This window comes from Aurantimonas sp. A2-1-M11, from assembly GCF_036549475.1.
In the GTDB taxonomy this organism is placed as follows: Bacteria; Pseudomonadota; Alphaproteobacteria; order Rhizobiales; family Rhizobiaceae; genus Aurantimonas.
Window position 1 is genome coordinate 1 of record NZ_JAZHLI010000016.1, and the last position, 56343, is coordinate 56343.

At 66.2% G+C, this 56343-nt stretch carries 54 protein-coding genes and 3 pseudogenes (1 of these 57 only partly in view); 31 read left to right on the forward strand and 26 right to left on the reverse strand.

Annotated elements, in window-relative coordinates; genetic code table 11:
- Positions 1-122: 122 nt before the first annotated feature.
- The 3 genes and pseudogenes from VQ042_RS25970 to phnE (VQ042_RS09445) all read left to right on the forward strand — a co-directional run.
- Positions 123-512 (forward strand): annotated as a pseudogene (locus VQ042_RS25970) (phosphonate ABC transporter ATP-binding protein); the annotation flags it as partial.
- A 305-nt stretch (positions 513-817) separates the two neighbouring features.
- Positions 818-1633 carry a phosphonate ABC transporter, permease protein PhnE gene (phnE, locus tag VQ042_RS09440; RefSeq protein ID WP_331818513.1) on the forward strand — a complete coding sequence of 272 codons (816 nt, stop codon included), beginning with the start codon at positions 818-820 and terminating at the stop codon, positions 1631-1633.
- Positions 1634-1695: 62 nt separating this feature from the next.
- Positions 1696-2436 (forward strand): phosphonate ABC transporter, permease protein PhnE, encoded by a 741-nt coding sequence (gene phnE, locus VQ042_RS09445; protein WP_331818657.1) that lies wholly within the window; start codon positions 1696-1698, stop codon positions 2434-2436.
- Between the two features lie 38 nt (positions 2437-2474).
- On the opposite strand, the gene VQ042_RS09450 is transcribed toward phnE (VQ042_RS09445), so the two are convergent.
- The 6 genes from VQ042_RS09450 to dctP form a co-directional block, all read right to left on the reverse strand.
- The gene (locus VQ042_RS09450; protein WP_331818515.1) at positions 2475-3524 is read right to left on the reverse strand and encodes a permease; all 1050 of its coding nucleotides are present in this window, start codon (positions 3522-3524) and stop codon (positions 2475-2477) included.
- A 54-nt stretch (positions 3525-3578) separates the two neighbouring features.
- Positions 3579-3896 carry an ArsR/SmtB family transcription factor gene (locus VQ042_RS09455; RefSeq protein WP_331818517.1) on the reverse strand — a complete coding sequence of 106 codons (318 nt, stop codon included), beginning with the start codon at positions 3894-3896 and terminating at the stop codon, positions 3579-3581.
- A gap of 772 nt (positions 3897-4668) precedes the next feature.
- Entirely contained in the window at positions 4669-5112 is a 444-nt protein-coding gene (locus VQ042_RS09460) for a type II 3-dehydroquinate dehydratase (RefSeq protein WP_331818519.1), read from the reverse strand.
- Between the two features lie 24 nt (positions 5113-5136).
- Positions 5137-6429 carry a TRAP transporter large permease gene (locus VQ042_RS09465; protein ID WP_331818521.1) on the reverse strand — a complete coding sequence of 431 codons (1293 nt, stop codon included), beginning with the start codon at positions 6427-6429 and terminating at the stop codon, positions 5137-5139.
- Positions 6429-6938, reverse strand: coding sequence for a TRAP transporter small permease (locus tag VQ042_RS09470; protein WP_331818523.1), 510 nt, complete (start codon positions 6936-6938; stop codon positions 6429-6431). Before VQ042_RS09470 ends, VQ042_RS09465 begins: the two co-directional genes overlap by 1 nt.
- A 115-nt stretch (positions 6939-7053) precedes the next feature.
- Positions 7054-8040, reverse strand: coding sequence for a TRAP transporter substrate-binding protein DctP (gene dctP / locus VQ042_RS09475; RefSeq protein WP_331818525.1), 987 nt, complete (start codon positions 8038-8040; stop codon positions 7054-7056).
- Positions 8041-8245: 205 nt separating this feature from the next.
- Here dctP and VQ042_RS09480 point away from each other — a divergent pair, with 205 nt between their 5' ends.
- The 4 genes from VQ042_RS09480 to VQ042_RS09495 all read left to right on the forward strand — a co-directional run bounded on the left by VQ042_RS09480 (position 8246) and on the right by VQ042_RS09495 (position 14105).
- Positions 8246-8923 carry a GntR family transcriptional regulator gene (locus VQ042_RS09480; protein WP_331818659.1) on the forward strand — a complete coding sequence of 226 codons (678 nt, stop codon included), beginning with the start codon at positions 8246-8248 and terminating at the stop codon, positions 8921-8923.
- A gap of 139 nt (positions 8924-9062) precedes the next feature.
- Positions 9063-9899: a shikimate dehydrogenase family protein gene (locus tag VQ042_RS09485; RefSeq protein ID WP_331818527.1), complete on the forward strand. Its 837-nt coding sequence runs from the start codon at positions 9063-9065 to the stop codon at positions 9897-9899.
- Positions 9896-11782 carry a bifunctional sugar phosphate isomerase/epimerase/4-hydroxyphenylpyruvate dioxygenase family protein gene (locus VQ042_RS09490; RefSeq protein WP_331818529.1) on the forward strand — a complete coding sequence of 629 codons (1887 nt, stop codon included), beginning with the start codon at positions 9896-9898 and terminating at the stop codon, positions 11780-11782. Before VQ042_RS09485 ends, VQ042_RS09490 begins: the two co-directional genes overlap by 4 nt.
- 616 nt (positions 11783-12398) lie before the next feature.
- On the forward strand, positions 12399-14105 hold the full coding sequence (locus VQ042_RS09495; protein ID WP_331818531.1) for an MHYT domain-containing protein: 1707 nt from the start codon (positions 12399-12401) through the stop codon (positions 14103-14105).
- Positions 14106-14238: 133 nt separating this feature from the next.
- Here the strand turns inward: VQ042_RS09495 and VQ042_RS09500 are convergent, their stop codons facing one another.
- Positions 14239-15129 carry a GGDEF domain-containing protein gene (locus VQ042_RS09500; protein WP_331818533.1) on the reverse strand — a complete coding sequence of 297 codons (891 nt, stop codon included), beginning with the start codon at positions 15127-15129 and terminating at the stop codon, positions 14239-14241.
- Between the two features lie 180 nt (positions 15130-15309).
- Here VQ042_RS09500 and VQ042_RS09505 point away from each other — a divergent pair.
- The 5 genes and pseudogenes from VQ042_RS09505 to VQ042_RS09525 all read left to right on the forward strand — a co-directional run.
- Positions 15310-15546, forward strand: a pseudogene (locus VQ042_RS09505) (GAF domain-containing protein); the annotation flags it as partial.
- Positions 15547-15944: 398 nt separating this feature from the next.
- A complete protein-coding gene (locus tag VQ042_RS09510; protein WP_331818535.1) occupies positions 15945-16475 on the forward strand; it encodes a transporter suffix domain-containing protein in 531 nt (176 codons plus the stop codon).
- A 32-nt stretch (positions 16476-16507) separates the two neighbouring features.
- Positions 16508-17629: an HlyD family secretion protein gene (locus tag VQ042_RS09515; RefSeq protein ID WP_331818536.1), complete on the forward strand. Its 1122-nt coding sequence runs from the start codon at positions 16508-16510 to the stop codon at positions 17627-17629.
- Positions 17619-18689 (forward strand): DUF2955 domain-containing protein, encoded by a 1071-nt coding sequence (locus tag VQ042_RS09520; RefSeq protein WP_331818537.1) that lies wholly within the window; start codon positions 17619-17621, stop codon positions 18687-18689. Before VQ042_RS09515 ends, VQ042_RS09520 begins: the two co-directional genes overlap by 11 nt.
- Positions 18686-20755, forward strand: coding sequence for a mechanosensitive ion channel family protein (locus tag VQ042_RS09525; RefSeq protein ID WP_331818539.1), 2070 nt, complete (start codon positions 18686-18688; stop codon positions 20753-20755). Before VQ042_RS09520 ends, VQ042_RS09525 begins: the two co-directional genes overlap by 4 nt.
- A gap of 247 nt (positions 20756-21002) precedes the next feature.
- Here the strand turns inward: VQ042_RS09525 and VQ042_RS09530 are convergent, their stop codons facing one another.
- The 3 genes from VQ042_RS09530 to VQ042_RS09540 form a co-directional block, all read right to left on the reverse strand.
- Positions 21003-21986: a CAP domain-containing protein gene (locus tag VQ042_RS09530; protein ID WP_331818541.1), complete on the reverse strand. Its 984-nt coding sequence runs from the start codon at positions 21984-21986 to the stop codon at positions 21003-21005.
- A 110-nt stretch (positions 21987-22096) separates the two neighbouring features.
- Entirely contained in the window at positions 22097-22744 is a 648-nt protein-coding gene (locus VQ042_RS09535; protein ID WP_331818542.1) for a DUF998 domain-containing protein, read from the reverse strand.
- Positions 22745-22790: 46 nt separating this feature from the next.
- Complete coding sequence (locus VQ042_RS09540; RefSeq protein ID WP_331818544.1) at positions 22791-23846, reverse strand: sodium:calcium antiporter; 1056 nt, start codon at positions 23844-23846, stop codon at positions 22791-22793.
- 343 nt (positions 23847-24189) lie between these two features.
- Here VQ042_RS09540 and VQ042_RS09545 point away from each other — a divergent pair, with 343 nt between their 5' ends.
- The 6 genes from VQ042_RS09545 (at position 24190) to VQ042_RS09565 (ending at position 27935) form a co-directional block, all read left to right on the forward strand.
- Complete coding sequence (locus VQ042_RS09545; protein ID WP_331818546.1) at positions 24190-24366, forward strand: CsbD family protein; 177 nt, start codon at positions 24190-24192, stop codon at positions 24364-24366.
- Between the two features lie 9 nt (positions 24367-24375).
- Positions 24376-24462, forward strand: a complete 87-nt coding sequence (locus tag VQ042_RS25975) for a hypothetical protein (RefSeq protein WP_442880062.1) — start codon at positions 24376-24378, stop codon at positions 24460-24462.
- 356 nt (positions 24463-24818) lie between these two features.
- Positions 24819-25568, forward strand: a complete 750-nt coding sequence (modA, locus tag VQ042_RS09550; RefSeq protein WP_331818548.1) for a molybdate ABC transporter substrate-binding protein — start codon at positions 24819-24821, stop codon at positions 25566-25568.
- A gap of 56 nt (positions 25569-25624) precedes the next feature.
- Positions 25625-26305 carry a molybdate ABC transporter permease subunit gene (gene modB, locus VQ042_RS09555; protein WP_331818550.1) on the forward strand — a complete coding sequence of 227 codons (681 nt, stop codon included), beginning with the start codon at positions 25625-25627 and terminating at the stop codon, positions 26303-26305.
- The gene (gene modC, locus VQ042_RS09560) at positions 26305-27396 is read left to right on the forward strand and encodes a molybdenum ABC transporter ATP-binding protein (protein WP_331818552.1); all 1092 of its coding nucleotides are present in this window, start codon (positions 26305-26307) and stop codon (positions 27394-27396) included. Before modB ends, modC begins: the two co-directional genes overlap by 1 nt.
- 191 nt (positions 27397-27587) lie before the next feature.
- A complete protein-coding gene (locus VQ042_RS09565; protein WP_331818554.1) occupies positions 27588-27935 on the forward strand; it encodes a winged helix-turn-helix domain-containing protein in 348 nt (115 codons plus the stop codon).
- A 73-nt stretch (positions 27936-28008) separates the two neighbouring features.
- Here VQ042_RS09565 and VQ042_RS09570 read toward each other — a convergent pair whose 3' ends face one another.
- Positions 28009-28461 carry a MarR family winged helix-turn-helix transcriptional regulator gene (locus VQ042_RS09570; protein WP_331818556.1) on the reverse strand — a complete coding sequence of 151 codons (453 nt, stop codon included), beginning with the start codon at positions 28459-28461 and terminating at the stop codon, positions 28009-28011.
- Positions 28462-28524: 63 nt separating this feature from the next.
- On the opposite strand from VQ042_RS09570, the gene VQ042_RS09575 reads away from it, so the two are divergent.
- The 5 genes from VQ042_RS09575 (at position 28525) to VQ042_RS09595 (ending at position 31754) form a co-directional block, all read left to right on the forward strand.
- Positions 28525-28926 (forward strand): VOC family protein, encoded by a 402-nt coding sequence (locus VQ042_RS09575; protein ID WP_331818558.1) that lies wholly within the window; start codon positions 28525-28527, stop codon positions 28924-28926.
- 54 nt (positions 28927-28980) lie between these two features.
- Positions 28981-29481, forward strand: coding sequence for a VOC family protein (locus tag VQ042_RS09580; protein WP_331818560.1), 501 nt, complete (start codon positions 28981-28983; stop codon positions 29479-29481).
- Positions 29482-29485: 4 nt separating this feature from the next.
- On the forward strand, positions 29486-30151 hold the full coding sequence (locus VQ042_RS09585) for a glutathione S-transferase family protein (RefSeq protein WP_331818562.1): 666 nt from the start codon (positions 29486-29488) through the stop codon (positions 30149-30151).
- A gap of 165 nt (positions 30152-30316) precedes the next feature.
- Positions 30317-30970, forward strand: a complete 654-nt coding sequence (locus tag VQ042_RS09590) for a glutathione S-transferase family protein (RefSeq protein WP_331818564.1) — start codon at positions 30317-30319, stop codon at positions 30968-30970.
- Between the two features lie 157 nt (positions 30971-31127).
- A complete protein-coding gene (locus VQ042_RS09595; protein WP_331818566.1) occupies positions 31128-31754 on the forward strand; it encodes a LysE family translocator in 627 nt (208 codons plus the stop codon).
- An 82-nt stretch (positions 31755-31836) separates the two neighbouring features.
- Here the strand turns inward: VQ042_RS09595 and VQ042_RS09600 are convergent.
- Positions 31837-31944, reverse strand: a pseudogene (locus VQ042_RS09600) (carboxymuconolactone decarboxylase family protein); the annotation flags it as partial.
- Positions 31945-32064: 120 nt separating this feature from the next.
- Between VQ042_RS09600 and VQ042_RS09605 the strand changes: the two are divergent.
- The 4 genes from VQ042_RS09605 to VQ042_RS09620 all read left to right on the forward strand — a co-directional run bounded on the left by VQ042_RS09605 (position 32065) and on the right by VQ042_RS09620 (position 35061).
- Positions 32065-32562: a GNAT family N-acetyltransferase gene (locus VQ042_RS09605; RefSeq protein ID WP_331818661.1), complete on the forward strand. Its 498-nt coding sequence runs from the start codon at positions 32065-32067 to the stop codon at positions 32560-32562.
- Between the two features lie 228 nt (positions 32563-32790).
- Positions 32791-33792, forward strand: a complete 1002-nt coding sequence (locus tag VQ042_RS09610; protein ID WP_331818568.1) for a sensor histidine kinase — start codon at positions 32791-32793, stop codon at positions 33790-33792.
- Between the two features lie 79 nt (positions 33793-33871).
- The gene (locus tag VQ042_RS09615) at positions 33872-34519 is read left to right on the forward strand and encodes an HPP family protein (RefSeq protein WP_331818570.1); all 648 of its coding nucleotides are present in this window, start codon (positions 33872-33874) and stop codon (positions 34517-34519) included.
- On the forward strand, positions 34495-35061 hold the full coding sequence (locus VQ042_RS09620; RefSeq protein WP_331818572.1) for a CBS domain-containing protein: 567 nt from the start codon (positions 34495-34497) through the stop codon (positions 35059-35061). The genes VQ042_RS09615 and VQ042_RS09620 overlap by 25 nt, the downstream gene beginning before the upstream one ends.
- 57 nt (positions 35062-35118) lie before the next feature.
- Here VQ042_RS09620 and VQ042_RS09625 read toward each other — a convergent pair whose 3' ends face one another.
- The 5 genes from VQ042_RS09625 to VQ042_RS09645 form a co-directional block, all read right to left on the reverse strand.
- Positions 35119-35241, reverse strand: a complete 123-nt coding sequence (locus tag VQ042_RS09625; protein ID WP_331818574.1) for a hypothetical protein — start codon at positions 35239-35241, stop codon at positions 35119-35121.
- On the reverse strand, positions 35238-36902 hold the full coding sequence (locus VQ042_RS09630; protein WP_331818576.1) for an adenylate/guanylate cyclase domain-containing protein: 1665 nt from the start codon (positions 36900-36902) through the stop codon (positions 35238-35240). Before VQ042_RS09630 ends, VQ042_RS09625 begins: the two co-directional genes overlap by 4 nt.
- Positions 36903-37037: 135 nt before the next feature.
- A complete protein-coding gene (locus tag VQ042_RS09635; RefSeq protein ID WP_331818578.1) occupies positions 37038-37544 on the reverse strand; it encodes a DUF305 domain-containing protein in 507 nt (168 codons plus the stop codon).
- Between the two features lie 230 nt (positions 37545-37774).
- Positions 37775-38140 (reverse strand): DUF1622 domain-containing protein, encoded by a 366-nt coding sequence (locus VQ042_RS09640; RefSeq protein WP_331818580.1) that lies wholly within the window; start codon positions 38138-38140, stop codon positions 37775-37777.
- Between the two features lie 277 nt (positions 38141-38417).
- On the reverse strand, positions 38418-39812 hold the full coding sequence (locus VQ042_RS09645; RefSeq protein ID WP_331818663.1) for a methyl-accepting chemotaxis protein: 1395 nt from the start codon (positions 39810-39812) through the stop codon (positions 38418-38420).
- Between VQ042_RS09645 and VQ042_RS09650 the strand changes: the two genes are divergently transcribed.
- Both VQ042_RS09650 and VQ042_RS09655 read left to right on the forward strand, forming a co-directional pair.
- On the forward strand, positions 39708-39971 hold the full coding sequence (locus tag VQ042_RS09650; protein WP_331818582.1) for a hypothetical protein: 264 nt from the start codon (positions 39708-39710) through the stop codon (positions 39969-39971). The two genes, VQ042_RS09645 and VQ042_RS09650, sit on opposite strands and share 105 nt — an antisense overlap.
- Positions 39972-40202: 231 nt before the next feature.
- A complete protein-coding gene (locus VQ042_RS09655) occupies positions 40203-41591 on the forward strand; it encodes a mechanosensitive ion channel family protein (RefSeq protein ID WP_331818584.1) in 1389 nt (462 codons plus the stop codon).
- Positions 41592-41662: 71 nt separating this feature from the next.
- Here the strand turns inward: VQ042_RS09655 and dinB are convergent, their stop codons facing one another.
- Entirely contained in the window at positions 41663-42745 is a 1083-nt protein-coding gene (dinB, locus tag VQ042_RS09660; protein WP_331818665.1) for a DNA polymerase IV, read from the reverse strand.
- A gap of 435 nt (positions 42746-43180) precedes the next feature.
- Between dinB and VQ042_RS09665 the strand changes: the two genes are divergently transcribed.
- Entirely contained in the window at positions 43181-45406 is a 2226-nt protein-coding gene (locus tag VQ042_RS09665) for a TonB-dependent siderophore receptor (RefSeq protein ID WP_331818586.1), read from the forward strand.
- A 387-nt stretch (positions 45407-45793) separates the two neighbouring features.
- The gene (locus VQ042_RS09670; protein ID WP_331818588.1) at positions 45794-46966 is read left to right on the forward strand and encodes a siderophore-interacting protein; all 1173 of its coding nucleotides are present in this window, start codon (positions 45794-45796) and stop codon (positions 46964-46966) included.
- An 18-nt stretch (positions 46967-46984) separates the two neighbouring features.
- Here the strand turns inward: VQ042_RS09670 and VQ042_RS09675 are convergent, their stop codons facing one another.
- The 8 genes from VQ042_RS09675 to VQ042_RS09710 form a co-directional block, all read right to left on the reverse strand.
- Positions 46985-48730, reverse strand: a complete 1746-nt coding sequence (locus VQ042_RS09675; RefSeq protein WP_331818589.1) for an ABC transporter ATP-binding protein — start codon at positions 48728-48730, stop codon at positions 46985-46987.
- A gap of 125 nt (positions 48731-48855) precedes the next feature.
- A complete protein-coding gene (locus VQ042_RS09680) occupies positions 48856-49815 on the reverse strand; it encodes a cell envelope integrity protein TolA (RefSeq protein ID WP_331818591.1) in 960 nt (319 codons plus the stop codon).
- A gap of 3 nt (positions 49816-49818) precedes the next feature.
- Positions 49819-50286, reverse strand: a complete 468-nt coding sequence (gene exbD / locus VQ042_RS09685) for a TonB system transport protein ExbD (RefSeq protein ID WP_331818593.1) — start codon at positions 50284-50286, stop codon at positions 49819-49821.
- A 4-nt stretch (positions 50287-50290) separates the two neighbouring features.
- Positions 50291-51427 carry a tonB-system energizer ExbB gene (exbB, locus tag VQ042_RS09690; protein WP_331818596.1) on the reverse strand — a complete coding sequence of 379 codons (1137 nt, stop codon included), beginning with the start codon at positions 51425-51427 and terminating at the stop codon, positions 50291-50293.
- 152 nt (positions 51428-51579) lie between these two features.
- Positions 51580-52356 carry an ABC transporter ATP-binding protein gene (locus VQ042_RS09695; protein ID WP_331818597.1) on the reverse strand — a complete coding sequence of 259 codons (777 nt, stop codon included), beginning with the start codon at positions 52354-52356 and terminating at the stop codon, positions 51580-51582.
- Positions 52353-54338, reverse strand: a complete 1986-nt coding sequence (gene fhuB / locus VQ042_RS09700) for a Fe(3+)-hydroxamate ABC transporter permease FhuB (RefSeq protein ID WP_331818598.1) — start codon at positions 54336-54338, stop codon at positions 52353-52355. The genes VQ042_RS09695 and fhuB overlap by 4 nt, the downstream gene beginning before the upstream one ends.
- The gene (locus tag VQ042_RS09705; protein ID WP_331818599.1) at positions 54335-55231 is read right to left on the reverse strand and encodes an ABC transporter substrate-binding protein; all 897 of its coding nucleotides are present in this window, start codon (positions 55229-55231) and stop codon (positions 54335-54337) included. The genes fhuB and VQ042_RS09705 overlap by 4 nt, the downstream gene beginning before the upstream one ends.
- Positions 55232-56070: 839 nt before the next feature.
- On the reverse strand, positions 56071-56343 hold the 3' portion of the coding sequence (locus VQ042_RS09710) for an NAD-dependent epimerase/dehydratase family protein (protein WP_331818601.1). Its footprint extends 621 nt past the window's final position; 273 of the gene's 894 nt are visible here — the last part of the coding sequence; its start codon lies beyond the right edge, outside the window; the stop codon is at positions 56071-56073.

Below are 56343 nucleotides of genomic sequence, written 5' to 3' on the forward strand. Positions count from 1 at the left end.
GCGGCGGAATCCCGCCAAACTGTCGATGACAAACAAACGATTGAAGGCCGGGTGGAACGAAAAATTCCTCGTCAGCCTCATCTCGTGAAATTCAACTCACCCGATTCCCCTGCATCCGCTGCATCAACCGGCTGGTCGAGCCGACCGGCGGCAGCGTGCGCCTGAACGATCTGGACGTCACCAAGCTCGGCCGCGGCGAACTGCGCAAGGTGCGGCGCCGCATCGGCATGATCTTTCAGGAATTTGCCCTCGTCGAGCGGCTGACGGTGATGGAGAACGTCCTGTCCGGCCGGCTCGGCTATGTGCCCTTCTGGCGCTCCTTCACCCGGCGCTACCCGCAGGCCGACATCGACACGGCCTTCGCGCTGCTCGACCGGGTCGGCCTGTCCGACCATGTCGACAAGCGCGCCGATGCCCTCTCGGGCGGCCAGCGCCAGCGCGTCGGCATCGCCCGCGCCCTGGCGCAGAATCCCGAGCTTCTGCTGGTCGACGAGCCGACCGCCTCGCTCGATCCCAAGACCTCGCACCAGATCATGCGGCTGATCGTCGAGATCTGCCGGGAGCGCACGCTGCCGGCGACCGTCAACATCCACGACGTCATGCTGGCGCGCATGTTCGTCGGACGGATCATCGGACTGCGCGCCGGCGAAGTCGTCTTCGACGGCCCGCCCGAAGCGCTCGACGACGATGCGTTGACCCGCATCTACGGCGAAGAGGACTGGACGCAGATGCGCGCCGCCGCCGATGATGATGCCGAGGACAGCGCCGCTGTGGCTGCGTTCGCGCAGCAACGCGAAGAGCGCATGGAGAGCCTGGCGTGACAGCTTCGAGCGGAACGGCGCCGCGCCGGACCTGGCGTCGGCCGCCGGTCCTGATTCCCGACCGGCGCTGGCGGATCGCCATCTATGGCGGCGCCCTGATCTACCTCGTCCTGGCCACGGCGACAGTCGACGTCGACTGGATGCGGGTGATGGAGGGCATGGACCGTGCCGGCCGTTTCATCCAGGGCTTCCTCGTCCCCGATTTCACCACCCGGGCCGGAGACATCTGGAAGGGCTTCGAGGAGAGCCTGACCATGACCGTCTGCTCGACGGTCGTCGGCATCCTCTTGTCTGTCCCGATCGGCATCGGCGCGGCCCGCAACATCGCGCCGATGCCGGTCTACGCCGTCTGCCGCGCGATCATCGCCGTCTCCCGCGCCTTCCAGGAGATCGTCATCGCGATCCTGTTCGTCGCCATGTTCGGCTTCGGCCCGTTTGCCGGCTTCATGACCTTGTCCTTCGCCACGATCGGCTTTCTCGCCAAGCTGCTGGCCGAAGACATCGAGGATATCGACGAGGCGCAGTCCGAGGCGATCCGCGCGACCGGGGCCTCATGGTGGCAGCTGGTCAATTACGGCATCCAGCCGCAGGTCATGCCGCGGCTGATCGGCCTGTCGCTCTACCGGTTCGACATCAATTTTCGCGAATCGGCCGTGATCGGCATCGTCGGTGCCGGCGGCATCGGCGCGACCCTCAGCACCTCGATGGAGCGTTACGACTACGATACCGCGGGCGCGATCCTGATCCTGATCATCCTCTTCGTCATGCTCGCCGAATACGGCTCGAGCACCATCCGCAAACGGGTGCAGTGATGCCGGTTTCGCGCACATCGGACGGACCCACCTGGCGACGCCGCACGCGGCAGTCGGACTAGCTGCGCTACGCGGCCTGGGTGGCGCTGGCGATCCTCTTCGCCTTCTGCTGGGAGGTGATGAACCGCGGCACGCTGTGGGTCTTCGTCGAGGACGCGCCGCAACAGGCGGCCGACCTTGCCGCCCGCTCATGGCCGCCGCGCTGGGATTATCTGCCGCGGCTCTGGGAGCCGCTGTGGGACACGATCAACATGGCAACGCTTGGCACGCTGATCGCCGTTCCCGTCGCCTTCCTGGCCGCGCGCAACACCACGCCCAGCACCACGGTGCTGCGGCCGTTGGCGCTGTTCATCATCGTGGCCTCGCGTTCGATCAACTCGCTGATCTGGGCCCTGCTGCTGGTCACCATCGTCGGGCCGGGCCTTCTGGCCGGCATCGTCGCGATCGCGCTCCGCTCGATCGGCTTCATCGGCAAGCTGCTCTACGAGGCGATCGAGGAGATCGACCAGGGCCAGGTCGAGGCCGTGCGGTCGACAGGCGCCAGCCAGGCGCAGGTCATCGATTACGCCATCGTGCCGCCGGTCCTGCCGGCCTTCGCGGGCATCACCGTGTTCCGCTGGGACATCAACATCCGCGAGAGCGCCATTCTCGGCCTCGTCGGGGCCGGCGGTCTCGGGCTGAACCTGCAGGCCTCGCTCAACATGCTGGCCTGGAGCCAGGTGACGGTGATCTTCGCCCTGATCCTGATCACCGTGCTGGTCAGCGAATGGGTCTCGGCCAAGGTCCGCCACGCGATCATCTGAGTGCCGACCGGCGAAACCAGGAGGCTTGCGGAGCTTCCTCACGCCATCGTCCAGAGCTGGAACATCAGCCCGGAGGCAAAGGCACCGATGAGCGACAGGGCGATATAGAGCGCGAAGACCTGTGGTTTGGCCAGCGCCCATACCGCCATCGCCGCCGGGATCGAGGTGACGCCCCCGGCGACAAGGAACGCCATGCCCGCGCCCGGCGCCATGCCCTGCTCGATCAGCCCGCCGACCAGCGGAAGTGCGGCGTAGCCGTTCAGATAGGCCGGCACGCCTACCAATGTCGCGGTCACGATGGGCAGGAGACCCTCGCCGCCTAGCGCGGCCGTCACCATCTCGGCCGGTATCCACGCCAGCATCAGGCTTTCGAGGATGAAGGCGAGCGTCAGCCACGTGGCGAGGAACAGGGTTGTGGCGAGGGCGGTCCCGCCGAATTTCGCCCGGCGCTCGCCGTCTTGCCAGAAACGCCAGACCACGGGCTTGGGCGCGCGGATCTTCGATCCGCCGCAGCCACCATTGCCGATTCCCTCGCGCAGCGGATCGGACAGCGCGCCGCCACGCGCCAGGACATAGACGACCGCCCCGCCGAAGAGGCCCAGCCCGATGGCTGCGACGGTCTTGGCCACCGCGAACTCCACATCGAGCACGCCCATGGTCAGGACGAACATCGACGGGTCCATGATCGGCGAGGCCAGCCAGAACGCCATCACCGCCGAGAGTGGCACGCCCATCGCCAATAGCGCCGCAATCAAAGGGATCACCCCGCAGGAGCAGAAGGGCGAGATGCCGCCCGCCAGCGCTCCCAACCCGATCATCAGCAGCGGCGCTCCGGTAAATGCCCTGGCGATCAGATTGTCCGCCCCGGTGGCATTCGCCCAGGCGGCTATGGCGATCGACAGCACCAGGAAGGGCGCCGTGCTCAGAAGCGCCCGACCGGCGAACAGCGCACTGTCCGAGGCCTGGGTCGGATCGAAGACCGCCAGCGCGGCAAGGATCAGCGCCGAAACGAGCCATATGCGCTGGTCCCGCCAGAGATACGTCAGCGTTGACCGGAGGCCGGGTGTGGAAAGCGTCGCGTCAGTCATCACCAAATCCCCGGATTTCCAGTTTTTTCAGGGCAAGAGAAATTGCTGGATGCGTCATGCGGCATCCTCCGCAGGCTGCACCGCCACGCCGGAACAGCATTCGGACGTCAGGAAGCCGAGCACCCGGCGCATCGCCGGGTAATCGACCCGGTTGAAGACTTCGCGTCCCTGCCTGTCCTGCAAGACAAGCCCCGCATCGACCAGCGTCGACAGGTGATGCGCGAGCGTCGAGGGAGCGAGGCCGAGATGCTCACCGATATCGCTGACCCTGAGACCGTCGTCCCCCGCCTTCACCAGCAGGCGGAAGATCGAAAGACGGGCATCATGGCCGAGGGCGGCAAGCGCACGGGCGTTGGGGCTGATCGTGGTCATGCCGCTAAAATAACTACAATACTGGTTTTGTAAAGGGTTCGTGGTCTGGCGCTACGCCATCCGCCGACGGTGCAATGTGTTCCGGTACCCGGCCTGGATGAAATCCTGATTATCGGGATCGTTGGCCGGTCGCGTCTGCCGCTCGTCTTCAGTTGGTTGCCGCCGGGCTCTTCACTGTCCAGGGCAGCCACCCTCCGCACAACTGACTGGCGCCTATTCAACGTGATCACTTGCCGGCGCCCGCCAGCCACTGCGCTTGGCGGGCGTCTGATCATACAGGCACCCGTTTCACCTCCTCTCGGCATCGAAACCATCGGCCCATAGAGCGTGATCGGAAGAGCGCGGCGAGTGCGGATCGAGAGCCGAGGCGCCTTCGGCGCGGAATGCTCTACGGCCTGCTTCCCAGACCGCCCTTTCGCATTCGGCGGCAGCGATCTTCTCGGCGAGGCCGTTAGCGGCGTCGTCCATGGGCAGTTCTCGACGTCCGCACACTCATCAGGCTGCCAACAAGGCCCCAACATCGACCCTGGTCAACGCTCTGTCATGCGGGTCGCCGTGTCAGCTGATCCTGGTATCCCGTCTGCCGCTCGATCCCCCGCATCACGGCTTTCCAGCGGCGCGCGGCATCCTCGGGATCGACCACCTTTGCGAGCCGGCGAAATGTCGGGGGCGGCGATCCGTGCGCCCTACGGCCCGTCCTCGGTGGCTCGTTGGAGCCGATCTATAATTCGGGGGACCTGAGTTGATGTGACGTCAATGAATATGGACGCGGCTACCCGTCTTCTCCTGTCAGTTCGAGCATCGCCTTGATGGCGGCCGGGTAACCCGCAGGACCCAGCCCGGCAATGACGGCGGTCGCCACCGTCGAGATCAACGAGCGATGATAGATCGCTTCGCGTCGATGAATGTTCGAAATGTGAAGTTCGATGATCGGGCCCGGAAACATTTTCAGCGCGTCGAGGATGGCAATCGAGGTGAAGGTGAAGGCGGCCGGGTTGATGACGATCCCGCGGGCCGGAAGATCGATCGCCGCGTGGATCCACCCGATGATCTCGTGCTCGGCGTTCGACTGGTGGAATTCGAGTGGAACGGTGCCTGCCGCCTGGCGACAGAGCACCTCGACCTGCGCGAGCGTCGTGCGGCCGTAGATCTCCTGCTCGCGCGTTCCCAGACGGTTCAGATTGGGACCATTGAGGACATGGATCGGGGCGGTCATGGATTCTCCTGCGTGGCGACCTGCTCAGCCCTGGTAACCGAACAGGCGCGGCAGGAAGAGAACGAGATCGGGAACGAAGGTGATCAGGGCGAGCACGACGAGCATCGAGATCAGGAAGGGCGTCACCTCGCGCACCAGCTCGCGCAGCGAGACCTGCGCGATATTGGTCATGATGAACAACAGCAGCCCGTAGGGCGGGGTGATCAGGCCGAGCATGATGTTGACGACGCACAGAATGCCGAAATGCACGAGATCCACGCCGAGAAGCTGGGCTGTGGGGATCAGGACGGGCACCACGATGAGAAGGATCGTCGTCCCTTCCAGGAGGCAGCCCAGGACGAGGAGAAGCACGTTCACGACAAGCAGGAAGGTCGTCGGAGAGAGGTCATAGGCCTCAAGGGTCGCGCTGACCGCCCGGGGAATGTTCTCGACGGTCACGACGTAGTTGAAGACCAGCGCTCCGGCGATCAGCATCCCGATCGAAGCCGTCGTGCGGGCGCTGGCCAGCAGCGAGCGGTACGTGCCGGCCCAGCTCGCGGTTCGATAGAGCAGGGCGGAAATGAGGAAGGCATAGGCGGCAGCGATCGCGGCCGCCTCGGTCGGCGTCGTCACGCCGCTGTAGATGCCGCCGAGCAGGACGACGGGCATCATCAGCGCCGGGAAGGCGCGCAAGGTGATGCCCGGGATTTTCCGGAGCGGGACGGGTTCCTCCACCGGGAAGTTCCGGCGCCGAGCGACCGTCGCGATGATCCCCATCTGCGCCAGCCCCATCAGCAGCCCCGGCACGATCCCGGCGAGGAAGAGGTAGCCGATCGACGCATCCGACACGAGCGAGTAGATGACGACGGGGATCGAGGGCGGAATAATCGGGCCGATGACGGCGGAGGCCGCGGTCAGGGCGGCCGCGAAACTCGGCGGATACCGGCCGCCAGCGGTCATCATCTTCTGCATCATCTTGCCGGTGCCGGCTGCGTCCGCGATGGCGGAGCCGGACATGCCGGCGAAGATGATGCTCTGGACGACGTTGACCTGCGCCAGGCCGCCGCGGAACCGGCCGACGAGGGCGTTGCAGAAGGCAAGCAGCCGCTCGGTCATCGAGCCGCTGTTCATGATCTCCGCCGACAGGATGAACAGCGGAACGGCGAGCAGGATGTAGCTCGTATACATGCCGTTCAGGAGCTGTTCCGCGACCGTCCCCATGTCGAGGCCCGCAAGGAACAGGTAGAGGATCGAGCCGCCGATCATGGCGTGTCCGATCGGCAGACCGAGCAGACTGAGGGCCACGATCGCCAGAATGCAGAGCGAGAAGGGGCTCATCAGACGCCGGAACCCGGCATCGTGAGATCGGGCTCGCTCGTCCTGCCACGCAATGCCGTCCAGAGGATCCAGCCGTACCGGACGATGACCGCGAGGGCGAACAGGACGTAGATGGAATAGAGAAGGTCGAAACGGATCTTGAGATAGGCCGTCGCCTGTACCTTCATGAAGGTCACGTAGTCGATGACGGCCGGCAGGGACCCGAGATAGAGAGCGAGGATCGTGATCGCAGTGACGATCGTCATGATCCTTCGGGCTCGGCCGGGGACCGATCCGTAGACGAGGTCGAACCGGATTTCCTCGTCCTCGCGCACGACGAAGGCGGCGCCCCAGAGGACCATCCAGACCCACATCACCACCGTCAGTTCCGACGTCCAGCCCACCGGCCAGTTCAGGATGTAGCGCGAGACGATCTGGAGCAGGAAGGCGAGGAACATCACGGCGAGCATCAGCGCAAGAAGATTCTCGGCGCGGCGGCGCAGCCAGGCGCCGGCTTTGTTGGCATCCATGCGATGCAAAATCTCCTCCCCACGCCTGAATCGGTGGCCGCGCGCCCCAAGAGGCAGATCGCGGCCACCCATGCAGGATGCTATCGGGTGTCCTGGCGAGACGGAAAGGGCATGATCAGAGCGCGTTGATGCGCTCGAGCATCCCCTCGGGCCAGTTCGTGGCAAGGTCGGATTCGGAATACATCTTCTGGGCGTGGGTCCGGAACGCCTCGACGTCGGGCTTGTACAGTTTCAGGCCGCGCTCCTCGAAGGACGTCGCCAGTTCCTCTTCCTGCCTGAGGTGCTCCGCCGTGCTCCACTCGATGGCCTCGTCAGCGGCGGCCTGGAACGCCTCCTGCTGCTCCGGCGACATCCCGTTCCAGACGTCCGAGGAGACCGTCAGAAGGTCGTAGCCGACGAGGTGGGAGGTCAGCACGATCTGCGACATGACCTCGAAGAACTTCATGTTCTCGACGTTCGGGAGCGGATTGTCCTGACCATCGATCGCACCGGTCTGGAGGCCGGTATAGACTTCGGCATAGGCCATCGGGGTCGGATTGGCTCCGAGTGCCTGTCCCAGGAACTGCCATGCGTCGCCGCCCGGCATGCGCAGCTTGATCCCGGCCATGTCAGCCGGCGTCTCGATCGTCTTGTCGGATTTCAGGCCCACCTGCCGCGTGCCGAAATAGGTCGGCCCGAGGATATGCACGCCGAGTTGGTCCTCGACCATCGTCTTCATTTCTTTGCCGGCATCGCTGTCGAAGAATTCGCGCAAATGATCGGCGTCCCGGAAGAGATAGGCCGAGGTCAGGATCGACCATGCGGGAACCTGGTTGGCGATGTCCTGGGGCGCGATGTTGCCCATCTCGAGATTGCCACGCTGCAGGGCAACCAGTTCCGTGCCCTGCTTGAACAGATTGCCGCCGTAGAAGCCTTCGAACGCATAGTCGTCGCCGATCGCGTCAGCGAACTTCTTCATCATCTCCGCCCGGATGTCCTGCTCGGAGAAGACGGCTGAGAAGCGGATTTGCTGCTTGTCCTGCGCTGCGGCTGGAACCGCGAGAGCGAAAAGCATGGCAGCGCTCGCTGCCAGCGCAGTGCGGCGTGTGATGGACAAAATCATGTGTCTCCTCCCGGTCGACATTCCGATGGCCTCCCAGCCACCTCTCCGGCTATTCTTCGCACCGGTTTTACCGAGTTTCAATACGTCATCAAGATTTTGTCCGGTGATTATGGTTTCGTATGACGGTTCAAGCCTGCTCACGGCTTGCAACCGCCGACCCGAGGGGCGAAAACTGTCCGACGCTCTCTTCTCGTGTGAACAGAACATGCTCATGACATCCGCCGACCTTCCCATCGAAACCACCGGAGAGAATGCGTATCGGCGGATCAGGGCGGACATCGTCTTCGGTCGCCTCGCACCCGGCCAGAAGTTGCGGCTGGAACGGCTGAAGGACGACTACGGCGCCAGCGTGAGCACGCTTCGCGAGATCCTGAACCGGCTCTCCTCCGAGCGTCTGGTAACCGCTGAAGGGCAACGCGGCTTCGAGGTCGCGGCGGTCTCCATCGCTAATCTGAAGGAGGTGGCGGCTTTGAGGATGCTCCTCGAGGAACATGCACTCGAGCATTCCTTCGTGGCCGGAGACATGGAGTGGGAAGGCCGCGTCGTCGCCGCTCACCACAAGCTCGCCGTGATGGAGCGGCGCATGAAGGCGGGCGATCGCAGCGAGACGGAGCTGTGGAAGCGCTACGACTGGGAATTCCATCAGGCCCTGATCTCGGCCTGCGGGTCGCGCGAGCTCATGGAGACGCATGCGGCGGTCTTCGACAAGTACCTGCGCTACCAGATGATTGCGCTGTCGTTTCGCGGCGATATCGCCGCCGGCGAGCACAAGGCGCTGCTGGATGCGGCGCTCGACCGGGACGCCGTCACTGCGAAATCGGTCCTTGCGCGGCATGTCGAGGGCGGGGTGGAGCACGCGCTGGCGACCGGGACCATCGGATGACATCCCACTGTCCTCGGGATTGGCCTTTGCATCCGTAATCGTCATACGATCCGCATAATGCCGGTTGAAAATTTCGAGCATCTCGCTATCGTTTCCATTGCCGTCCAGCGATGGTGGCGGTGGGGAGGTGGCAGTGTCCGTGGTGCAATTAGGCCTGATCGGCGACAACATCGCACGCTCTCGATCCCCCGCGCTGCACGTCGAGGCCGGGCGCCTGTGCGGCCTGGAGGTGACCTATGAGCGCCTGATACCGATCGATCTCGGGCGCGACTTCGCCTCGGTCTTCCTGCACTGCCGCAACAGCGGCTATCGCGGGATCAACATCACTTACCCCTACAAGGAGGCGGTCGTCCGCCTGATCCGAGTGGATGACGTGCCGACGGCCCAGATCGGGGCCTGCAACACGATCCTGTTCGACGCCGACGTCCCGCGAGGCTTCAACACGGATCGCACCGGCTTCATCGCGGCCTTTCGCAAGAGCTTCCCCGGCGAGCAGCCGGGCATTGTCGCGATGGCCGGCGCCGGAGGCGTCGGCAAGGCACTTGCGTTCGCGCTGGAACGTCTCGGCGCCCGGGAGCTTCGGTTGTTCGACACCGACCGGGCAAGGGCATCGTCCCTGAAGACGTCGATCGAGGCGGCCGGCGCGGCGATGCGTGTCGTCGTCACACCGGACATTGCAGCGGCTGCGGCGGATGCCGACGGACTGGTGAACTGCACGCCGCTCGGCATGGTCGGCCACCCCGGCAGCGCCGTGCCAGCGGCTCATATGCGGACGGCGCGATGGGCCTTCGATGCCGTCTACACCCCGGTCGACACCCAGTTCGTGATGGATGCCCGCGCTCACGGCATCAGTGTCATGAGCGGCTATGAGTTGTTCTTCCACCAGGCCGTCGACGCATTCCGGCTGTTTACCGGCTGCGATGTCGATCCGGAAGCGCTCAGGGCAGCGCTCGGCCGGCAGGACGCGGCCGCATGAAGACCTCGATCGCCACAGTTTCGATCAGCGGCGACCTGCGGGAAAAGCTCGCGGCGATTGCGGCCGCCGGGTTCGAAGGGGTCGAGATCTTCGAGAACGATTTCCTCGCCTTCGACGGCAGCCCGGCAGAGGTCGGCCGCATGGTCAGGGACCATGGTCTGGACATCACGCTCTTCCAGCCGTTCCGGGATTTCGAAGGCATGCCCGAGCCGCAGCGCGCCCGGACCTTCGACCGGGCCGAGCGCAAGTTCGACCTGATGCAGGAACTCGGCACGGATCTGATGCTGGTCTGTTCCAGCGTTTCGCCGATCGCGCTCGGCGGGATCGACCGGGCGGCCGACGATTTCCGCGAACTTGGCGAGCGGGCCGCTCGGCGTGGGCTGCGCGTCGGATACGAGGCACTCGCCTGGGGAAGGCACGTCAACGATCACCGCGATGCCTGGGAGATCGTCCGCCGTGCCGACCACCCCAATATCGGGTTGATCCTCGACTCGTTTCACACCCTGGCGCGCAAGGTAGACGTCGAGACGATCCGGTCCATCCCCGGCGACCGGATCTTCATCGTCCAGCTCGCCGATGCGCCGCAGATCGACATGGACCTTCTGTACTGGAGCCGGCACTTCCGCAGCATGCCCGGCGAGGGGGATCTGCCTGTGGCCGCCTTCATGCGGGCAGTCGCGGCGACGGGCTATGACGGCCCGTTGTCGCTGGAGATCTTCAACGATCAGTTCCGCGGCGGCTCCCCGCGCTCGATCGCGGTCGATGGGCAGCGTTCGCTCGTCTATCTGATGGATCAGGTCGCGCGGACCGAGCCGGGGATCCGGTGCACCGTTCCCAACATGCCGGACCGCATCGCCATCGAGGGTGTGGAATTCGTCGAGTTCGCCGCCGACGAGGCAGAAGCCCTCGAACTGGCGGACCTGCTTGGCACGATGGGCTTCTTCCCGACAGCGCAGCATCGCAGCAAGGATGTGACGCTGTATCGTCAGCAGGGCATCAACATCGTCATCAATACGGAGAGGGAGGGTTTCGCGCACTCGTCCTACCTTCTGCACGGGGCATCCGCCTATGCGATAGGCCTGAAGGTCGAGGATGCCGCCGCAACCGTGGCCCGTGCCCGGGCGCTCGGCGCCGAACCGTTCGAACAGCGCCGGGGGCCCGGCGAACTGGCCATCCCGGCGATCCGCGGCGTCGGCGGCGGCGTGATCTACTTCCTGGACGGAAAGAGCGAACTGGCACAGGTCTGGGAGGTCGAGTTCGAGCCCACCGGGCGTGATGAGGGCGATGCCGGTCTCCTGCGGATCGACCATGTCGCCCAGACGATGAACTACGAGGAGATGCTGACCTGGCTTCTCTTCTACACCTCGATCTTCCGGACCCACAAACTGCCGATGGTCGACGTGGTCGACCCCGCCGGGCTCGTGCGAAGTCAGGTCGTCGAGAGCGAGGGGGAAGGGCTGAGGCTGACGTTGAACGGTGCCGAAAACCGCCGGACGCTCGCGGGGCGCTTCGTCGCCGACAGTTTCGGATCGAGCGTGCAGCACCTCGCCTTCGCGTCCGCCGACATCTTCACGACAGCGGACAGGCTGAAGCGCCTCGGATTCCGCGCGCTGCCGGTGACCGCGAACTATTATGACGACCTCGAGGCCCGCTTCGCCCTGGCTCCGGACTTCACCGACCGGTTGCGCGCCGCCAACATCCTCTACGACCGGGACGGGGACGGGGAGTACTTCCAGCTTTACAGCCCGACCTTCGGCGAAGGGCTGTTCTTCGAAATCGTGGAACGGCGCAATGGCTATGCCGGCTACGGAGCTGCCAACGCACCGTTCCGGATCGCCGCGCAGAAGCGAGAACTGCCGCCCCGAGGCATGCCGAAAATTTAGCGTCTGCACAGTCGAAGCCGCACAGGCTGGCGACGAAGTCAACCTACCCGAACGTACGATTGGCTCCTCGCAATTGTGTATCGGCCAGTCCCGTCGGTATCCGTGTCCGTGGACGCTTCCGTTGATAAGGGAAAGCGCGGAAACTCGTCGCCCGTCCGACCGGACGAGATTCCCCGGCAGCGGAACGCCGCCGCTGCGGCGCCGATACAAGCGAAGCTTCGCCCAGCGATCCGTTGTTCTCGCGACGTCTTGCCGAAGAAGGTCGCCGGGACGATGAGATATCGCTCGCGGCGGCAATGCGTTGGTCAGTCGAACCTTGCTTCTCGTCAGTGACGCGTCAGATCCGGTTGAGCGATTGGCGGGATGATCGAGGCGCAGAAGGCATGGCGGTACAGCCAATCACCGTACAGGGTGTCATTGCCTTCCCGCGATCAAGGAACGGGATGGGATATGTGGGCGTAAAGAGACTGCATGCAATCGGGCAACAGCCGCCGAGGAGGGCGCACGCTTGAACCAAACGGCGTGCCATACAGACCGACTTGAACGCCGGACATGCTTGATGTTCGCGCCTTTTTCTGCAGGGTAGCGGACCCGCGCTACCGGAACACAGGCAAACATGCACGCAAGCCACGATCCGATCTTCGTCCTTTTATCCCTGATGGTCGCCGTCCTCGGATCCTGGACAGCCCTGGATCTGTTCCGGCGAGTGAGAACTCACCTTGGGCAGACAAGGCTTATCTGGCTGGCAATTGCCGCGCTTGCCATGGGGCTCAGCATCTGGTCCATGCACTTCGTCGCCATGCTGGGATTCGATCCCGGCTCGGCCGTGCGATACGATCCCCTCCTCACCTTTGTCTCCTTGGTTCTGGCCATCGGCGCGACGGGCGGGGCATTCTTCTTCGCGGCGCGAGAAAGTGCCCGGCTTACGCACGTCTTTGTTGCCGGTGCCGCGATGGGGGTGGGCATCTGTCTGATGCACTATGTCGGCATGGCAGCGCTTCGGAGTGCCGTTTCCCTGGGCTACGATGCTCGTCTGGTGGTCCTCTCACTGGCAATTGCTGTTGTAGCTTCCACTGTCGCTCTTCTCGCAGCGCGCCGGGAACGAGCGTTCCGCTGGCGCGTGATAGCGGCCGTGACACTCGGCGCGGCAATCGTCGGGATGCATTACACGGCCATGGCGGCCCTGGAGCTCACTCCCGCGGCCGAGGTGCGGATGGAGCCCTCTGGCGCCCCACCATACGTACTGGCTGTATCGGTCGCTGGTGGCACACTCCTGATCCTGATGCTGGCGCTGATGGCGTCTCTCTCTGATCAGCGAGCCAACATATTGTCGGCGCTCGAAGCTGGCGGTGTCGGCTATTGGGAACTGGATCTGCATTCTCTCACTCTGCATCTCTCCCCGAGAGGCAAGGAGATATTCGGCCTGAGGCGGGAAGACAGCTTCACTCACGAGCAGTTTCTCGCCCGACTGTCGCCAGAAGAGCGGGTGAAGCGGGATCAGGCATTTGAAAGCGTACTGCTCACGGGGGCCGACTACGACGTCGAATATCGCTTGGTCGATGATGCGCGGTGGGTCAATCTCAGGGGGCGCGCTCTGTCAGACGGACGTGGCCGTCCCCGCCGCATGATCGGCGTGGTGCTTGACGTCACGGATCGGCATGAGGCCTTCGCTGCCGTCTCCGAGAGCGAGCGGCGCCAGCGTCTGATGATCAATGAGCTGAACCATCGCGTAAAGAACACGTTGGCAACCATCCTGTCGATTGCATCGCAGACTGCCAAACGCGCCGAGACGGCCGAGGACTTCCGCAGGAGCTTCGAGGGGCGCCTTGTCGCACTTTCGGAGACACACAACGCGCTGACCCGCGGAGGATGGGAGGTGGCTTGCTTGCGCGACCTCTTCGAGCACGAACTCAGGCCATATTCCGAAGAGCAGATCCGTCTCGAAGGGCCCAGCGTGTCCCTCAACCCGCGGGAGGCTCTGGCGCTCGGCATGGTCATTCATGAACTGGCGACCAATGCCGCCAAGTATGGCGCACTCTCCGGGCCGAATGGCTGTGTGCGTGTCGATTGGGGAGTTCGGGCGGCCGAACGGGACGTGGAGACCATGATCTTGACGCTCAACTGGTCGGAGCGCGGGGGCCCTGTCGTTCAGATACCGAACGCGAAAGGCTTTGGGTCGCGGCTGCTGTCCCTCAGCATCGAGAAAGAATTGGGCGGAAGAGCCGAGCTTCGGTACAACACCGAGGGGTTCGCATGCTCATTGACCATTCCTCTCGCTCAGCTGGCAGTGTCAGAGTTTCATGCAGCTCGTTTCGCATCCTGAGAATGCCTGGCACCTCGAGAAGGGCGTGGGCACGCGATTGATTCGGCATGACCGATGTTCCCCCTCGCGGGCTCTGCGGCTGAGTAACCCGCGCCAACGATGCGCGGAAGGCGGGACTGGTCGCCTGATTTGGTCAGGCGGCCTCATCGTGTAGAGGCGCCGACGATGCGGCGGCCGACCTGCGGCGCGCCTTCTGGTGGTACATCTCCATGTCGGCTACCGAGAGAAGGTCCTCGAAGGTTTGCGCCGGCAACCAGAGGCCAGCCCCTACGCTGACCCCGACCGTCGTCTCGACGTCGGATACGCTCATGCTTCGATCGAGGGAATGTCGCAGCATCGTGACCTTCGTCGCGAGCTCGAGATGCGAACTCGCCCTGACCAACATCGCGAACTCGTCGCCGCCGATGCGGGAGACGGTTTCATTGTCGCGGGCAGCGAGTGAAAGAAGCGACGCAATATGCCTGAGAACGTCGTCGCCTTTGGTATGACCCAGCGTGTCGTTCACGGCCTTGAATCCATCAAGGTCGGCGACGATCAACCCGAATGTCTTATTGGTGTAGACGGCCTCCGACATCGCGTCATCGACGGCGATTGCCAGCCGGCGTCGGTTCGCTACACCCGTCAGGGGGTCTCGGAAAGCCGCGTCGGCGAGCTCGTATTCCAGTTGTTTGCGTTCGGTGATTTCGACAGCGACTCCGACAATACGTGTCACGCGTCCGGTCGACTGATCGATCACGGGAGTCAGCGTGGTTCGCCACCAGCGCTCATGGCCGGGGATCTCCAGCATCTCGTCGTATTCGTGCAACGACCGTTTTTCTATGCATTCCGTATACCGTGCCGCCACGTGATCTGCGACGTCCGGTGGAAGACACTCATGGAGGCACCTGCCTGTCGCGTGCTGCGCGCGCAGGCCGGTCACCTCCATGTTCGCGCGGTTCAACGCAGCGAAACGCAGGTCGCCGCGCTCGCCGACGTCTATGACCCACGCAGGCACCCCGATAAGATCGATGTCGACGGCGACCATTCTTTTCCCCGTTCCCGAAACTCTTCATAACAAGCGAGCCTCAAGTTCGAGTTAACGGCACCACTTCAAGCTTATCGCCCAGCGCCCTACGGGCCAGCGTCAGCGGGTCCATCCGGGTTTCAGAAATCGACCCAGCTGCGAAGACGGATCGTTTTGATCCGGTGCCCGACGAGATGATTGGCTCGCCGGGATAATTTGCCAAGGATCACCGGCAAGACACCCGTCGGCATCGTCGGGCTGGACAGCGACAGGGGAGGGCCGCTTCTCACCCCGGAACAGCAACGATTGCTCGACGCCCTGGCAGACCAGGCGGCGGTCGCCATCGAGCGCATCCAGCTGATCGCCGACGTGGACAGGGCGCGGCTGGCGGCCGAAGCGGACAAGCTGCGTTCGGCGCTGCTCGCCTTGATCTCCCACCTGTGGCTGCCACGATTGTTGCCGACAGGCTCCGGTATCGCCCCTGACGTGCCTGGAATGTCGCGGTTGCGATATGCGCGGTCAGCCGGCTGACATAGAGGATTGTATTGCGTCTTCTGTATGTACCGGCTGTATCTGATACCATCGCCTGGTTGTACTTCTGTAAATCCAGACAAAGACGGCCGAATTCACTGAACTTTACCGAGGGGGCGGTAAAAGTTCTTTACCGCACAGAATCGGACTTTCGCCCTCAATGGAACAGGATTACGTTGGGAGACAGCTTTCTGTTCTACTGATCAGACGCCATTTCGACAGGCCGCATTGCAACAGAATCGATGACGATCCGGCCCGTCGTTTCGACGGACGCGACGGTTCCGTCTTACCAAGAGGCAATGGTCATGAGTTCGCACGCATCCATCGGTCCGGAGACCTCGGGCCGCCCGTGGCGCTTCAAGATCGGCGTCGCGCTGTTTGGCCTGATGATCGTCCTGATCCTGCTCATTCCTGTTGCCGCTGCCTCCGGGATGGCGCCGGCCAGGGTTGCCACCATCACCGGCGCGATCTTCGTCGGGAACAAGATCATCCTGCTACTCACCATTGCCGTCATGGGCAAGGCCGGCTTCCAGGAACTGAAGGGGATGATCGGCGGCTACATACCTCGTCTCAAGTCCGACGGCATCGTCAGTCCGACACGGCACGTGGTCGGTCTTGTCATGTTCTGCCTGCCGATCATCACGGCCTGGCTGGAACCCTATCTCGACGCGATGGCCCCGGGTCTTCGGCCCAATCTGTGGCAACTCCAACTCCTCGGTGACCTGATGCTGGTTGCCAGCATCTTCGTCCTCGGCGGGAACTTCTGGGAGAAGGTTCGGGCCCTGTTCATCCGCACCGCCCGGGTGGCGACGCCGCTTCCGGCCGCCGCCGGCTAGTTCCGACGACCGCCAGAAAGGGAGCACGGGCCATGGCGACGGACATGACGAAAGCGGAGATGCTCTCCGATCCGGCCGCCACATCCGAAATGCGTCGGGGCAATCCCCTGCGGCCGATCGCGCTGACGGTGGTGTTTCTCGCCGTGCTCTTCATGATCGTGGGGATCCTCATGGAGCGCCGTACCCCCACGTCTTCGCAAGCCACCGTGCAAGCGTACGTCGTGGGCATCGCTCCGGAGGTGGGCGGCCGGGTGATCGAGGTTGGCGCGGCCGACAATTCGCGGGTTTCCGCCGGCCAGATGCTCTTTCGGATCGACCCGCGGCAATACGAGCTGGCGGTGACAGAGGCCGAGGCGCGGCTGGCGCAGGTGGGCCAGTCCATCGGCGCGTCGACGGCTTCCGTAGATGTCGCGCAGGCCCGTGTCGTAGAGGCCCGGGCCGCTCGGGACAATGCCGTCGAGGAGGCCAACCGGACGACGGAACTCGTCAATCGCGGGGTGTACTCCAAGGCGAAGCTCGACACGGTCCAGGCCCAGGTCGACCAGCTCAGCGCGGCCGTCGTCGCGGCGGAGGCATCCCTGACCCAGGCCCAGGAAGCGCTGGGTCCGGCGGGCGACAACAACCCGCAGCTCAAGGAGGCGCTCGCCACGCTCGAGCGCGCCCAGCTTGACCTTCTGCGCACCAGCATCGTTGCGCCGGCGGAAGGCGTCGTCACCAATCTCCAGCTCTCGACGGGCGAGGTCGTGGGTGTCGGGCAGAGCGCCATGACCTTCATCGACGTGAACACGATCTGGGTGACGGCCGCATTCAAGGAAAACAGCCTCGAAAGGATCGCCGTCGGGAGCCGCGCCGAGGTGCTGTTCGACGTGCTTCCCGGCAAGCTGTTCAACGCGACCGTCGAGAGCGTCGGCCTGGGTGTGGCGCAGGGCAGCGTCGATCCGCGGACGGGACTTCCGAACGTCTCGACCGAACGGGGATGGGTCCGCACGCCGCAGAGCTTTCCTGTCCGGCTGACCCTCGACGAGGGGCTCCCGAAGAGCGTTCGCTACGGATCGCAGGCCAACGTGGTGGTTTACACGGGCGACCATCCGTTCACGAACGCGGTGGGTCGCTACTGGATGCGGCTCGTCTCGTATCTCACCTATGCCAGCTAGCCTCCATCCATCCGGCGCGAACGGCGCCGATGTCGACCGGGCGAGGCGAAAGGGACTGCGGATCGCCCTGGCCGTGTCGGTCGGCTTTACCTGGGCGGTGGCGTCGGGCGCGGTCATTCCCTTCCTCGGTCCGCTGTTCGCCGCCCAGCTGCTGATCGGAAGCGCCCGACCGCTTTCCGTTGCCAAGGCGATCGCGATGGTCGCCATCGTCATCGCGGCAGGCGTGGTCCTCCAGGCTCTTGCCGCGGTGACGGCGGGCAAGCCCATGGTCCTCCTTCTTCTGCTCGGCCTCTTCTACTTCGTCTGCTTCCACGCGCAGGCGACCGGCAAGGGCGGGGCCGCGATCTTCCTCATGCTGGTGGTCGGGATCATGGTCCCGCTGCTGACCGTCCTGCACCCGGATCTCGGCTCGTCGGCCCTGGCGATCCTCGCCCACGGGATCGGCAGCGGGATCGTGCTGATGTGGCTGGCCCACGCCCTCGTTCCAGACCGGGGCACCGTCAATGCCGCACCTGAAGCACCGGAAGCACCGTTCGTTCATCCCCACCCAATACTGCGTGCGGCGGCCGACACCATCATTCTCCTCATGATCGTCACCGTCTGTCTGACCAAGGACGAGTGGGCGACGGCCATGGTCATCCCGATCACCGTCGCATCGCTCCAGACCCAGTTGGATGTCTCCGCCGGCGCGCGCGCTTCCATCGGGCTCGTCCTGGTCAATCTGATCGGAGGCATCGCCGCGTCGCTCGCTTTCGTTCTACTCCAGATCCGGCCGTCGCTGCTGTCGATGTTCGTCCTCGTGCTCCTGGCCGGGCTGGTGTTCGGCGGGAGGGCCGCGCTTTCCTCTACAGCCGCGAAGGTCCACGCGGGGGCGCTCACCACCTTCCTCCTGATCTTCGGGGCCGGAGTCTCCCCGCTGCCGGGCACCGCCGCCGAGTCGTTCTCCACGCGTATCGGCTACATCGCAGTGGCGATCTCCTACGCGATGCTGCTGGGGACGCTGCTCTGGCCGAGGACATCTCCCGCGTCGCCATCCCTGCCGATCGCGAGGGGCACATGACGCATTTCAGGATCATCCGGTTCGTCCTGGCCATCGTTTTCCTCAGCGCCATTCCGAGCACAGGCCCGGCGCAGGAGGGGCCTGCCCCGCAGGCGAAGGTGCAGCAACTGATCGATCTGCTGAACGATCCGGAAGTCCGGGAGGCCTTGGCGGCGAGAGCGCCGGAGGTCGTGGCCCCGCCCGCATTCTCGCTGACGGCGAGCGTCACCGGTCTCGACGCGGCCTTGCACAATCGCTTCCTGGTGCTCAGGCAGGCCGTTGCGCGATTTCCCGGCGAACTGGATGTCGCGGCAGGGATCGTTGCACGCGACATAAACGCTGGCCGACCCGGCATCGTCATCGCCATTCTTGCTGCGCTCGTTCTCATGGGCCTGTTCGCGGAGAAGCTGGTGCGGCGCGCCCTGTCGGGATCGAACCGCAGGAACGAACGGTCCGGGACCCTTGCGTCGAGCCTCACAATTCCCGGCGAGATCCTGCCTCTCGTCGCCTTCATCGCGGTAACCGTCGGCACCTTCGTGAGCTTTGGTTGGCCGCCGCTGTTGCGCCGGGTCGTCCTGACCTACCTGTTCGCCCTGATCGCCTTTCGCGTCGTGATGGCGCCGGCAAGGCTGCTTACGGCCTTTCATCGTGTCGGCGACTCATCCCCACCTGAAGACAGTGCTGCGATCGTCGGCGACGAGCACCGGAGCCGCTTCTGGTATGGCAGAACGCGCGTCTTTCTCGCGACTTTCCTCTTCGCCTGGGCCACGGTCAGCCTCTTGCCGGAACTCGGTTTCTCGGCCGACGTCGTGCAACTCAGCGCCCTCGTCTGTGGCCTGGGACTGCTCGCCATCGCGGTCGCGGCGGTGTGGCAGCGACCGAGGATCGGCGATCGCCGCGTTCTGGCCAAGGACGTCCTTCTGAGCCTCTATCTCGGGCTTTTTTGGCTATGCTGGGTCGCAGGATTCTACGGTCTCCTCTGGGTCGGCATCTTCACCATCCTCCTGCCACCGATCCTCTCGGTGACCGGTCGCGCGGCTGCCTCCTTCGGCAAGGCGCGAAACGCACAGGGGATCATGGGCGCAGTGACGAACGTTCTCGTCGTTCGGGGCGTCCGGGCAGTGGTCATCGCGCTCCCGGTCGGCTGGCTCGCCTATGTCTGGCGCTTCAGTGTCGCGGCCCAGGCGGGCGGGGCGCGCATGGAGGCGCTCGTCGAGGGGCTCCTGCAGGGGCTGGTCATCCTGCTGATCGCGGACGTGCTCTGGCAGATCTGCAAAGCGGTCATCGAACGGCAGGTCCAGAGCTCCGACGCGACTTCGGCCGCAGAGGCGGCCCGGAACAGTCGACTGCGGACCCTGTTGCCGCTGTTCCGGAACACACTGGCCGTGTTCATCGCCGTCGTGACGGCGCTGACCGTGCTTTCGGTGCTGGGTGTTGCCATTGGCCCGTTGATCGCAGGCGCGGGTATCTTCGGTGTCGCCATCGGCTTCGGCTCGCAGACCCTCGTCAAGGACATCCTCAGCGGCGTCTTCTTCATGGTGGACGACGCTTTCCGGGTAGGGGAGTACATCCAGAGCGGCAGTTACAAGGGCACCGTCGAGTCGTTCAGTCTTCGCTCCGTGCGCCTGCGACACCATCGGGGGCCGGTCTTCACGGTGCCTTTCGGCGACCTCGGCGCGGTCCAGAACATGAGCCGCGACTGGGTGATCGACACTATGACGATCAACGTGACCTACGACACGGACATCGATCTGGCCCGCCGGCTTATCAAGAAGGTCGGCCAGCAACTGGCCGCCGATCCGGAATTCGCCGCCAACACGATCGAACCCCTGAAGATGCAGGGCGTGGAAAGCTTCGGCGACTACGCGATCGTTCTGCGGATGAAGCTGATGACGAAGCCGGGCACACAGTTCCAGATAAAGCGGAAAGCCTTCGTCATGATCAAGAAGGCATTCGACGAGAACGGCGTTAAGATCGCGACGCCGACCGTGCAGGTCTCCGGCGACGACAAGGGCCCGGGTCCGGCGGCCAACGAGGTGATGCGCATGCGCAAGAACCTGGAAGCCCAGTCCCTGGTGGCCGAGTAAGGCCGCGCAGAAAGGCGAAACAAGCCGTCCTTCGATCCGTCGATTTCCGAGCGTCGGCGACGGGGACCTCTGGCCATCAGCCGGTCTCCGACACGAGGGATGAGTTGGGCGTCCAAACCGAACCGGGCGTCCTCCATGCGCGGGCTCGAGATCGCCGAGGCTGCGTTCTCAAACTGAAACCGCACCGCACTCCGGCCGCACCGGGTAGCCCTTGCTGCTTGTCCGGTTGCTGCAGGTCTGCCGCGTGTCAGCGGATTGTGCCCAGCAGCGCGGTCGCTGCCTTGCCGCCTTCGCCGTTCGCCCGCATGGCGACACCGATATGCGTCACGTCTGATCCCCGGAGCGTCTCGGCATAGCCGGGGTTCTCCAGCCACTGGTTGCGAAAGGCTCGGATGTCGGCCGTCGTCGGCGCCACACCGCAACCGCTGCACTGGGCGGACAGCATCGCGATGCTCCGCCACGCGTCACGTGCATCGGCCGGCAGGCTGCCGAAGAGGTCCCGGTTGTTCCCCGGCTGAGGCTCTTCGCCGCCGAGTGCGGGAAGCATCGCGTCTGCCGCCTCGCCGAGTGCGGTCGACCATTCCAGAGGCGCAAGGTCCCGGCGGGTTCGCGCCTGATTGACGAGGCGCAAGGCTTCCTCCGCCTGCTTTTCGGCGGCGAGGGGCTCGGCACTTTCGTCGGACTGCAATCCGTTCGGCAGACCCGGTCCCGCGAAGGTCTGGACCGCATAGAGCCCATCGTCCTGCGCAACGATTCCGTAGCCGAAGCGGTCCAGCCCGCGGGCCAGGATGTTCTCGCGGTGCGGCGGGCTGTCCATCCAGCCCTCATGGAGTTCCTCCACGTCGCCGATGGTTGGCGGAGACGCGCAGGCCTGGCAGCGCGCGATGTTTTCGGCGACCAACTGCCAGCGGCTGCCACCTGCGTCCAGGAAACGATCCCGGACCGTGTCACCCTCCGGCGAGGTATGGGCATAATAGTTGCGCTCCGCCATGTCCGCGGCGTGACTGGCGGCCGCCTCGTTCAGTGCTTCGCCGAGGGAAAGTGCCGACAAGTCATTCTCCTGGCGCGACTCGTTGACGAGAGTGAGCGCCCGCTCGCGCAGAGCCTCGCGGTCGGTCGCATCGTCCTGCGCAATCGCAGCTCCGGCCGCCATCAGCAATGCCAGCGCGGATGCAGCGAGAAGGGGGAGGCACGACTGCGGGCGGGCGGGGCGGTTCAAGATTTCCGGCATCGGTTGCTCCTGACGATGGGTAGGCGGTGCGGCCGCGAACGTATTTATAGCGCGCCTGCAGTGCCCCGGTTTCCCGGAAGACCACCGACTGCGGTCGCGCAGGCCGCCGATCAGGCGTCCTGCTTGCGGGTACGGTTTCCGCGCTGGAAGAAGACGGTGCAAAGCGTGACGACGATGGCGCAGGCGATCAGACCGAGGACGCGCTCCAGAAGGCCGTCTATGCTGGTTGGCGACAGCAGGAAGACCGGGCAGAGGACCGCCCAGGCCAATGCCAGCCCGATGAGGGCACGTTTGGCCCGAGTGCTATAGTACCCGATCCCACCGGCCATGCAGAGCGGTGCCAGCGTGAAGAGCGCGCCGAGTCCGTAGACGAGGTAGATGTGGATCACCACGCCATTATTGTCGCCGTCGCCATACTCGTTGCGCGCCCCGATGATGATGACGAGCGCGGCGAGGATGGCGAAGGACACGACCCCGATGGACCAGCCCGTCCTGCCCAGATGGGCATGCGCCGCGGCGAGGGAAACGGCAAAAAGGCCTGCTGCGAACCCGTAGAGTGAGACGTCCATCACGATCTCCCATTCGCCGGCGGCAAGATCGCTGATCGTATCCGAGACCCAATGGTAATCCGGGACCAGAGCCTGAGCCACGAACATGCCGATGATCACTACCGCACACCCCAGGATCCCGATACCGGCGAGGGTCATCAGGAGATAGGGGCGCTCGGTGACGGACGGCTGACCACGCGAAACGTTCATTTTAACTTCCTCCCGACTTCCGTGGAGTTGCCTGGACGGCCCGCCATCACGTCCGTCCCACCAGGAACTGGAGCGCGATGGCGCCGGCGTAGATCAGCAGGAGGAGAATACTCTCGATCCCGATCCGCGCGGGCCCTTGCCGCTGGCGCAGGATCAGCCCTCCGATCAGGACGCCGGTCATGAGCAGGGCCGACACGATCCAGAAATAGTCCTGGTCGCTCACGGCGTGGTAGAGCGATCCATCGCGATAGGCGACGTCGGACGCCATCAGGAAGAGGGTGTCGAAGGTGTTGCCACCGATGATGCCTCCCACCGCGAGCTGCAGGGCGCCCTTCCTCACGGCAACGACGGTCGTCACCAGCTCCGGCATCGAGGTGACGACCGCGGTCACCAGGGCCCCGACGAGAGTCTCGGATATTTCCATCCGGTCGGTCAGCTCGGATGCAGTCTTGGCGATGACGTAGCCCGCGGCGCCCATCAGCAGCATCAGGAAACCGAAGGTCAGGAAGAGGCGGAGACTGCTCTTGGACTTGCTCTCGGCATCCTCCTCTTCCGGCTGGTCGGTCTCGGTGTCGGCGGTGTCGACAGGCACCCACATCGGCGCTTCATGCACAGTGCGTCCGGCGACCAGTCCGGCCGCGTAGACGACCGGGATGACAAAGGATACCGGGTGAATGGCCCATATCGTGTATTCGGGCGTGGTCATGGCCACGAAGGGCAGCGTCAGCAGCACCATGAGGACGACGCCCTGGAAGACGTTTCCGAGGTCCGCGGCGGCATGTTCCAGGTTGATCTTGCGATAGAACATGTCGGCGACGGCGAGGAACACCGTCTGGGCCGCGATCCCGCCGACGCTGTTGGAGAAGGCCAGCGATGCGCGCCCGTCCAGGGCCGCAGTGACCGATACGATGATCCCGCTGAGCGACGTTGCGGCACCCAGCAGGACGGCACCGATGATCGCCTCTCCCAAGCCGGTCCTGTCGGCGAGCTTGTCCGCAAGACCGGTCATCTGCAGACCGGAAAAGAAGATCACGCCGCCGGCCGCCAGAAACGCGCCGACGAGGATCATCGTCGAGAGTTCGCCCCACATAAATTGCTCCATGCCCGTCAGTGTTTCGGGCGTGCAGCTCGATCGCAGCGACCCTGAAGGGAGACAACCTAGCGGCGGATCGCATTCGTCCACCCACTGGCCCGCATTCAGATGCGGAGACGGCTATGCGGGACGACCGGACGGGACGCCGACGGGACGAATTTCTGGAACGGACGATCGTCCCCGGCACGATACCGATCGCGCGACGCGCGTGCGCTTGACCGTGCGATCGGTCGCGCGGTGAGCGGAGCTTCACTCGGAGATCCCGGCTGAGGCGATGCGCCCGAGGGAGGATGGCGCGGAACACCGCCCCATCGGCTGCGTTCCTGTCCCGAACAATGAATGGAGAGCCCCTATGAATGAAGATCAGACCAAAGGCAAAACGAAGGACGTTGTCGGCTCGGCTAAGGAAACCTTCGGCAAGGCGACCGGCGACGACGAGACGAAGCGCAGCGGGCAGGCCGATCAGGCCGAAGGCAAGGTTCAAAAAGGCGTCGGCAAGGTCAAGGATGCCTTCAGCGACAAGAAGTGAGGTTTCGACGTGCTGAAATTCATCGGAGGCACGATCGGTGTCATATTCCTGATCGGGTTACTCGTCGTCGTGGGACTTCTGGCTCTGATATTCTGAGCGCCTGGCCATATGTTGGCTGACGCTTAGCATTCACCGCCAGGCAGTTTGCCAGCGTGGTGACAAGATACGGCCGTCGAACAGGGAAATCCCTTGATCGGCGGCCGAAACGTAATGACACGGCGTGCGTCGGTCATGAGGAGCAAAAGGCTTCCACGAGACAAAGAGCGCCGGGCGTTTCTGGCCACGCGCGGTCGCTGACTGGACGCGGACTGGATTGCCGTCGGCCCTTGAGCGTTTGTCCGGAGCTTTGAGTACATACGCTCGTCCTGTCCGAATGGGAATATCGCTTGTCGCGTCTCATTATCCACGCTACGGCTTGCGATATATCCGATCGAACATGACGGAAATATCCCATGCGCGCTCTGATCGCTGCCGTTTTCGCGGTCGTAGGCCCTGCTCTGGCCGACCCGCCTCCCGCCATGGCCGACACGATCTATGTCGCGGTCGCCGCAAACTTCACTGATGCGGCAAACGGGATCGCAGCGGCGTTCGCGGCCGCAAGTGGCCACGAGGCGGCTCTGTCCTTCGGTGCGACGGGACAACTCTATACGCAGATCACCCAGAACGCGCCGTTCGAGGTGTTCCTCGCTGCCGATGACGAGCGACCGACGCTCAGCGTCGAGCAAGGATACGGAGTCGCCGGCAGCGTCTTCACCTACGCCACCGGCCAACTCGTGCTCTATTCGGCCGAGCCCGGCGTCATGATCGGTCCCGATACGCTCGAAGCCGGTGCATTCGATCAGATCGCCATCGCCAACCCCGAGACGGCGCCCTACGGTGCCGCCGCCGTCGAGGCGATGAAGGCGCTCGGCGTCTACGACGCGTTGCGATCCAAGATCGTGCAGGGCCAGAGCATCGGCCAGGCCTACCAGTTCGTCGAGACGGGAAACGCCGAGGTCGGGTTCGTTGCACTCGGCCAGGTCTCGCAGACAGAAGCGGGGGCGCGATGGATCGTGCCGCAGGATCTCTACGCCCCGATCCGCCAGGATGCGGTGCTCCTGAAGGCGGGCGAGGCCAATCCTGCCGCGGTCGCGTTCGTCGAGTTTCTCAAGGGCGACGAGGCCGCCGCGATCATCGAGACATATGGCTATGCGGAACGGTGAAGGCGCGCGGTTGCCCGTCGAACGGCCTTGAAGGGTAGCGCGGGGGACCGGCGAGCATGCTGACAGCCGACCTCTGGTCGCCGATCCGTCTGACGCTGGAACTGGCGGCTATCACCACCGTGCTTCTCCTCGTCATCGGCACGCCGATCGCATGGTGGCTGGCGCGGTCGACATCGCGCTGGAAGGAGGTCGTCGCGACGATCGTCGCCCTGCCGCTCGTCCTACCGCCGACGGTGCTGGGCTTCTATCTCCTCATCTCGCTCGGGCCCGATGGTCTCGGGGGAATGTTCGGCGGGATCTTCGGTCTGCGCACCTTCGCCTTCACCTTCGAGGGGCTGGTGTTCGGGTCCGTGCTTTACTCCATGCCCTTCGTCGTCCAGCCGATCCGCAATGCGTTCGAGGCGATGGGCGATCGCCCGCTGGAGGTGGCAGCGACGTTGCGGGCATCGCCGTGGGATCGCTTCCTCACCGTCGCGGTGCCGCTGGCAAAGCCGGGCTTCGTCACCGGCGCGGTGCTCGGTTTTGCCCATACGGTCGGCGAGTTCGGCGTCATCCTGATGATCGGCGGCAACATACCCGGCGAGACCAAGGTGCTGTCCGTGGCGATCTACGACTTCGTCGAGACGCTCCGCTGGCGCGAGGCCCACATCCTGTCGCTGGGGATGCTGGTCTTCAGCTTCGTCGTGATCCTTGCGGTGTCGATGGTGGCGCGGCGCTCGGGGCAGCGGACGTTCTGATGCAGCATGTCTCCCAAACCATCGACGTAAAGCTCGACGGTCGCCTCGGCGGCTTCACGCTGGACGTCGCGTTCCGGGCGCCGATGCGCGGCATCACCGCGCTGTTCGGCCCGTCCGGCTGCGGCAAGACCTCGATCCTGCGCTCCGTGGCGGGCCTCCAGCACATCCCGGGCGTGATCTCCATCGGGACCGATGTCTGGCAGGACGCACGGAGCTTCCGTCCACCGCACAAGCGCCCAGTCGGCTACGTCTTCCAGGAAGCCAGCCTGTTTCCGCATCTTTCGGTGCGCAAGAACCTTGTCTTCGGGCGTGATCGCGCCGGCACGTCGGACGCCGCCATCCGGTTCGACGACGTCGTCGAACTTCTCGGCCTATCGCGCCTGGTCGACCGCGAACCGGTGCATTTGTCCGGCGGCGAGCGCCAGCGGGTCTCGATCGGGCGCGCACTGCTATCGCAGCCGCGGCTCCTGCTGATGGACGAGCCGCTGTCCGCCCTGGATCGCATGGCCAAGGACGAGATCCTCCCGTATTTCGAGGCGCTTCACGCGAACCTGTCGATACCGGTCATGCTCGTCACCCATGACATCTCCGAAGTCGAGCGGCTGGCCGACCATCTGGTCGTACTGAAGGAGGGCCGGGTCGTCGGCTCGAGCACCCTGAACGAGGCCTTGGCCGATCCGCGCCTGCCTTTTGGGCGCTCGCGCGATTTCGCTTCGGTGCTGCCCGGGACAATCGCGCGGGTCGAAACGGACGGCATCGTGGCGATCGATGTCCTCGGCATGGAAATCCTGGCCATCGGCAACGGCCTTGGTGTGGGGCAGGCGGTCCGGGTCCGGATCGTTGCAAGCGACGTCAGTCTCGCCCGCGAGCGGGCGACGCAATCCAGCATTCTCAATCTGGTCCCGACACGGGTCGTCGGCATCGATGCCGTCGGCGAGGCGGAGGCCAATGTCCGCCTGGCCATCGCGGATGGCAGGTCATCACACTTCGTCGCGCGCGTATCCCGGCGATCCGTAATCGGGATGAACCTCCAAGAGGGCGAGCGCGTCTTCGCGCAGATCAAGAGCGTATCGCTTGTCGCGACACGGTGACGGGCGACGTTGCGACTGCCGCGTCGGCAATCGCAACGACAGCTCGAAATTACCTTCGCTTTCGAAACAGGAGATCTCATGAAGCTCAGGGCACACAACGTCCGGAAGGGCCGTGTTCCGAAGCCGGACCGCCAACGCTTCACGCCGATCGTGCCACCGCAGCCGGGCGACGTCCAAATCGGGGGTTGAGCATGCCGACGATCAGCCTGCGTTTCGACCTCGACGGGGGACGTCTCGGTCCCGGAAAGGTGGACCTCCTGGAGCGGATCGACACGTTCGGCTCGATCGCCGCGGCCGGGCGTTCGGTTGGCATGTCGTATCGGCGCGCCTGGTATCTCGTGGCCGATATCAACGACCTCTTCGGCCGTCCGCTGGTGGAGAAGCACCACGGCGGAAAAGCCGGTGGCGGCGCCAGTCTCACGGAACTCGGGCGCATGGTCGTCGACCGCTACCGCGAAGCCGAGCGGGCGACGGCAGACGTTTCGCAAGCCCATCTTGCGGCGCTTCAGGCCGAGATCGATGCCGCACGGGACGATTGACGGCAATACTGCTTCGCGGAGGGCGTCTGCCACCCGCCTTCGATTCTCCCATTGGCTGGAGAAGACGAACAACCTAGGCCATCTGGGCGAGGCCCCGGCGCAGCGCGTCCGCGACACCGTCGTCCAGGCTTGCCTCGAGCGCGGCATGGGTCTCGCGCCAGACTTCGACCGCCTCGCGCATCAGTGCCACGCCCTGGGGCGTGATGCGCAGCCGCCGCGACCGGCGGTCTTCGGGATCGGGCTCGATCGTCAAGAGGCCCCGACGCGCCAGCGGCTTGACCGCGGCCGTCAGGGTCGAGGGGTCCATGCCGAGGAAGGGGGCAAGCCGACCGATGGGGGGTGGTTCGGGCTGGTTGAGCGCCACCATCAGCGAGAACTGACCGTTGGTCAGGCCGAAGGGGCGTAGCGCCGCGTCGAAGCGGCGCGCCAGTCTGCGCGCGGCCCGTTGGGCGGCGAGGCACAGGCAGGTGTCGCGAATGGTCAGGACCGTTTCGCGGGGCAGGATATCGGGCATTGCGTCGGGCATTTTGCTTTGATATCAAAATAAATGGAGGACCACAACGTGGCGTAAGGTCAAAGAGGTGAGCCGATGTCCGAAGCAAACCCGATGCAGGGCGTCATACCCTATCTGGCCATGGCCGGCCGGGCGGGCGAGGCCTGCGAATTCTATGCGCAGGCCTTTGGCGCGACCGAGATGGGCCGCATGCCGGTGCCGGACGACGAGACGCGGCTGATGCATGCCCAGGTCAAGATCAATGACGGCTGCCTGATGATGACCGACCATGGCGGAGAGGCTGCGACGCCCTCCACCAGCTTCGGTCATCTGCAGCTTGTGGTCGGGGATGGCCGCGCCTGGTGGGACCGTGCCCTGGCGGCCGGCTGCCAGGTCCTGGCACCTTACGAGCGACAGTTCTGGGGCGACGACTGGGGACTTCTGCAGGATCCGTTCGGGCTCAGATGGGCGATCCTCCAGACCGGCAGTCAGGACTGACCGGCGGCCGGGGCCGACCGCCGGTCAGTCCCGATCCTTGCAAAGGCTGATCCCATGGCGACACCCAAGAACACCATCTGCCTCTGGTTCGACAGGGACGCGGAGGAGGCCGCCCGTTTTTATGCCGCGACCTTCCCCGACAGTGAGGTGACGGCGGTCCATCACGCACCCGCCGACTATCCGTCCGGCAAGGCCGGCGACGTGCTGACGGTTCAGTTCACGGTCTGCGGCATCCCCTGCCTCGGTCTCAATGGCGGCCCCGCCTTTCCGCAGACGGAGTCCTTCTCGTTCCAGATCGCGACCGACGACCAGGCGGAGACCGACCGCTACTGGAACGCCATCGTGGACAATGGCGGCCAGGAAAGCGCCTGCGGCTGGTGCAAGGACCGCTGGGGCATGAACTGGCAGATCACGCCCCGCCTGCTGACCGACGCGATGGCTGCAGGCGGCGAGGAGGCGAAGCGAGCCTTCGCGGCGATGATGACCATGCACAAGATCGATATCGCCGTGATCGCGGCCGCCCGGCGTGGCGATCCCCTTCCGTCAGGATCGTGACGCCATGCGCGCCGTGTCCTCGTCATCCGCGCATGATGCGCCCGCCGCCCCGGCAACGCCAGTCCTGGCCACGCTCGCCCGGGCGCCGGACTTCGCGCACGGTTATGTGAAGGATCTGCGCGTGCGCTGGGCTCTCGAAGAGGCGGGGCGGCCCTACCGCACGTCGATGCAGGACGAGGCGGCGCGCAGCGGGCCCTATCGGGTCTGGCAACCCTTCGGGCAGGTACCGGCCTGGCGTGATGGCACGGTGGAGATGTTCGAATCCGCGGCGATCGTGCTGCATCTGGCGTCGCAATCCGAGCGGCTTTCGCCACAAGATCCGGCCGGGGCCGCGCGGGTGGCCTCCTGGGTGCTGGCGGCCGTGGCCACTGTGCAGCCGCAGGTCGATGTGTCGAATTTCGTCGCCGCCGACCTGCCGGAGACGCCCCGTGCCGCCTGCGCGGCCCGGCTCGCAAGCCGGCTGGCTGCCCTGGAGTGCTGGCTCGGCGAGCGGGACTGGCTCGAAGACCGGTTCACCGCCGGTGATCTTGTCATGGCGACCGCCGTCCGCGAGGTCGACCCCGCGACGCTGCAGGACTACGGACGCCTGTCCGCCTGGCTCACCCGCTGTCTCGACCGGCCGGCCTTCCATGCCGCGCTGGCCGCGCAACGGGCAGAACTGGCCGGATGAGCGATGCTCCGCGAGACCAGCTTCGTCTCCCGGTTCATCGGCGGCTGCGCCACGGGACGGGCAAAGCCGCCGGGGAGGGATCGACGTGCTCGGGATCATGAGCTGCCCGGGTGCCATCCACGCAGCCACGGTTCCCCGGAACTGCGCACCGAAGCGGAGCGTGCCATGACCCCGACGATCACCGCCTTCGAGGCTTCGCCCGATCGCGGCGCCGGGCTTGCGCGCGACATGCGGGTGCGATGGGCACTGGAGGAGGTGGGGCAGCCCTATGCGGTCCGCCTCGTCTCCTTCGCCGCGCTGAAGCAGCCCGCGCACCGCGCGCTGCACCCGTTCGGCCAGATCCCGACCTATGAAGAGGGAGACCTCGCTTTGTTCGAATCCGGCGCCATCGTGCTGCATATCGCGGAGCGCCATCCGGGACTGCTGCCGGAAGAGCCGAATGCCCGGTCGCGTGCGATCGCCTGGATGTTCGCTGCGCTCGACACGGTCGAGCCGCCGATCTGGGACCTCGATCTGGCGCGGATGGTCGAGGGCGACAAGCCGTGGCACGCGGCGCGCCAGCCGATGCTCGAGGACCGCGTCCGGCAGCGCCTGGGCGAACTGGCGGCCCGGCTGGGCGGGGCAGACTGGCTGGAAGGGGTCTTCACCTCCGGCGATCTCCTGATGGTGACGGTCCTGCGGCGGCTTCACGGATCGGGCCTGCTGGACGAATACCCCAGCCTCGCCGCCTATGTCGTGCGCGGCGAGATGCGACCTGCCTACCGCCGCGCCTTCGCCGCGCAACGGGCGGTGTTCGATAGCAGGCCAGGGGGCTCATGATGGCGGCAAGGGCAAGAGGCCTGGAATCCGATCCGCTTTCCCCGCAGGACCGACGGATGTGTGCAAAGGTGACACCCTCGATGGCATCCCTGTCGCAGTCGGCCTCGCGCGACTATCCTGCGCCGTCGGGCACGCTCCAGATCGAAGGACGCCAGCCATGAGTTTCGCCGCCTATCTGCCCGCCATGCTCGCCTTCTTTGTCGTTGCCGCGTCCCCGAGGCCCGCGACCCTTGCCGTGTCCACGACCGCCATGGCGCGCGGTGCGCGCCCGGACGCGATTCTGGGGATCGGCCTTGCCGTCGGGCTCGGCGCCTGGGGCGTGGTCGCGGCCGCGGGCCTGGGCGCGCTGCTGGTCCAGTCCACAACGGCCCTGACGGTGCTGCGCTGGGTCGGCGGTGCCTATCTGTTCTATCTGGCCTGGCAATCAGCGCGCAGCGCGATTGCGCCTGCCGGCCCGAACGAAACCGCGGGTCCAGTGTCAGGTAGCCGGCTCATCGCACGCGGATTGCTGCTGAATCTGAGCAATCCAAAGGCCGTGCTGGCCTGGATCTCGGTGCTCGCGCTGGGTGTGGGCATGGACGGAAACGGGGCCGATCTGGCCATCACCACCGGCATGTGCGCGGTGATCAGCCTTCTGATCTACCTCGTCTATGCCGCGGCCTTCTCGCAGCCGCCGGTGCGCGCTGGTTATCGCCACGCGCAGAGGGCGATCGAGGGCATGGCCGCGGTGTTCTTCGCCTATTCGGGGGCCAGGCTCGTCCTGACCCGCACCGAAACGCCGTGATCCCAGACACCTGGCGCCTGACGACGCCGGCCTGGAGGCCGGCGCCGCAGTCATCCATTCATGACGATCCGCAGCAGGATCGTCATGCGCTGGCGTGCGTGGCGGACTCCTCGTCGGCCGCCGCGAAGACGCGCTTGGCGGCAAGAAGGCCGTTGAGGGCCGCGGGGAAGCCGGCATAGACCGACATCTGCTACCCATAGATGCAACGACGCGGCCTCTGGCGTTCCTCGGTGAAAGGCGGGCGGTGGCGGCCCCACACGCCAACCGACAAGGCAAGCCGATCATGACCCGCAACGACCAGGATGGGAACATGCGAATTCGTCCCGAAATGCCAGGCGATGCGGCCGTCATTGCAGCGGTCACGCAGGCTGCCTTTGCGAAGGCGGCGCACAGTTCCGGGACGGAAGCGACGATCGTCGATTCCTTGCGCCGGGCCGGCGCTCTCACCATCGCCCTGGTTGCCGAAGCGAACGGAGAGGTGGTCGGGCACATCGCCTTTTCGCCCATTACGGTGGAGGCACGAAACGCCGGATGGTTCGGTCTCGGACCGGTCTCCGTCGTTCCGGACCTTCAGGGCCAGGGCATCGGGTCCCGCCTCGTCCGCGAGGGGCTGGACCTGCTGCGGGCACAGGGGGCCAGAGGCTGCGTGGTCCTGGGCGATCCCCGCTTCTACGAACGCTTCGGCTTCCGGGTGGACCCGCGATTACGCTACGCAGGCGTGCCGCCGGAATACTTCATGGCACAGGGCTTCGGGCAGGAGGTGCCGGAAGGGACGGTGGCCTACCACCCAAGCTTCGACACGCACTGAACGGATGCCGGCTGAAGTTTTACGCGAACTTCACCGCCCTTCGGACCGTTGTGTAGGCGTGCCACCGTCCGATCCGTCGAATCCGGCCTCACCGGTTGCAACACGGGACCGCTTGGCGATTCCAACAAAGCGCTACATCAATGGTGCCGTGCGGTCGTCCGCGTTACAGAGTCTGTTTTCTCAGCGTTGCCGTTAAACGTGCAGTCGATTTCATAGAGTGATTGCTTCATGCCCTTCAGCGACCCTCACCATCCGCTTTCGAAGCCGGAGAATTTGCGTCGCGCCATTCACGCAGCGGGTGTGGCGCTCTGGTCGTGGAACGTCACCGACGACCGCTTCTCGATGGATGAGCGGGCGTTCGATCTCTGGGGGCTGGAGAAGAGCAGCAAGGTCACCTTCGAGGATCTTTCGGCGCATATCCATCCGGCCGACAGGGACCGCGTGCGCGCCGCTTTCACCGCAACGCGCGGCATCGTCGGTGCCTACGAGATCGACTTCCGCATCATCGTTCGCGAGGAGATCCGCTGGGTCTCGGCCCGCGGCCTCGGCGACGATGCCGCACTCCACCAGGGCCAGATGTTCGGGATCTTTCTCGACGTCACCGGACGCAAGCAGGCCGAGGAAGGTCACGAGCTGCTGGCCGGTGAGATGAGCCACCGGGTCAAGAACCTGCTGACCATCGCCATGGGCCTGACCAACATCACCTCGCGTTCGACGACCACCGCCAAGGAAATGGCGGGGGAACTGACCGGACGGCTGGCGGCCCTGGGCCGGGCGCATGATCTGGTGCGGCCGCTGGCCAGCGATCAGGGGACGGCGGCGCTGCTGGGCGATCTCCTGACGGTCCTGCTGTCGCCCTATGAGGATCTCGGCGCCTTCAGGGGCCGCATCCGTGTGGCGGTGCCGCGCATGGGCGTCGGCGAGAACGCGGCGACGGCGCTTTCATTGATCGTCCACGAGCTGGCGACCAATTCGCTGAAATACGGTGCGTTGTCGATCGATACGGGCATTCTGGACTTGTCCGGTACCACCGACGATCACGATGTGACGCTGGTCTGGACCGAGCGGGGCGGGCCGGCGGTGGAATCGCCGGACGGCGCCGAGGGCTATGGCTCGAAGCTGATCCGCCGCAGTGTCGCCGTACAGCTCGGCGGCACGATCAGCTATGACTGGTCCAACGAAGGCGTCGTCGTCATGCTCAAGCTCAGGGGCGAGAAGCTGGCGCTTTAGCGTCCCGCTCCATTGCTGGCCCCCGGCCAGGCTTGATGATAGGCGAGGCGGCTTCGAATCTGCTTATCAATCCGGCATCATGCTCCATTCCATGTCATTGCTTGCCCATCTTCGCCGCTTGCTGCCGCAGCTCGGGCCGGTCAGCCGCGCCGAGCAGCTTCGTGCGAGCGTCGGAGCCCTCGTTGGAATCGCGCTGACGGGACTCGTGACCCATCTGGTGCTGGGGGCCGACGCGTCCGTTCCGCTTCTCGTGGCGCCCATGGGAGCCTCGGCCGTGCTGCTCTTTGCGGTCCCGTCCGGCCCGCTCTCCCAACCCTGGTCGATCCTGGGGGGCAACGTTTCGGCTGCGCTGATCGGGATCACGTGCCGGATGTGGATTTCCGATCCGCTCATCGCCATGTCCGTCGCCGTCTGCCTGGCTGTCGCGACGATGTTCCTGCTGCGCTGCCTGCATCCGCCGGGCGGCGCGGTGGCCGTCACGACGGTGCTGTCGGGCCCTGCCGTCGACGCGCTGGGCTATGGCTTCGCCATCGTCCCCGTCGGGCTCAACTCGCTCCTTCTGCTCCTGGTGGCAATCGCCTTCAACAATCTCACCGGGCATCGCTATCCCCATCTGCCGACACGCCAGCCCGCGTCGCGTCATGCGACGACGGACAAGCCACCCCGGGACCAATCGGCTTCACCCTGGACGATCTGCGGGCCGTGCTGCGCGAGCAGAACGAGGTGATCGACGTCGGTGCCGAAGACCTTCTGACCTTGCTCCGCTCCGCCGAGGAAGAAGCGTTCCGGCGTCGCTCCGCCGGCCTCTTCTGCGGCAACGTCATGTCCCGTCACGTCATCACGGTCTCGCCCCACGAGAGGATCGCGACGGCATGGCAGATCATGCAGGCGCGAGAGCTTCGGGTGCTGCCGGTGACCGACGGCGCGGGGATCGTCGTCGGCATGCTGCGGCCCGAGGATTTCGTCGGCGCCGTTGGCCGCGGCGTCGGCCGGCCTTCACTGGGTCCGAAGGGGCGCCTTCGGAACGGTCTGGCAACCGGGCTTTCGATGCGCAGCCCGGTCCGGCAGATCATGGCGGGGGTTCCCTATCGGGCCTCGGTGGACACGCCCATTGCCGATCTCGTGCCGTTGATGGGCGATGCCGGCCTCCACCACACGCCTGTCACAAATGTCTCCGGCCGCCTCGTCGGTCTCGTGACCCAGACCGACCTCGTGAATGCGCTGTTCCGCGGCGTGGGGGAAGTGGGACCAGCGGCGATCGCGGCCTGAAGGTAGCCGATCGAATGCGGCGGGGGTTCGCCGACGCTTGCGCCGGCAGCGGGCAGATCACGTCGCCACCCGGAGCCCGAGATTGCTGGTATCCTCCAGCCCCGCCGCGGAGAGCCCGGCGCAATAGCGGTCGAGAAGCTCGCGGTTCATGAAGCGGAGCGCGTCGTGGACCGTCGTCATCGTTGTGCCGGGACGCGTCGACATGAAGGTGGCCAACGCCTCGCCGGCCTCCGCGACACGCCCATGGGCTCCCAGAAACGCGGCAAGGTCGCGGTGCGGCCACGCCATTCCGGGCTTTTCAGCCAGGGCTCGCCGTGTCCAGCGGGCCGCCTCCTCGGGCTGGCCGGATGCGAAATGGGCCAGGCCGATGCCGATGAACGAATTGAAGGCGAAGGGGTCCAGCGGCGAGAGCCGCAGCGAGCGTTCGAAACAGGCGAAGGCGTCGTCGGGCTGGCCGGAATAGACCCGGGCAAAGCCGCGCCGCGTCCATGCCAGGCGTGGTTGACGTCGAGATCCAGCGCCCGGTCGATCAGCGTGTTCGCCCGTTCGATGTCCGCCTCGATGAGCATCGTGGCCGTGGCCGACGCGGTGAGGGCGAGCGGATCGTCGTCGATCCGTCCCAGCGTGCGCTCCAGGAGGGTGCGCCCGCGGGCCCGCTGCTCGGCGATGGTGGTGACCCAATTGTAGGCGATGTGCTGGGCATGGGCCCAGGCGCCGATCGCCGCGGCCCGACCATAATCCGGCTCGAGCGCCAGCGCCTCGTCGATCAGCACGATGGCGCGCTCGTTCTCCTCGTGGCGATGGGCCCACAGATGCGGCAGCGCCCGCATCACCAGATCGTAGGCGAGAAGGTTGTCCGGCGGCTTGCGGCGGGCGCGCTCGACCTCCGCCTGGCGGATGGTCGGATGCAGGGCGCCCGAGACGATCTCGGCGATATGGTCCTGGACGGCAAAGAGATCGTCGATCTTCGCGTCGATCCGCTCGCTCCAGATCTGCAGCGCGGTCTCGCCGTCGACCAGATGCAGCGAGACGCGCATGCGCGCATTCGAGAACCGGACGCTGCCCTGCAGGATGTAGCGAACCCCGAGCTCGGCGGCGATCTCGCGCGTGCCGAGCGGCGTGTCGCGGTAAGCGGCGGCAGACTGGCGGGCGATGACGAGGAATTCGCGAACCCGCGACAGGCTGGCCGTGACCTCCTCCACCATCCCGTCGATGAAATTGGCCCGGTCGACATCCCCGCTGAGATTTTCGAACGGCATGACCGCCACCGAGGGCTGGGTCCTGGGGTCGGGCACCGCGATGGTACGCCCCCGGCTGGCGCTGACGACCTTCGGCGTCCAGATCCAGATGCGCTCCTGCTCGGAAAACCCCTTCACCCTGCAGGGGCCGATATCGGTGAAATACAGATTGGTCTTGCCGCGCAGATACTCGAATACGCCGCGCGAGATCGCCACGCCGCCCGCCGGAGCGAGTTCCTGGACGCGCGTGGCCAGGATGATGCCCTCGCCGAAACGGTCGGTCTCGGTGACCACGACATCGCCGATGACGACCCCGATCCGCACCGAGAGCGGCTGTTCGTCGTCCGGGTGGTCTGCCAGAAGGGACCGCTGGAACCGTGCGGCCCATTTCACCGCGTTGACGGCGCTGGCGAATTCCATCAGCAGCCCGTCGCCGTTGGTCTTGAATACCTCGCCGCCGAAATCGCCGATCGTGGGCAGGACAAGGGTGCGATAGGCGCGCGCCACCGCCCCGAGGGCCGCCGCCTCGTCAGCCTCGACGAGACTCGAATAGCCTTCGACATCCAGGGACAGGATGGCTGCGAGACGGCGAAGCGGCGCCATCGGTCACGCGTACCCCATTGATGAGGACCTGTAACAGACTATCAAACTTCCCCAGCGCTAGCCAAGGGAGACTGTTCTGCTACGGCGTGCCTATCGCCGCTCCTTACCAAATGTCGTCGGCCAACTGCTCCGCCGCTACTGCGCGGCTGCGGCGGTCGCCGGACGTGCCGGCAGGACCGGCGCATCCTCGGCCGGGGGGTTCGCTTCGAGATCCGCGATCAGCTGCTTCATCTCGTCGATCTCGCGCACCTGCGCGGCGATGATCTCGTCGGCAAGCTCGCGCACGCGGGGATCGCTGATCTCGGCCCGCCTGCTGGTCAGGATCGCGATCGAGTGGTGCGGGATCATCGCCTTCATGTAGGCGACGTCGCCGACCGTCTCCTGGCTGCGCACGAGAAACAGCGAAGCCGCGAAGATAATCGCAGCACCGACCAGAATGCCGATGTTGGCGGCTCTGTTCTTGTACATGGACCACATGAAGCCGAGCATGACGATGGCCATCACGGCGCCCATGTAGACCGCCATCCAGGTCCGCGTCTGGCTGTAGAAGACGTGATCCAGGGCGTAGGTGTTGAGATACATCAGACCGAACATGACGACGGTTGAGGTGGCGATCATCGCGCCGAAGCGGGTGTAATTCATGATGTGCCTTCCTTTTCCGGTTGTAGGGCGAACGCACCGGGCGCCGCATGGATGCGTCCGGGGGCCAGACGCTCCGTGCTTCGGCGGACGGCGTGCGCAGAATCTTTCTCGAAAACCGCTGGCAGATCTCGGCCACGCCAGGTGCCTGACGCCGGTCAGCAGACAAGCCGTTGAACGGCGGTACGGACCGCGTCAAACCTGGATGAATGCGGCCTGGCGCGCCGCTCCGGTCACTTTTCCTGGCTTGCCGGCTGGCCCTTCTGCCAGGGCCATCGCCCCTCGATCTCCACCTCCAGGGCGAAGCTGAGGAAGGTCCGGACCAGAACGATGCCCGCGAGGACGGCGAGACTGTCCAGCGTCGGCTCGATGGCGACGGTATTGATGATGTCCGCCGCGACCAGGAATTCGAGCCCGAGGAGAATGGAACGCCCGAGGCTCGAGCGGAACGTGTGGAACGCGTCGGACCTGTCACCGCCGAATCGTTGCCTCAGGAAGGTGATGGTGGCGCCGATCGTCCCGATGACGATCACGAGGATGCCTGCAACCTCAATGCCGCGAGTCGTCCAGTGCAGCGCCTGGCTCAGAGCCTCGTCCATTCAGAACTCCCTGTGGTGATGCAGCCGGTTTCGGCCGCGCAAGGGTCATGCAGATCTGCACGTGATGAGAAGGCTAGCGCCGCTTTCCTCGACGTCGACGCGTGGCGAATGTCGAGCGAACCCGCGTGTCCCACTCCGCAGATGGCGGGACAAGGCTCAGCAAGCCGGCCGAAGGGACCTCGCAGCCGCCCCAGCCGAGATAGCCGCACCTTGCGGCGAACCCCGCCGGCCTGATGGCCGGCGGGTTCGTGAGCCGCGAAAGACCGGCATACCGTCGTCAGAACTCTTCCCAGCTGTCTTCCCAGGCCTTGGGAGCGCGCGCGGCGCCCCCGGAGCCGGTGGTGCGAAGCTGGGGGACCGGCGCGGCCACACGACGCGCCGGCTGCGCGCTCCGGCCGGTATCGCGGCCATCAATCCGGAACCTGGCCATCGCGTGGGCCAGTTCGTCGGTCTCGTTCGAAAGCGTCTGGCTGGCAGCCGTGGCTTCCTCGACCATCGCGGCGTTCTGCTGGGTGACCTTGTCCATCTGGTCGGCCGCGCCGGAGACCTCCCGCAGGCTCGTCGCCTGTTCCCGGGCCGATGCGGCGATGGTCGAGATGACCTCGGCCATGGCGCTGACCTCGGTGACGATCTCCTCCAGCGACTTGCCGGACGCGGTCACCAGTTCCACGCCGGTGCCGACCTGCTCGCGCGAGGTGGCGATCAGGGTCTTGATCTCCTTGGCCGCTTCCGCGGAACGCTGGGCGAGACCGCGCACTTCCTGCGCCACCACCGCAAAGCCCTTGCCCGCCTCGCCGGCCCGTGCCGCCTCGACGCCGGCGTTGAGTGCCAGGAGGTTGGTCTGGAAGGCGATTTCGTCGATCACCGAGATGATCGAGTTGATCTTCTCGGACGACTGCTCGATCTGGCCCATGGCGGTGACCGCCTTGCCGACGATCTCGCCGCCCTTCCGGGCCTTTTCGCGGGCCCCCGAGGCGACGAGCTGCGCCTTGCCGGCGCCCTCGGCGGTCTCGTTGACGGCCTGGGTCACCTCGCCCAGCGCCGCGACGGTCTGCTCCAGGCTCGCCGCCTGCTGCTCGGTGCGGTGGGCCAGGTCGTTGGACGCCGTGTTGATCTCGCCGAGACCTGTGCGGATCGAGCCGATGGAGGTCGCCACCTCGCCGATCGCCGTCTCCAGCTGCCCGACGGCGCTGTTGTAGTCGTCCGCCATGGCCCCGAAATCACCGGGAAGCCGGCTGTCGACCCGGCTCCGCAGGTCGCCGTCCTGCAGGCGCTTGAACGCTTCCGCGAACGCCTTCAAGGCGGCCTTCTGCTGCGTTTCGACCTCGGCCTTGGCCTGTTCGACGGCCTTCCGCTCAGCTTCCAGCGTCTCCAGATAGACCGATATGGCGTAATCCATGTCCAGAAGGGCGGCCTTCGTGACCACCGCGATCTCCCGGGACAGGCGCTCGGATCCCTTGCGTGAGAACCGTGACGGCCACCGCTTCTCGACGATCTGGCCGATCAGACTCTCCAGGATCAGCGCATAGCCACCGATGTACCAGCGCGGCTCCAGGCCGAGGCGGGCATGGACTTTTCCGACGGTGGAGACGGCCTGGACATAGGTTTCGTCGAACTTGCCCTGGGCGATGGTGTCCCAGTGACGCTCCTGACGCTGCTTGGCCGAGGCGATCTGGAAACCGTCGACTATCGTTCAGGCGAGAAGGAAAAAGGACGGGCACCTGACGCTTTGCGAGACGACAAATTCGTTCACTTCTATGATCTTCTGCGATCGATTGGCTGCCCGGCTCCTTCGTTGGGTATTGCGGTCAGTCCAGCGGCCGGATGTTAGGGAAGCGTAAACCACGACGCCGTCGTCGTGTTACAGTTTCAAGAGGCGATCACAGCGACCGCGTCGCAGTTCATGGCGGATGCGATCCCGGGTCCCGCGCTGCGCACGATGCGCGTCGCGGCTTGATTGCTCAGGAGAATTCCCGTTGATGGAACCCTTCCCAGGCAGGGTGTTCCGGCAAGGACCAGGGGCCCAATGGTGACGTCAATAATCGGCTGGAGCGGAGCGACGATGTCCCGGCGCGGATGGGCGGCCCTGGTTGCCCTCTTTCTCCTCTTGTCCACGCCCGCGATGTCCCAGGTCGCCGACGAGCCCGAAATGGCCGCACCCGAGACGGCGGTGGCGGTCGAGCCGGTGGTGGGCGACGAGGCGATCCGCAGGCGGATCGACCGGATCCTCGAGGCGACCGGCTGGTATCGCGGCGTGGAGGTCGCGGTCGACGAGGGTGTCGTGTTCCTCGACGGGATCGCCGGCTCGCAGGAGGAGCGGACTTGGGCGCGCGATCTGTCGGCCCGGACCGAGGGCGTGGTCGCCGTCGTCAACCGGATCGAGGTGCGCGAGGCCGTCAGTTGGGACCTCACGCCCGCCCTCTCGGAGGCCGAGGGCCTCGCCCGCAGGATCGCCGTCGCCCTGCCGCTGATCGCTCTCGCATTGCTGATCCTGCCGGTCGCCTGGTGGCTGTCGAGCGCGATCGCCTCGCTGATGCGCCGGGTGCTCGCGCCCCGTCTCGAGCATGACTTCCTGCGCGACGTCATCGCACGGGCCATCGCGATTCCCGTTCTCCTGGTGGGTGTCTATCTGGTGCTGCAGGTCGCCGGGCTGACCGGCCTCGCGGTCTCGCTCCTCGGTGGCGCTGGCGTGATCGGCATCGTCCTGGGGTTCGCGTTCCGCGACATTGCCGAGAACTTCCTCGCAAGCCTCATCCTCAGCGTCCGCAGGCCGTTCCGGCAGGGCGACCTGATCGGCGTGACCGGCTACGAAGGCGTGGTGCAGACGATGAACACCCGCTCGACCATTCTGCTGACGATCGACGGCAACCACGTCCAGATCCCCAACGCCACGGTGTTCAAGAACACCATCGTGAACTACACCGCCGCCGCCGCGCGTCGGGTGACCGCGGAGGTCGGCATCGGCTACGACGCCTCGATCGGCGAGGCGCAGAACCTCATCGCGGGTGTCCTGCGCCGCCACGACGCCATCCTGGACGAGCCGCCGCCGATGGTCCTGGTCGACGCGCTGGGAGCGTCAACCGTGAACCTGAAGGCGCATTTCTGGATCGACGGGCGCACCGTGTCACCGCACAAGGTGCGGTCCTCGGCGCTGCGGCTCATCAAGCGGGTGCTCGTCGAAAACGGCATCTCGATGCCGGACGAGGCGCGCGAGATCATCTTCCCGCAGGGTGTGCCGCTCGTGCATCCGGACCAGGTGCAGCCGGATTCGGACACCGGACAGGCCGCGACCACCGCATCGGACGTGCCTGCCGCGACGGCGGCGGAGCCGGATGCCGAGGCAACATCTGCCGAAGGCGGCCTCGGCAACGAGATCGCGGAACTGCCGCGAGACGTCTCCGACGCGGACATTCCGGAAGCGGCGGCCGGAAACCTGTTGTCGGCCAGGTAGCGGCGACGCCGGTCATGTCAGATCGGCACCGGCCGGGTGCCATATCGCCGAGCGGTTTCCTCAAGGGCCGATCACAAGGGCAGGATGAACTGTCTTGGCTCTTCGCTGCCGGTCTCCGGGCCGGCGAGCGAGGACAGCGAGACGCCGAGGAGGCGCACGCCCTTGTCGAATGGCAACGCCGAGCCGAGGAGGGCGATGGCGACGCGTTCGAGCTCGCCGCGCGAGGTGACGGGCTGGAGCGACGACCGGCTGCGGGTGATCTGCCGGAAATCGGCAAACTTGACCTTCAGCGTGACCGTGCGGCCCCGGATGCCGCTGGTCTCACAATAGCGCCAGACCTTGTCAAGGATCGGCTGGAGCGCGGCGCGCATCTCCTCGAACACGAAGAGATCGGCGCCGAAGGTGTTCTCCGCGCCCACCGATTTGCGGATGCGGTTGGCGCGCACGGGGCGCTCGTCGACGCCGCGCGAGATGAAATAGTAATAGGGCCCGGCCTTGCCGAACTGCTCCTGCAGGAAGGGCAGGGATCGCTCTCGAAGGTCGCGCCCGGTGTGGATGCCGAACCGCTGCATCTTGGCCGCGGTCGCAGGGCCGACGCCATGGAAACGGCCGACCGGAAGATCCTCCACGAAGCGCGGGCCCATGGCCGGGGTGACCACGAAGAGGCCATCGGGTTTGCGGTGGTCGGAGGCGAGCTTGGCAAGGAACTTGTTGTAGGACACGCCGGCCGAAGCGGTCAGTCCGGTCACCTCCCGGATGCGCTGGCGGATCCGTTCCGCGATCAGCGTCGCGGAGGGAATGTCTAGGCGGTTCTCGGTGACGTCGAGATAGGCCTCGTCCAGCGACAAGGGCTCGATGATCGGCGTGTGCTCGGCGAAGATCGCCCGGATCTCGGCTGATATCGCCTTGTAGACCTCGAAGCGCGGCTTGACGAAGACGAGGTCGGGGCAGCGACGCCGCGCGGTGACCGAGGGCATGGCCGAGCGGACGCCGAAGACCCGGGCCTCGTAGCTGGCCGCGGCGACGACGCCGCGCTCGCGCGAGCCGCCGACGGCCACGGGCCTGCCGCGCAGCGACGGGTCGTCGCGCTGCTCCACCGAGGCGTAGAAGGCATCCATGTCGATATGGATGATCTTGCGCTGGCGCGCGGGCATGTGCTGCTGAGCCTCGACCGCGTGACCGTCGGGAGGCTGCAGGGTGCCTTTCCCTGGCGCGGCCGCGGCCTGCTGGCTCACTTCGTCCATCCGATCGCCGTCGCCGCCATGTTCCATGCGCACCAGCCGGGGTCCTGGTATCCAGCCCGCGGGGCGGACGCGTGACGCCGTCTGGCGGCGTTCTCTTCAGGGCGCTGCCGATGCGAGAGGCTCGCGCCACGGTCTTCGACGCTTGTTCTAATCCGCGGTCGCCTGTTCCACCAGACGTCCCGGTGGAATCGTCGGGTATCGCCGGTCTTCGCGAAGGGGGAAGCACGACCTGCCCAATCAATCCGACGCGGGCGCGGCTCCTGACCTGGTGTGCCCGACCATATAACTTGACTCCCATATTCATATTACATAATCCCGCTCTCGAATCTGGAGCAAGGGGTTGTGATGAGCGGGATTTACGGTGACGGGCGCATGGTCGGCGGCCCGGCGGGAGCCATTTGCCTCCTGTCGTGGCTGCTGCTGGTCCAGGGTGCGCAAGCGCAGGAAAATGATGTCGTCGCGCTCGATGCCGTCGTTGTCGCCGGCGAAACGGTCGGCACGGATGCCGGTTCACCCGCAGGTAACGGGGCGGCTGCCTCAGAGGTCGAAGACGGATATGTCGCGACCCGAGCCTCGACCGCGGTCAAGGGCGTGGCTTCGCGGCTCGAGACGCCGCAGAATGTCTCGGTGGTCGGTGAGGGACAGCTTCAGGACCAGGGCGTGCACACGGTCGATGAAGCGACACGCTATTCCTCGGGCATCCGGTCGCAGCAATTCGGTGCCAACAACCGGGTGGACTGGTTCACCATTCGCGGTTTTGCCGCTGAACAGGACGGTCTCTTCCTCGACGGCCTGTCGCTGTTCTCCACCGCCTTCGCCAGCTGGCGTATCGATCCAGCCGTGCTCGACCGCGTCGAGATCCTCAAGGGCCCGGCCTCGGTCCTCTACGGCGGCACGTCGCCGGGCGGGCTCGTCAACCTCGTCTCCAAGAAGCCTGTGATCGAGCCGCTATTCTCGCTGACGGCCGGTATCAACGACGACGGCCAAGCTTATTCGGCCATCGACATGGGCGGCAGGCTGACCGAGGACGGCTCGCTCTCCTATCGCTGGAACTCGGTAATTCTTGACGGCGACACCTATGCCGATATCGCCGAGGAGTTCAAAGGCGTCGTCGCGCCGTCCCTGACCTGGGCGCCGGACGCGGACACGACGCTGACGGTGCTCGGCTACTACCAGTCTGAGGATTCCAACAATCTGCCGGGCTTCCTGCCCTATGAGGGCACGGTCCGCCCGGCTTCCTTCGGCCGCATTGACCGGGAACTCTTCACCAGCGATCCGTCGGTCGACGAGTATTCCCGCGACCAGGCGATGATCGGCTACGAGTTCGAGCACCGGTTCAACGAGGCCTTCACGGTTCGCCAGAACCTGCGCTACGCCCATACGGAATCAACCTACGACTACGTCTATCCCTTCGGCTACGCGGACGATTTGTCGGGCCTGAACGGCTTGGCCGGCGGCACGTCGGACCAGCTTGCGCGACTGCATTTCCGCACCACGCCGGATGCCGATTCCTTCAATGTCGACACCCAGCTGGAATCGACATTCGCGACGGGTCCGCTCGACCACACGTTGCTGGTCGGTCTTGACTACCGCTACTACGAGATCGACGATCTGCAGGGCACCAGCACGCTCTATTCGCCGCTCAGCGTCATCGATCCGGTCTACGGCATCAATATCGGGCCGATCGACAACATCTACGTCGACAACACCCAGACCCTGACCCAGACCGGCTTCTACGCCCAGGACCAGATCAGATTCGGCCAGCTCGTCGTGACGCTGAACGGCAGGGCCGACATCATCGAGACCCAGCTCGACAGCAATCTCGGAGCCGATGCCGAGGCATCCGACACCTATTTCAGCGGTCGGGCCGGGGCGGCCTACGTCTTCGACAACGGCATTGCGCCCTATGTCAGCTATTCGCGCTTCGTCACACCGGTGCTCGGCGTCGATCCCGATACCCAACTGCCCTTCGAGCAGGGCGAGGGGAAGCAGTACGAGGTCGGCGTCAAGTACCAGCCGACGGGCTTCGACAGCTTCGTCACCGCCTCGCTCTTTGATCTCACGCGCGGCAACGTCCTCGTCAACGACGTCGCCGGGGGACGGGCCTTCACGCAGATCCAGGTCGGGGAGATCCGCTCGCGCGGCATCGAACTGGAAGGCACCCTGGCGCTCACCGACGGCCTCAGTGCCATCGCCTCCTACACCGCCTACGATATCGACGTGACGGAAACCTCGGACATCAACCAGGGCCTGACTCCGGTGGCCATCCCCGAGGAGTTCGCCTCGCTGTGGCTGGACTACAAGGTGCAGAGCGGCTGGCTGAAGGGGCTCGGCCTGGGCGGCGGCGTGCGCTGGACGGGCAAGTCCTACGCCAACCTCGCCAATTCGCTGGTGGTGCCGGACTTTACCGTCTTCGACGCGGCCGTGTCCTACGAGCGCGGCAACTGGCGCGGCCAGGTCAATGTCGCCAACCTCACCGACAAGCGCTACGTCGCCTCCTGCAACGGCGACACCTCCTGCTTCTACGGCGATCCGCGCAAGGTCACAGCGAGCCTGACCTACACATGGTGAGGAACCTGTAGGGAGCCTCTGACGCAAGAGGCGCTTTGGATGGACATTCCGGCGGCGGTCGAGGGAGGCCCGGAGCAGGCGAGCGTGAAGCCGTTCTGCCCTGCCTCTGGGATCGCCGTCGGAACGCCGGTCGGTTTGTTCTCGGCATTTGGCCCACCGCGCGGAAAGGCGGCGCGGTTTTCCCTGTCAGTCCGCCAATTTTTAACTGGATATTTCAAGTCATGTTATATGCCCGCATGGCCGTGACGCACTTCGGGGAACTGACATGACCGGCATGCCATCATGCGGGACGGCCCGGCCGAGATGGCCGCACGGTGCCGGCAAGATCGCTCCCGCCCTTCGAACGCGCGATGCGGATGCAGGCACGATGCCGCATGGGGACGCCGCATGGTGACGTTCGCACGGCCCGCGCGCCACGGGACGTCCGGCGACCGCCGTCCGACTGCACCGGGTTCCCGCGAAGGCGAGGCGATGCAGGACGCCGAAGCGAAATTCTGCGCCGCGGTGGAAATCGCCACCCAGACCCCCGCGGGTTTCCTTGACCATCTCGCCGGCATTCTGGCCGATCATATGCCCCCCGCCCGAAAGGCCGGCGAGGTGGTCGCCCTCGACTTCTACGGGGCCCAGGCGCGGCTCGAGGAGCGCGGCGGTACGCTGGCTGCCCGAGCCACGGCCCTCGACCGCGGCGCCCTGGCCAACATGAAATATCTCATCGCCTGGAACATGCGGGAGTTCTTCGGCCCGGATGTCGAGATCGCCTGGTCGGGCGACGGGGCGGGCACGTCGGAGCTGCCGCAGTTCCGCGAGATGCAGGTGGTCGATTCCTGGCAGGTCACGCGGAAGATGCGGCGGGTGCGCCTCGTGGGCCACGATCTCGAGCGGTTTCGCAGCGGCGGACTGCATGTGCAGCTGCTGATCCCGCCGAAGGGCCGCGCGCCGGTCTGGCCGAACGCGGTGCCGTCCGGCATCCCCGCCTGGCCGGAGGGAGAGGACCGCCTGACCCTGCGCACCTACACCATGCGCCGTCTCGACCCCGGCGCAGGCTGCGTCGACATCGATGTCGTGCTGCACGATGGCGATAGCCCCGGCTCCGACTGGGCGCGCGCGGCCACGGCCGGCGACCCGGTCGGCATGATGGGGCCCGGCGGCGGCGGCGTCCTGCCGGCCGCGCGCATGCTCCTGGCCGGCGACGAGACGGCGCTGCCAGCGATCGCGCGCATGCTGGAGGAACTGCCGGCCGAGGCCACCGGCACGGCCATCATCGAAATCGCCGATGCCGCCGAGATCCAGTCCCTCGACCATCCGGCCGGCTTCGACCTGATATGGCTGGATCGCAGGGGCCGCGCGGCCGGAACGACCACGCTCCTGGAAGAGGCGGTGGTCGACCTCGACTGGCCGTCAGAGGCTGGCGCGTCGGTCTGGATCGGCTGCGAATTCCAGGCCTTCAAGCGGCTGCGCCACCATTGCCGCCGGCACTGGGGGCTGAAGGCGCGCGATCATCTGGTGGTCGCCTATTGGCGCGCCGCCCCCGACGAGGCGTCGGGCCAGGCCCATCGCTGACCGTCGTGAGGCAGCCAGTTACTCGGCCGCCAGGGTCGAAGGCAGGACGGCGTCCCGTTCCTGGGCGTCCACCAGACGGCGATAGGCACCGCCGCGTTCGAGCAGCGCGTCATGGGAGCCTTCCTCGACAATCCGGCCGCCATCGACCACCACGATCCGGTCGGCATGGCGGATGGTCGACAGGCGATGGGCGACGATCAGGGTCGTGCGGCCCTTGGCGAGTTCGGCGAGGGCCGTCTGGATGGCGCGTTCGGTCTCGGTATCGAGCGCCGAGGTCGCCTCGTCGAGGATCAGGATTTCCGGGTTCTTGAGGAACATGCGGGCGATCGACAGGCGCTGCTTCTGGCCGCCCGACAGCTTCAGGCCGCGCTCGCCGACCAGTGTATCGAGGCCGTCCGGCAGCCGCGCGACGGTGTCGGCGAGATGCGCCCGTCCCAGCGCGTCCCAGATCTCGGCGTCGTCGGCGTCGAGCCGGCCATAGGCGACATTGTCACGGATCGTCCCGCCGAACAGGAACACGTCCTGCTGGACGACGCCGATATGGCTGCGCAGCGAGGCGAGGGTCATGTCGCGGATGTCGATGCCGTCGATGGTGATCGCGCCGCGAACGAGATCGTAGAAGCGCGGCACCAGCGCGCAGATCGTCGTCTTGCCTGCGCCGGACGGGCCGACAAAGGCGATCGTCTCGCCGGCCGCGACCTGCAGATCGATGCCGTTCAGCACCGGATGGCCGGTCGAATAGGTGAAGTGCACGTCCGAGAACCGGACCTCGCCGGCGAGCCGGTCGACGGTGCGGGCGCCCGGGCGATCGACGATGTCGGGTGCTGTGTCGAGGAAATCGCAATAGCGGCGGAAGCCGGCGATTCCCTTGGGATAGCTCTCCAGCACCGCGGCGATCTTCTCGACCGGGCGGAAGAAGACGCCGACCAGCAGCAGAAAGCCGACGAAGCCGCCATTCGACAGGTCGCCGGCGATGACGAAATAGGTGCCGGCGACCATGACGATCACCTGGGTCAGCCGCATCGACAGATAGTTCAGCGACTGGCTGACCGACATGATGCGGTAGGCGTCGAGCTTGCGGTCGCGATACTGCGCGTTGTCGCGGGCAAAGAGCGAGCGCTCGTGATTCTCGTTGGCGAAGGCCTGGACGACACGGATGCCGCCGACATTCTCCTCGATGCGGGCATTGAACGCGCCGACGCTGCCGTAGATTGCGCGCCAGGTCTCGGTCATGCGGGCGCCGTAGCGTATGGTCAGGACGGTCCCGACCGGCACCATCACCGCCGTGATCAGCGCCAACTCGACATGGACGAACAGCATCAGCACGAAGGCGCCGAGGAAGGTCATCACCGCGATGAACAGATCCTCCGGCCCGTGATGGGCGATCTCTCCGATCTCCTCCAGATCCTTTGTCAGGCGGCCCACCAGATGGCCGGTCTTCTGGTTGTCGAAATAGCCGAAGGACAGCTTCTGGAGATGGTCGAAGGCGCGCCGGCGCATCTCCGTCTCGATATTGATGCCCAGCATGTGGCCCCAATAGGTGACCACCGCCATCAGCCCGGTGTTGAGAAGGTAGATGGCCAGCAGGCCGATCGCCGCCGCGATGATCAGGTTCCACTCGCCGCTCGGCAGCAGCGTGTCGATGAACACCTTTACTGCGATCGGGAAGGCGAGCTCGAGGAGGCCGGGCAGTACCGCGCAGCCGAAATCCAGGATGAACAGGCCGCGCCAGGGGGCGTAATAGGAGAAGAACCGCGCAAGCATCCGGGCCTCGTCAATGTCTCTGGCGCCAGAAGCGGGCCGGACGGCGTTCGCCGAACCGGCCCAGAATGGCCGCGCATGATGATGATAGACTGTTTCGCCGCCACGTTCCGCCGCGCGTCATGCGCCTACTGGAAGCGGATCGGTACCGTCAATGACACCGCGCCTCCGCCGGGCGGTGCGGGGAATGGGCTCGCCCGCCGCAGGAGCGAGACCGCGGCGTCGTCGAGGATCCGGCCGGCCGACCCGGCGACCCGCGCCGACGTGACGCGGCCATTGCCGTCCATCCGGAAGGCGACCGTCACTGTGCCGGACCCGCCGCCGCGCGGGCTGCGCTTGTAGCGGTTGAGCCGTGCCTGGACGGCGTTGCGCCAGCTTGCCAGCGCCGAACGCGAGACATTCGCGCCCTGGGAGACCTGCTGCTGCCGGCGGCCCGCGGTGGCGGTCGACGGCGGCGGAGCAGCCTTCTTCCCCTGCCGGTTCTGTTTGCGCTCGACGGGCTTGCGCCGCTCGCGCGGCTTGGCCTGCTTCGTCTCCTCGCGAGCGGCCTGGCGCACTCTCGGCGGCGGGTTCGGACGGAATGTCGGCACCGGCACCACGGCGGGTGCCGCCATCTGCTCCGGCTCAGGCTCCGGCTCCGGCTCGGGCTGCGGTTCGGCCTCCGGCTCCGGCGTCTCCGGCACCTTGGGTTCCTCTACCTCGGGCGGATCGACGGGCTCCGGCATCGGCTCGGGCGCAACGTCCTCTTCCGGCTCAGGCTTCGGCTCCGGAAGGGGGTCGGCGACCGGCTCGGGCTCTGCTTCCGCTTCGGGGGCCGGCTCCTCGGGCGGAGGCTCGGTGGATTCCGGCTCGGCGACGGCCTCCGTGGAGGCGACATCGGGTGTTGCGGCCGGCGCGGCGAGCTCGATCAGGATCGGCGCCTGCTCATTGCCCGCCGGCGCCTCTTCGGGCACCCGGGCGAGGACGGCATAGGCGACGGCACCGTGGGCCGCCAGGACCAGCATCGCCGCCAGCGGCCAGCGCAGCAGGGCTGCGCGTCCCGAACGGGTGCCGTCGCCGAAGGGGATCGGGTCGCCGCCGCTGGCCATGGGTCAGGGCTGCCCTGGGACTGCCGCAGCGGCGGTCGCCGCACCGGTGTCCTCGAGACCGACCAGGCCGATCTTCAGGTAGCCGGCGGTGCGCAGCGCATTCATCACCTCCATCAGGTCGCCATAGGCGATGGCGCCGTCGGCGCGCAGGAGAATGCGTTCGTCGCGATTGCCGCCGGTGGCCGCGTCGAGCGCCATGGCGAGGGCTGCGGAATCGACCGGATCCTCGCCGATCAGCAGCGTCTGGTCGCTCTGCACGGTCAGGTAGATCGGCTCGTCCGGCCGCTCGCGGGGTTCGGCGTTGGACAGGGGCATGTCGACCGGCGCGTCCACGGTCGACAGCGGAGCGGCGACCATGAAGATGATCAGCAGCACCAGCACCACGTCGATGAACGGGGTGACGTTGATTTCGGAGAGTTCGCCGGCGCCGCCCAGATCGTCGCCGCCACCCTGGTTGAGATTGATCCCCATCGGCCTACTCCGTGGCGGCCATCAACGGCGCCGCTCCCTGGCCGGTTCGGCGACGGTCGAGATCGCGCGACAGATGCTGCAGGACGAGGGCCGAGCCGTCGGACAGGACGGCGCGATAACCGGCAATCGAGCGGGCGAAGACGTTGTAGACGATGACCGCCGGAATGGCGGCCACGAGGCCGATCGCGGTGGCCAGCAAGGCCTCGGCGATGCCGGGGGCGACGACGGCGAGGTTGGTCGTGTTGGCCTGACTGATGCCGATGAAGGCGTTCATGATGCCCCAGACGGTGCCGAACAGGCCGACGAAGGGGGCCGTGGAGCCGATGGTCGCGAGAATGCCGGTGCCGCGCGAGATCGACCGGCCGGCGCCGGCCTCGATGCGCGACAGCGCGACGGAGACGCGCTCCCTGATGCCGTCGTCGGAGAGATCGGCCGAGCGGGCCCGCTCGGCGTCGGCGCTCTGGGCGAGGGCCGCCACCGGACCCCGCCAGCGGCGGCGCTGGGCGGTCAGCGCGTCGGACAGGGTGTCGGCACGGGCAAGCCGGCGGACGCCGGCGCGGGCGCGGCGTTTGGCAAGGAGCAATTCCAGCGCCTTGGACAGGCCGATGGTCCAGGTGACGAGCGAGGCGAAGGCCAGCCCGATCATCACCGCCTTCACCACCCAGTCGGCGGCCATGAACATGCCCATGGGCGACAGATCGTGGGGCAGGGCCGCGTTGCGCTCACCCGGTGCAGCGGCGGATGCCTGCGCCGTTGCGCCCGGTTGTGCTTCCCTGTTCGGGGCTGTCTCCGCCGGTGTAGCGGGCGCCGCAATTGTTGCGGGCGCGGCTGCGTCATTGGCGGTCGGTGTCGCCTCGCCCTCCGGCGAGGCCGCAGGCTCAGGGGCTCCCTGCGCGACCGGATCGGTCGTCCGGTCCTCTGCCGGCAAAACAGTCTCCGCACCTGCGTCGGAGTCGGCATCGGGTCCGGCAACGGGCGCCGTCACCGGTGCCGTCCCTTGTGATGTGCTCGGGCTGGCCGCAGGGACGTTCGTGTCCTGCGCCATGGCCGTGTCGCGCGGTTGCGGCGCGACTGCGACGATCAGGGCAATGGCGAATGCAAGCCGGGACAGGGCGGACCTGTGGGCGGGAAGATGGGTCATGTCTGGCCGTTCGTCCTTCGGGCGTTGCCCGGTCACTGTTCCACGGGGTCGGCCGTCGCGTTGCCGGCCCGATCGAGGGAGCGTTCCGCTGCGCATAATCTAATCTGATAGTAATAGTCAACTTTACGCATGGTGCTGTCGGAGTGCTGCCCTCAGCGCGGGAACGCCAGCTTCATGTCGTCGGAAGGCCTGGCCAGGACATCCATGGGAATTCCGTAGATGGCCTCCAGGCGTTCGGGGGTGATAATGCCGGCCGGCGCGCCCCGCGCCACAAGGCGCCCGTCCTTCAAGGCGATGATCTCGTCGCAGAACCGGGCCGCCATGTTGATCTCGTGCAGGACGACGATGACCCCGACGCCGCGCCGGTCGCAGAGGTCGCGCACCAGCGACAGCATCTCGATCTGGTGCGCCACGTCGAGGGCCGAGATCGGCTCGTCGAGGAGGAGATAGCCTGCGTCCTGGGCAACCAGCATGGCGAGCCAGACGCGTTGGCGCTCCCCGCCCGACAGGCTTTCCACGAAGCGGTCGGCATAGGTCGCGGTGTCGGTGAGCGCCAGGGCCTCGTCGACCTTCTCCCGGTCGGCGGGGCCGAACCGGCCGAGGGCGCCGTGCCAGGGGTAGCGGCCGAGCGCGACGAGTTCCTTGACCAGCATGCCGGGCACCAGCGGCGTGTGCTGCGGAAGATAGGCAATTCGCCGCGCCAGTTCCCGCTCGCCCCATTCCCCGATCGGCCGACCGTCGAAAGCGAGGCGTCCTGTCGTCGGGCGAAGCTGGCGCGCCAGGAGCTTCAGCAGCGTGGACTTGCCGGAACCGTTGTGTCCGACGAGGCCGGTGACGGTGCCATGGCCGAGGCTGAGTGTCAGGGGGGAGAGCAAGGTGCGCGCCGGCACGCCGACGCCTGCCTCCTCGAGGGTGAAAGCGGCGTTCATGATGTCGATCCTCTTCGACCGAGCAGAATCAGCAGGACGGGAGCCCCGACGAGGGCGGCGACCAAGCCGGTCGGCAATTGATAGGGAAAGGCGATCGTGCGCCCGAGGAAATCGGCAAGGGCCATGATCGCCGCCCCGGCGAGCCCGGCGACGAGAAGCGTCGGCAAGGGCTGGCGGATGCCGAGATAGTGGACCATGTGCGGCGCCATCAGCCCGACGAAGGTCAGCGGGCCGATGATCGGCGTCGCCGCGGCCGTCAGGAGGGCGGCGAGGACGAGAAGGCAGGCCCGAGCGAAGGCGAGCGGCACGCCGAGCGCGGCGGCCTGCCGGTCGCCCAGCGGCAGGATCGCCAGCCAGCGCAACGTCGGCACCGCCGCCCCGACCAGCAGGATTGCGGCGATCGCGACGGGGATCGCGTCGGCCATGGTAATGCCCTGGGTCGAGCCGCCCATCCAGTCGACGAGGATGAAGGCGCGCGGATCGCCCCCGGCCGCCAGCACGCCGACAACGGCATCGAGAAGCGCATTCAGCGCGATGCCGGCCAGAAGGATGGTCTCCGGCGAGAAGCCCGTGCGGCGGCCGTAGGCGAGGATCGCGACGAGAACGGCGAGGCCGCCGAGGCTGGTCGCCAGGCTTTCGCCAAAGAGCCCGAGATCGCCGACGACGAACAGCGACAGCGCGAAGGCGAAGGCCGAGCCGGCGCTAACGCCCAGAACCTCTGGGCTTGCCATCTCGTTGCCGGTCAGGCGCTGCAGGATTAATCCGGCGACAGCGACCATGGCCCCGGCCGAGGCCGCGGCGAGGAGCCGGGGTGCGCGCCAGGGCAGGATCGCGTCCCAGTCGGCGACGGGCAGGATCTGCCAGCCGCCGGCGGCGTCGCGCCCGACGAACAGCACCAGGACCAGAAGCAGCGCGAGCCCGCCGCACAGCGTCATTCGGATGCAGCGGCCAAAGTGGGCGGGCGCCTGGGAGACCGACGCCTCGAGTGCAGGGCGGACGTTCGCGCGCAGGCGCGGCAGCAGGAGCAGCAGCAGCGGCGAGCCGAAGATCGCCGTCACCGCGCCGGTCGGCAGGAACTCGGAGGACACGCCCGAGAGCAGCGTCACGGTGCAATCGGTCGCGAGCAGCAGCAGGGCGCCGATGACGCTCGACCAGACAAGCCGCTCGCCGAATTGCCGGGCGCCGGCCAGCCGCGCCAGGATCGGCGCGACGAGGCCGACGAAGCCGATGACGCCGACGGCGCTGGTCACGAAACAGGCGAGAAGCACGGCAAGAGCCACCGCCCCGAGTCGGATACGGGCCACGTGCAGCCCGAGGGATGACACGCTGGCATCGCCGAGGTCCAGCAGCGCGAGCGGCCGCACCAGCAGCCAGGCCGGCACGACCAGCACGGCGAGGCGCAGCGCGAGGTCGAGCGTCGGCTGCCAGCTCTGCTGGGCCAGCGAACCGGCGCCCCAGATGAACAGGCTGACCAGATAGCGGTCCTTGATCATGATCAGGATCGCCGAGAGCGCGCCGCAATAAAGGCTGACGACCAGGCCGGCAAGCACGAGGGAGACCGCCGAGAAATTGCGTCGCACGAGCAGGAAGACGACCAGCGTCGACAGGGCGCTGCCGCCGATCGCCACCAGGTCACGGCCAAAGCCGAAGAGCGCTGGCGCGAACAGCGTCGCCAGCGCCAGCGCCAGCCGGGCGCCGGCATCGATACCCAGTGTCGTCGGGGAGGCCAGAGGATTGCGCAGCACCTGCTGCAGGATCGCGCCGGATGCCGACAGGGCCGCGCCGCACAGGAGCGCCATGGCAAGGCGCGGGAGATCGGCATGGAGGAACACCACGCGCGCGGCATCGTAGCCTGCGGTCTCCGGCATCGCCCACAATTGGGCGATCGGGCCGGCGACGACGGCGACGAGCAGCATCGCGGCCGGGAGCGCCAGCACCGCGGTGAAGCGGGCCGGCCCGTTCATGCGCGGCGACAGGATCATGCGGGCGCGCGTTCCCCGGATTCGTCCGCCGGTCCGGCCAGGGCGTCGGTGAGGAGCCCGGCGATGCGCAGGGCCGAGGGAAGCGCGCCGAACATCAAGGCGGGCGGCAGGACGGTGACCTGTCCGGCCGCGACGAAGGGAAGCTCGCGCCAGAGCGGGCTTTCGCCGAGCGTCTGCAACAGGTTCGGCGGCAGCGGCTCGAAGGCGAAGAGGCGCACGTCGGCGGTGGTCGCCAGTGCCTCGATGCCGACGGTCGCAAAGCCCCAGTAATTGGTCTCGCCCGCATAGGCATTGGCCAGCCCGATCCGGTCCAGGACGGCCTGGTAGAGTCCCTTGCCGCCGAATACCCGCACATGGCGGGAATCCATGAAAGCGACGAGATAGACCGGCGACAGCGCCAGGCCGGAGAGGCGCCCGGCGCAGGCGGAAAACCCCGCGTCGACCGTCTCGAGATAGGCTGCGGCGGCGCCCTGCCGGCCGGTGCGCCGGCCAAGCTTGCGGGTGACCACACCGGCGCGCTCCAGCGGATCGGCGCCTTCCTGGTAGATGGTCAGGCGTTCGACGGGGGCGATGCGGGCAAGTGCCGGCTCCTGGCGCGCGACATATTCGGTGGTGAGGATCAGGTCCGGATCCAGCAGGGCCAGCCGCTCGAAATTGACCTGCAGGGTGGAGCCGAGATCGGCGACGCTTGCCGGCAGGGCCGGATCGGCGACCCATTCGTCCCAGTCTCCCGCAGCGGTCTGCGCGATCGGTGGATGGCCGAGCGCGAGCAGCGTTTCGGTCAGTGCATAGTCGAGTGAGGCGATACGCAGGTCGGTCGCCGTCACGGCCGGCCGCGTGGACATCGCCAGCGTCGCCAGCCCGCCGAGCAGGACACGTCTGTCGATCACCATGAGGCAGCAGCCACGGGCGCATCGTCCTGATCGGCCTTAGAGATTGTTGTCATCCAGATACAGCGTCTATCTTGCCACGATCGCTACAGGGTTTGCGTACATCCGATTTCATTCGGGACGGCCCGGACCGACCAAGCTGCCGCCCGGCAGTTCGAGAGCGCAACGGTCCCGCCGAGACCCGGACACCTCGGAAACGGCCAAATGTTGACTCTACAATTCATGTTTATCTATCGCTCGACTGCGTCCAAGGGCAAGGGGTCCTCGACAGAAGGGCTGTGCGACATCGGGAATTACCGGCCATCGAGGTCGCGCCAACCCGTGCGACGCGCGGGGTGAGGCGTCCCACGTCACGGCCCGCGGCAAGTCTCGCACTGTTGCCGGCGGCGGCGCTGGCACAGGACGCCCGGTCGCGCTGGACACGGTGACGATAGAGGCTATCGGCAATTGGCAGACGGGACGTCCGGCGACCCGGCAATAAGGCGGCCAGGGCGCCGACTACGCCGCCAACGGCCATGTCGCCGAGACACCGCGTCCGCCGCCAAGACCGACCTGGCGATCGTCGAGCTCTTGCGCATGGTGACCGGGGTCACGCCGGAGCAGTTCGACGACCGTGCTGTCCAGTCATTCACAAAGCGCTGGCCTATTCGGCCGCGGCGCCTTCAGCATCGATCCGCGCTTCCATTCCTTCCAAATCCGCGATCATCGATCTGACCTCGAAACGGCGGATGACGGAGAGCTTTCGGCAGATCGGCGCCGAATACGGCACCAAGGACCGCTACCAGGTGACCTTCGACGCGACCGGTCCGCCGGGCGAGTCGGGCTCGACCTCCTACCGGGCGTCAGACGGAGACGTATTTGCGCCAGTCGTGTTCCTCCCGGAAGCCGAGGACGTCGCGGATCTTGCGATTGGACAGCGGCGCCTCGTAGGTGCCGAGTTCGCGGGCGACGGGAATTTGCGGGCAGTATTTGGCCAGGAACTCGGCCGTCGGCATGTTGGCGGTGATCGTGTCGTTGGTGGCATTGAACACCTGGAAGCCGAGGCCGTCCTTGGCGATCGCGAGGTCCACCATCTGCCCCAGATCGCGTGCGTCGATGTAGCTCCAGGCATTGCG

Coding starts and splice junctions, on each gene's coding strand:
- VQ042_RS09450 (WP_331818515.1), bottom strand. CDS start 3,524: ATGACTGACGCGACGCTTTCCACACCCGGCCTCCGGTCAACGCTGACG.
- VQ042_RS09455 (WP_331818517.1), bottom strand. CDS start 3,896: ATGACCACGATCAGCCCCAACGCCCGTGCGCTTGCCGCCCTCGGCCAT.
- VQ042_RS09460 (WP_331818519.1), bottom strand. CDS start 5,112: ATGACCGCCCCGATCCATGTCCTCAATGGTCCCAATCTGAACCGTCTG.
- VQ042_RS09465 (WP_331818521.1), bottom strand. CDS start 6,429: ATGAGCCCCTTCTCGCTCTGCATTCTGGCGATCGTGGCCCTCAGTCTG.
- VQ042_RS09470 (WP_331818523.1), bottom strand. CDS start 6,938: ATGGATGCCAACAAAGCCGGCGCCTGGCTGCGCCGCCGCGCCGAGAAT.
- dctP (WP_331818525.1), bottom strand. CDS start 8,040: ATGATTTTGTCCATCACACGCCGCACTGCGCTGGCAGCGAGCGCTGCC.
- VQ042_RS09480 (WP_331818659.1), top strand. CDS start 8,246: ATGCTCATGACATCCGCCGACCTTCCCATCGAAACCACCGGAGAGAAT.
- VQ042_RS09490 (WP_331818529.1), top strand. CDS start 9,896: ATGAAGACCTCGATCGCCACAGTTTCGATCAGCGGCGACCTGCGGGAA.
- VQ042_RS09495 (WP_331818531.1), top strand. CDS start 12,399: ATGCACGCAAGCCACGATCCGATCTTCGTCCTTTTATCCCTGATGGTC.
- VQ042_RS09500 (WP_331818533.1), bottom strand. CDS start 15,129: ATGGTCGCCGTCGACATCGATCTTATCGGGGTGCCTGCGTGGGTCATA.
- VQ042_RS09510 (WP_331818535.1), top strand. CDS start 15,945: ATGAGTTCGCACGCATCCATCGGTCCGGAGACCTCGGGCCGCCCGTGG.
- VQ042_RS09515 (WP_331818536.1), top strand. CDS start 16,508: ATGGCGACGGACATGACGAAAGCGGAGATGCTCTCCGATCCGGCCGCC.
- VQ042_RS09520 (WP_331818537.1), top strand. CDS start 17,619: ATGCCAGCTAGCCTCCATCCATCCGGCGCGAACGGCGCCGATGTCGAC.
- VQ042_RS09525 (WP_331818539.1), top strand. CDS start 18,686: ATGACGCATTTCAGGATCATCCGGTTCGTCCTGGCCATCGTTTTCCTC.
- VQ042_RS09530 (WP_331818541.1), bottom strand. CDS start 21,986: ATGCCGGAAATCTTGAACCGCCCCGCCCGCCCGCAGTCGTGCCTCCCC.
- VQ042_RS09535 (WP_331818542.1), bottom strand. CDS start 22,744: ATGAACGTTTCGCGTGGTCAGCCGTCCGTCACCGAGCGCCCCTATCTC.
- VQ042_RS09540 (WP_331818544.1), bottom strand. CDS start 23,846: ATGGAGCAATTTATGTGGGGCGAACTCTCGACGATGATCCTCGTCGGC.
- VQ042_RS09545 (WP_331818546.1), top strand. CDS start 24,190: ATGAATGAAGATCAGACCAAAGGCAAAACGAAGGACGTTGTCGGCTCG.
- modA (WP_331818548.1), top strand. CDS start 24,819: ATGCGCGCTCTGATCGCTGCCGTTTTCGCGGTCGTAGGCCCTGCTCTG.
- modB (WP_331818550.1), top strand. CDS start 25,625: ATGCTGACAGCCGACCTCTGGTCGCCGATCCGTCTGACGCTGGAACTG.
- modC (WP_331818552.1), top strand. CDS start 26,305: ATGCAGCATGTCTCCCAAACCATCGACGTAAAGCTCGACGGTCGCCTC.
- VQ042_RS09565 (WP_331818554.1), top strand. CDS start 27,588: ATGCCGACGATCAGCCTGCGTTTCGACCTCGACGGGGGACGTCTCGGT.
- VQ042_RS09570 (WP_331818556.1), bottom strand. CDS start 28,461: ATGCCCGACGCAATGCCCGATATCCTGCCCCGCGAAACGGTCCTGACC.
- VQ042_RS09575 (WP_331818558.1), top strand. CDS start 28,525: ATGTCCGAAGCAAACCCGATGCAGGGCGTCATACCCTATCTGGCCATG.
- VQ042_RS09580 (WP_331818560.1), top strand. CDS start 28,981: ATGGCGACACCCAAGAACACCATCTGCCTCTGGTTCGACAGGGACGCG.
- VQ042_RS09585 (WP_331818562.1), top strand. CDS start 29,486: ATGCGCGCCGTGTCCTCGTCATCCGCGCATGATGCGCCCGCCGCCCCG.
- VQ042_RS09590 (WP_331818564.1), top strand. CDS start 30,317: ATGACCCCGACGATCACCGCCTTCGAGGCTTCGCCCGATCGCGGCGCC.
- VQ042_RS09595 (WP_331818566.1), top strand. CDS start 31,128: ATGAGTTTCGCCGCCTATCTGCCCGCCATGCTCGCCTTCTTTGTCGTT.
- VQ042_RS09605 (WP_331818661.1), top strand. CDS start 32,065: ATGCGAATTCGTCCCGAAATGCCAGGCGATGCGGCCGTCATTGCAGCG.
- VQ042_RS09610 (WP_331818568.1), top strand. CDS start 32,791: ATGCCCTTCAGCGACCCTCACCATCCGCTTTCGAAGCCGGAGAATTTG.
- VQ042_RS09615 (WP_331818570.1), top strand. CDS start 33,872: ATGCTCCATTCCATGTCATTGCTTGCCCATCTTCGCCGCTTGCTGCCG.
- VQ042_RS09625 (WP_331818574.1), bottom strand. CDS start 35,241: ATGACGACGGTCCACGACGCGCTCCGCTTCATGAACCGCGAGCTTCTC.
- VQ042_RS09630 (WP_331818576.1), bottom strand. CDS start 36,902: ATGGCGCCGCTTCGCCGTCTCGCAGCCATCCTGTCCCTGGATGTCGAA.
- VQ042_RS09635 (WP_331818578.1), bottom strand. CDS start 37,544: ATGAATTACACCCGCTTCGGCGCGATGATCGCCACCTCAACCGTCGTC.
- VQ042_RS09640 (WP_331818580.1), bottom strand. CDS start 38,140: ATGGACGAGGCTCTGAGCCAGGCGCTGCACTGGACGACTCGCGGCATT.
- VQ042_RS09650 (WP_331818582.1), top strand. CDS start 39,708: ATGGACTTTTCCGACGGTGGAGACGGCCTGGACATAGGTTTCGTCGAA.
- VQ042_RS09655 (WP_331818584.1), top strand. CDS start 40,203: ATGTCCCGGCGCGGATGGGCGGCCCTGGTTGCCCTCTTTCTCCTCTTG.
- dinB (WP_331818665.1), bottom strand. CDS start 42,745: ATGCCCGCGCGCCAGCGCAAGATCATCCATATCGACATGGATGCCTTC.
- VQ042_RS09665 (WP_331818586.1), top strand. CDS start 43,181: ATGAGCGGGATTTACGGTGACGGGCGCATGGTCGGCGGCCCGGCGGGA.
- VQ042_RS09670 (WP_331818588.1), top strand. CDS start 45,794: ATGGTGACGTTCGCACGGCCCGCGCGCCACGGGACGTCCGGCGACCGC.
- VQ042_RS09675 (WP_331818589.1), bottom strand. CDS start 48,730: ATGCTTGCGCGGTTCTTCTCCTATTACGCCCCCTGGCGCGGCCTGTTC.
- VQ042_RS09680 (WP_331818591.1), bottom strand. CDS start 49,815: ATGGCCAGCGGCGGCGACCCGATCCCCTTCGGCGACGGCACCCGTTCG.
- exbD (WP_331818593.1), bottom strand. CDS start 50,286: ATGGGGATCAATCTCAACCAGGGTGGCGGCGACGATCTGGGCGGCGCC.
- exbB (WP_331818596.1), bottom strand. CDS start 51,427: ATGACCCATCTTCCCGCCCACAGGTCCGCCCTGTCCCGGCTTGCATTC.
- VQ042_RS09695 (WP_331818597.1), bottom strand. CDS start 52,356: ATGAACGCCGCTTTCACCCTCGAGGAGGCAGGCGTCGGCGTGCCGGCG.
- fhuB (WP_331818598.1), bottom strand. CDS start 54,338: ATGATCCTGTCGCCGCGCATGAACGGGCCGGCCCGCTTCACCGCGGTG.
- VQ042_RS09705 (WP_331818599.1), bottom strand. CDS start 55,231: ATGGTGATCGACAGACGTGTCCTGCTCGGCGGGCTGGCGACGCTGGCG.